The sequence below is a fragment of the Streptomyces sp. WG5 genome, assembly GCF_049974565.1.
GTDB lineage: Bacteria > Actinomycetota > Actinomycetes > Streptomycetales > Streptomycetaceae > Streptomyces.
In genome coordinates this window covers 57,672-113,972 of sequence record NZ_JBNGGC010000021.1, presented here as the reverse complement: position 1 = coordinate 113,972, position 56,301 = coordinate 57,672, and the positions used below count along the sequence as shown (strand labels likewise).

Here is a 56,301-nt window from a genome sequence, read left to right as displayed (position 1 = left end):
GTGGAGGTACCGGGGGTGCGCTCCGCGCTCCCCGCGGGGGCCGTCTGCTTGCCTGTGCGACGAGGCCGCGTCTTCTGCACCGGTGCTCGCATTCCTGACTCGTGTATCCGTGGGCCCGGGTGGCACTCCGTCAACTGGCCGGTCGGCGCGTGCGCCCTCCGCCACGCTCTGGGCTGTCCCCAGGCCGCCGACTGCGCGTCGGACGGGGTGCCCGCGTGAGCGGGGCAGGCCCCCCACCGGTTCCCGACCCTCCCAGTGCCGGTGGGCGGTGGGCGTGCATCATCCGACCCGCCACCCGAAGGAGTGAACCCCGGACGGGAGTTGGTGGGCAAGTTCCCCCGGCTCGCTCGACACGCCCGCGCGGCGCGCCGGTTGGACGTCCGGGACGGGCGGTGGCACTATGTGCCGCCGCGCATTGCCGGAGTACGGAATTCCCTCCCAAACCCGGCGCCTGACCTGCGCGGCTGCGTCGATCTCCGGGAACTCGCCCGCCCCTTGCGGACCCTGTGAAGGGGTCGTGCAGACTGGCCGGATGCGCACGGAACTCGTCTCGGAACCCGGCCTCGCCGACCACCCCAACGAGGACTTCGCGAGCGTCGGGCTACCGGCCTCGGGGCAAGGGGGGTCACTCGTCGTCCTGGACGGCGTGACGCCGCCGCGGACCGGGACGGGCTGTCTGCATTCGGTGCCCTGGTTCACCGGGCGCCTCGGCGGAGCCCTGACCGAACTGACCGTTTCACTCCCGGATGTTCCCCTCGCCGAAGCCCTGTCCCGTGCCATCGCGCGTACCTCGGCGGCACACGCGGAAACCTGTGACCTTTCTCACCCGCGGACTCCGCAGGCAACCGTGGTCCTGGCCCGCTGGTCCCCCGCCGCCGCCGAGTACCTGGTCCTGTCCGACTCGGCCCTGTTGGTGGAGGCCCCCGACGGCGGGGTCGCGGCGGTCCTGGACGACCGGCTGGCCCGGCTGCCCCGCTCGGCTCTCGCGACGGACGCGCTGGTGGACGCGGGCTTCCGCAACAAGGAGGGCGGCTTCTTCACGGCCGCGGCCGACCCGGCGGTGGCGGCGCGGGCGGTGACGGGGGTGCTGCCGCGCGGGGAGGTGCGGACACTGGCGGCGCTGACGGACGGGGCCGCACGGTGGGTGGAGACGTTCCGGGAGGGCGACTGGACGGACTGCCTCGCGCTGGTGCGCAAGCAGGGCGCGCAGGCACTGGTGGACCGGGTACGGGAGCTGGAACGCGCGGACGCGGCGGGGCGCCGGGAGTTCCTCGGGCGCGGCAAGACGCACGACGACGCGACGGTGGTGTACGCGGAGCTCTGAACGCCAGGGCTTCGGCCCTGCTTCTCCGCCGGGGACCGCGTGACCTGCTTCTCCGCCGGGGACCGCGCACGCGCTTCTCCGCCGAGGCCAGGCCCTGCTTCTCCGCCGAGGGCTCAGGCACTGCCTCTCCGCCGAGGGCTCAGGCACTGCTTCCCGCCGAAGACCGCGGCGCTACTTCTCCATACCCCGGTTCAGTTCGTGCAGCAGCCGGGCGAGTTCCGTCACCTCACGCGGGTCCCAGCCGGCGAGCCGCCCGGCGTAGCGCGCGCGGCGGGCCTCCCGCACCCGGCTGACGCGGGCCTGGCCCTCCGGGGTCAGGGTGACCAGCCAGGCGCGGCCGTCGGCGGGGTCGGGCTCCCGGGCGACGAGGCCGAGGTCCTCCAGGGCGCGCAGCTGGCGGGACATCGTCGCCTTGCCGACGCCGATGTAGGCGGCGAGCTCCGTGGCCCGCTGCCCGCCGCACTCGCCGAGCCGTACGAGGAGGCCGTACGCGGACGACTCCAGGTCGGGGTGGACCTCCCGGGCCATCTCGCCCTGGCTGGCCCGGGCCCGCCGGAGCAGGACCGTCAGCTCCCGCTCCAGCGCCAGGAACTCCGGTTGGTTCACACCACTGCCGGACACTTCGGCTTCGACTCCTCGACCGCCGCCGTTCCCGTCTTCGTGCACGTCAGCCCCTGCCTCGATTTTCCCGGTCCTGAAAGTTTCCGCCACGGGCGGTCATCACCGCAGCTCGGCAAGTATTTCGCAGGCTTAGACCACCGGAAGCTGCCGGTCCCTCTTCCCACCCCCGTTCTACGTGCGTAGCGTCTTCACCGGAACCCCGAGTGGCATGCTCACGCCACCCACGGGATCCTCCCCACCCACGCATCCCCCACCGAGCACCACCGAGCCATCGGAGGCACGTCATGCCCGTGCACAGATCCGGATCGGCCCGCGGGCGGCGCTTCGCCGTCACCGGGGTCCTGCTCGCCGCGTTCTCCCTGCTGTTCACCCTCCCCGCACACTCCTCGTCGGCCGCCGACACCCCGCCGCGCGGCTCCGCCCACATGGGCATGGGCGTCCTGGAGCACGACGGGCGGCACGGCACACCGGTGCCGGGCGGCGCCACCCAGACGGAGGGCGTGGACGTCTCCAGCCACCAGGGCAACGTCGCCTGGTCGACCCTGTGGAACAGCGGGGTCAAGTGGGCCTACGTCAAGGCCACCGAGGGGACGTACTACGAGAACCCCTACTTCGCCCAGCAGTACAACGGCTCGTACAACGTCGGCATGATCCGCGGGGCGTACCACTTCGCCACGCCGGACACGACGAGCGGCGCCGCCCAGGCCAACTTCTTCGTCGACAACGGCGGCGGCTGGTCCCGCGACGGCAAGACGCTGCCGGGCGCGCTGGACATCGAGTGGAACCCGTACGGGGCCACCTGCTACGGCAAGACGCAGAGCCAGATGGTCTCCTGGATCCGGGACTTCCTGAACACCTACAAGGCCCGCACCGGCCGCGACGCCGTGATCTACACGGCCACCAGCTGGTGGACCCAGTGCACGGGCAACTACGGCGGTTTCGCGGTGAACAACCCGCTGTGGGTCGCCAGGTACGCCTCCACCGTGGGCACGCTGCCGGCCGGCTGGGGCTACTACACGATGTGGCAGTACACCTCGTCCGGGCCGACGGTCGGGGACCACAACAAGTTCAACGGAGCGCTGGACCGCGTCAGGGCGCTCGCCAACGGCTGACGGTCCCCCTTCCACGGAGCGGAGGCCCGGGTCCCCCACGGGACCCGGGCCTCCGCCTTCCGGCCTACGTCCTCCCCCGGTGCCTAAAGCCTGGGAGGTGCCCCCACCGCCGCGACCGGAACCTCCGAGCCCACACCGTTCGTCGCCGGTGCGAGCGCCAGTTCCAGGACCTGGCGGACGTCGGTGACGGCGTGGACGTCCAGCTTGTCCAGTACCTCCGCCGGGACGTCGTCCAGGTCGGGCTCGTTGCGCTTGGGGATGATCACCGTGGTGATGCCCGCCCGGTGTGCCGCGAGCAGCTTCTGCTTGACGCCGCCGATCGGCAGCACGCGGCCGGTCAGCGAGACCTCGCCGGTCATCGCCACGTCGGTGCGCACCAGCCGGCCGGAGAGCAGCGAGGCCAGCGCCGTCGTCATCGTGATGCCGGCGCTCGGGCCGTCCTTGGGGACCGCGCCCGCCGGGAAGTGGATGTGCACGCCCCGGTCCTTCAGGTCGGCCACCGGCAGCTCCAGCTCGGCGCCGCGGCTGCGCAGGAAGCTCAGCGCGATCCGCGCCGACTCCTTCATCACGTCACCCAGCTGACCGGTCAGGGTCAGGCCCGACGCCCCGGTCTCCGGGTCGGCCAGCGACGCCTCGACGTACAGGACGTCGCCGCCCGCGCCGGTGACCGCGAGGCCCGTGGCCACGCCCGGCACCGAGGTGCGCCGCTCGGCCGGTTCCTGGGCGGACTCGGGCACGTGGTGCGGCCGGCCGATCAGGGCGCGCAGGCCGTCGTCGGTGACGGTGAAGGGCAGCTCGCGTTCGCCCAGTTCGTGCTGGGCCGCCACCTTGCGCAGCAGCCGGGCGATGGACCGCTCCAGGGTGCGCACGCCCGCCTCGCGGGTGTACTCGCCGGCCAGCTTGCGCAGCGCGCCCTCGTCGACCGTGACCTCGTCCTTGTCGAGCCCGGCGCGCTCCAGCTGGCGCGGGAGCAGGTGGTCGCGGGCGATGACGATCTTCTCGTCCTCGGTGTAGCCGTCGAGGCGGACCAGCTCCATGCGGTCGAGCAGCGCCTCCGGGATGGCGTCCAGGACGTTGGCCGTCGCGAGGAACACGACGTCGGACAGGTCGAGCTCGACCTCCAGGTAGTGGTCCCGGAAGGTGTGGTTCTGGGCGGGGTCGAGGACTTCGAGCAGGGCGGCGGCCGGGTCGCCCCGGAAGTCCGAGCCGACCTTGTCGATCTCGTCGAGGAGCACGACCGGGTTCATCGATCCGGCTTCCTTGACCGCCCGCACGATCCGGCCGGGCAGAGCGCCGACGTACGTACGCCGGTGGCCGCGGATCTCGGCCTCGTCGCGGACGCCGCCGAGGGCGACGCGGACGAACTTCCGGCCCATCGCGTGGGCGACGGACTCGCCGAGGCTGGTCTTTCCGACCCCGGGCGGGCCGACGAGGGCGAGTACGGCACCGCCGCGCCTCCCGCCGACGACGCCGAGCCCCCGGTCGACGCGCCGCTTGCGCACCGCCAGGTACTCGGTGATCCGCTCCTTGACGTCGTCCAGGCCCGCGTGCTCGGCGTCCAGTACGGCCCGGGCGCCCCGGATGTCGTAGGCGTCCTCGGTGCGGACGGTCCACGGCAGTTCGAGGACGGTGTCGAGCCAGGTGCGGATCCAGGAGCCCTCGGGCGACTGGTCGGAGGCCCGCTCCAGCTTGTCGACCTCCTTGAGCGCGGCCTCGCGGACCTTCTCCGGCAGGTCGGCGGCCTCGACGCGGGCGCGGTAGTCGTCGGACTCCTCACCCTCCTGTTCGCCGTTGATCTCGCGCAGTTCCTTGCGCACGGCCTCGAGCTGGCGGCGCAGCAGGAACTCCCGCTGCTGCTTGTCGACGCCCTCCTGGACGTCCTTGGCGATGGTCTCGGCGACGTCCTGCTCGGCCAGGTGGTCGCGCAGCTGCTGGGTGGCGAGCCGGAGGCGGGCGACCGGCTCGGCGGTCTCCAGGAGCCGGAGCTTCTGCTCGGTGGTGAGGAAGGGCGAGTAGCCGGAGTTGTCGGCGAGCGCGGAGACGTCGTCGATGGCCTGCACCCGGTCCACGACCTGCCAGGCGCCGCGCTTGCGCAGCCAGGCGGTGGCGAGGGCCTTGTACTCCTTCACCAGTTCGGTGACCTGGCCGGGCAGGGGGTCGGGCACGGTGTCGTCGACGCGGGTGCCCTCGACCCACAGGGCGGCGCCGGGTCCGGTGGTGCCGGCGCCGATCTTCACGCGGTCCCGTCCGCGGATCAGGGCGCCCGGGTCGCCGTCGGCCAGCCGGCCGACCTGCTCGACCGTGCCGAGGACGCCGGTCGTGGCGTAGGTGCCGTCGACGCGCGGGACGAGCAGGACCCGGGGCTTGCCCGGCTCGGACCCGGCGGCGGCCTGGGCGGCCTCCACCGCGGCCCGTACCTCGGTGTCGCTCAGGTCCAGGGGGACGACCATCCCGGGCAGCACCACTTCGTCGTCGAGCGGCAGCACGGGCAGGGTCAACGGTGTGAAGGCGTCGGACTCAGCAGCCATGATCTCCCCTTCGGCATTCAAGTTGAGTTACACCGACTCAATGAAAGCGAGCCCGCGATTGTTCCCCCCAGCGTGTTCGCTCTGAGCGATCAAGAAGCGGAAGTTGTCCGTCCGCTCAGCCCCCTCGGGCCCGCAGGCGAGAGCGCGGCCGGACCGCACGGCATTCCCCCTGCCAGGATGGGTCGATGCCCATCACTTCCCATGACTCCCACGACCACGGCATCCCCGAAGTGCTGGACCGTCGCGAGGGCCCGCACGGCGAGGTCGTCCTGCGCCGGCACGGGGCACTGCTGCAGATCATCGCGAACGGCTGCTTCCTGATGGACACCTCCGACGGGCGCTCGGAGCGGCGGCTGGTGGACGCGGCGGCCGACGCGCTCGCCGCCTCCGACGCCCTCGCCGGCCGTGCCGTGCGGAACGCGCCGCACCTGCTGATCGGGGGACTCGGTGTCGGTTTCTCACTCGCACACGCGGCCGCCGACCCGCGCTGGGGCCGGATCGCGGTCGTCGAACGCGAGCGCGCCGTCATCGACTGGCACCGGGGCGGCCCGCTGGCACCGCTGTCCGCCGAGGCGCTGGCCGACCCCCGCACCGAGGTCGTGGAAGCGGATCTGGTGCGGTACGTCAATGAGACTTCCGACACGTACGACGCGCTCTGCCTCGACATCGACAACGGCCCCGGCTGGACCGTCACCGAGGGCAACGACGGGCTCTACGCACCGCCCGGACTGGCGGGCTGCGCAAGGGTTTTGAGGCCCGGCGGGGTACTCGCCGTATGGTCCGCGCAGCCCTCTCCGGAATTCGAAGAAACCTTGCGTAATGCCGGGTTCCAGCAGGTGCGTACCGAAGAGATCCCCGTTGCCCGGGGCGTTCCGGACGTCGTCCACCTCGGCATCGGGCCTGGATAGCAAAGGCGCGGTGAATCCCCGTACGCTGCTGACCTGACGCGGTCGTTCAAGCGGCGATCGCAGTCATGCGCAGACGAGGAATCACCCCACTGATTCCGGTAAGCACACCTCAGGGGCGGGCGATGGAGCAGACACAGACCTCCCACAACGGCACGGCGACGGCTACTCCGGGCGCCCAGCGCCGGGTGCTGGTGGTCGAGGACGACCAGACGATCATGGACGCCATCGCGACCCGCCTGCGTGCCGAGGGGTTCCTGGTGCAAACGGCGGGCGACGGTCCGGCCGCCGTCGACACGGCCGAGGCATGGCAGCCCGATCTGCTCATCCTCGACATCATGCTCCCCGGCTTCGACGGCCTGGAGGTCTGCCGTCGTGTGCAGGCCCAGCGGCCGGTGCCGGTGCTGATGCTCACCGCGCGCGACGACGAGACGGACATGCTGGTCGGGCTCGGCGTGGGCGCCGACGACTACATGACCAAGCCGTTCTCGATGCGCGAGCTGGCCGCGCGCGTGCACGTGCTGCTGCGCCGGGTGGAGCGGGCCGTCGTGGCCGCCTCGACGCCGCGCAGCGGCATCCTGCGCCTCGGTGAGCTGGAGATCGACCACGCGCAGCGCCGGGTGCGGGTGCGCAGCGAGGACGTCCACCTCACCCCCACCGAGTTCGACCTGCTGGTCTGCCTGGCGAACACCCCGCGCGCGGTGCTCTCCCGGGAGCAGCTGCTGGCCGAGGTGTGGGACTGGGCGGACGCCTCCGGCACCCGGACCGTGGACAGCCACATCAAGGCGCTGCGCCGCAAGATCGGGGCCGAGCGGATCCGTACGGTGCACGGCGTGGGGTACGCGCTGGAGACGCCGACGCCATGAGCGGAGGGCGGGAGGCCGCACGGAGGAGCCCCGGCCCCCGGAACACCGGGGAACCCTGGGGCGGCGTACGCCCGTTCTCGATCAAGACCAAGCTGGGTGCGCTGGTCGTCACGTCGGTGCTGATCACCACCGGTCTCTCGGTGATCGCGGTGCACACCAAGACGGAACTGCGCTTCATCACGGTCTTCTCGATGATCGCCACCCTGCTGATCACCCAGTTCGTGGCGCACTCGCTGACCGCGCCGCTGGACGAGATGAACGCCGTGGCCCGGTCCATCTCGCACGGCGACTACACGCGCCGGGTCCGCGAGAACCGCCGCGACGAGCTGGGCGACCTCGCCGTCACCATCAATCGCATGGCCGACGACCTGGAGGCCCAGGACCGGCAGCGCAAGGAGCTGGTGGCGAACGTCTCGCACGAACTGCGCACGCCCATCGCGGGCCTGCGCGCGGTTCTGGAGAACATCGTCGACGGGGTCACCGAGGCCGATCCGGAGACCATGCGGACGGCGCTCGGGCAGACGGAGCGGCTCGGCCGGCTGGTGGAGACGCTGCTGGACCTCTCCCGCCTGGACAACGGCGTCATACCGCTGCGCAAGCGGCGCTTCGAGGTGTGGCCGTACCTGTCCGGCGTACTGAAGGAGGCCAACATGGTCGCCTCGGCACGCGCGGGCATCGCGTCCGGGTCCGGCAGTCACAGCCGCACCGACGTCCATCTGGCACTCGACGTGTTCCCACCGGAGCTGACCGCGCACGCCGACCCCGAGCGCATCCACCAGGTCGTCGCCAACCTCATCGACAACGCGGTCAAGCACAGCCCGCCGCACGGCCGGGTGACGGTCAGGGCGCGGCGCGGGGACCTTCCGGAGTCGCTGGAGCTGGAGGTTCTCGACGAGGGCCCCGGTATCCCGCGCTCGGAGTGGCGCCGGGTGTTCGAGCGGTTCAACCGGGGTTCGGTGTCCCGGCCGCACGGTCCGGGCAGCGACGGCGGCACCGGGCTGGGCCTGGCGATCGCGCGCTGGGCGGTGGATCTGCACGGCGGCCGGATCGGAGTGGCCGAATCCGAGCGGGGCTGCCGCATTCTGATCACCCTTCCGGGTCTTCCCACGGCATCGAGTTGACGTAGGGTTCGAAGCGGAGCGTCAAGATCCACTGACGTCCGCGCTGGCGGACACGTGTGATCAGGCGCAGACCAGGTACAGACCCGCGTTCTCTCGGCGCCGGGTCCCGGTCTCCCCTTCCCACGCGCAGCAGAACCTCGCTTGTTTCCCGCCATTTCCAGCGCCGAAACACGGTCTGCGATGTGACTTACGCGACGATGAACGGGCCCGGTCTGACCTTCCGGGCCCGGGAGGCGTAGCCTTGATTCCCGCTGTCCACCATCTTGTGAAGAAGCGGAAGAGGGCGGTTCTCGCCGTGTCGCCACAGTCCCCCAGTAACTCGAGCATCTCGACCGACACCGACCAAGCGGGCAACGCGGGCAAGAACCCCGCGGCCGCGTTCGGTGCCAATGAGTGGCTCGTCGACGAGATCTATCAGCAGTACCTCCAGGACCCGAACTCCGTGGACCGAGCCTGGTGGGACTTCTTCGCCGACTACAAGCCAGGCGCGGCCGCGGCCCAGGCCGCCTCCGGTGCCGCGGACTCCGGCAGCGCGCCGCAGGCCGCCCCCGCACCGCAGGCGCAGGCTCCCGCCCCGGCCCAGGCCCAGACGGCCGCCCAGCCGGCCGCCGCAGCCGCGCAGCCCGCCGCTGCCGCCCCGGCGGCTCCTGCGGCTCCTGCGGCTCCTGCGGCTCCTGCAGCGAAGCCGGCCCCGGCCAAGCCCGCCGCCAAGGCGCAGACGAAGGCCGCCGCGCCCGCCAAGGAGGCCACCGCCTCCGCGGACGGTCCCGAGCTGGTGACCCTGCGCGGTCCCGCCGCCGCGGTCGCGAAGAACATGAACGCCTCGCTGGAACTGCCCACGGCCACGTCCGTGCGCGCGGTCCCGGTGAAGCTGCTGTTCGACAACCGCATCGTCATCAACAACCACCTCAAGCGCGCCCGGGGCGGGAAGATTTCCTTCACGCACCTGATCGGCTACGCGATGGTGCAGGCCATCAAGGCCATGCCGGCCATGAACTACGCGTTCGGCGAGAAGGACGGCAAGCCGACGCTCATCAAGCCGGCGCACGTCAACCTCGGCCTCGCCATCGACCTGGTCAAGCCCAACGGCGACCGCCAGCTGGTCGTCGCGGCGATCAAGAAGGCCGAGACCATGAACTTCTTCGAGTTCTGGCAGGCCTACGAGGACATCGTCCGCCGCGCCCGCGACGGCAAGCTCACGATGGACGACTTCACCGGCGTCACGGTCTCCCTGACCAACCCCGGCGGCCTCGGCACCGTCCACTCGGTGCCGCGCCTGATGCCCGGCCAGGCCGTCATCATGGGCGTCGGCTCGATGGACTACCCGGCGGAGTTCCAGGGCACCAGCCAGGACACGCTGAACAAGCTCGGCATCTCGAAGGTCATGACGCTCACGTCGACCTACGACCACCGGGTCATCCAGGGCGCCGCCTCCGGCGAGTTCCTGCGCCAGGTCGCCAACCTGCTCCTCGGCGAGAACGGCTTCTACGACGAGATCTTCGAGGCGCTGCGCATCCCCTACGAGCCGGTCCGCTGGCTCAAGGACATCGACGCCTCGCACGACGACGACGTCACCAAGGCCGCCCGCGTCTTCGAGCTGATCCACTCCTACCGGGTCCGCGGCCACGTCATGGCCGACACCGACCCGCTGGAGTACCAGCAGCGCAAGCACCCCGACCTGGACATCACCGAGCACGGGCTCACCCTGTGGGACCTGGAGCGCGAGTTCGCGGTCGGCGGCTTCGCCGGCAAGTCCCTGATGAAGCTGCGCGACATCCTCGGCGTGCTGCGCGACTCGTACTGCCGCACCACCGGCGTCGAGTTCATGCACATCCAGGACCCGAAGCAGCGCAAGTGGATCCAGGACCGCATCGAGCGCTCGCACACCAAGCCGGAGCGCGAGGAGCAGCTGCGCATCCTGCGCCGCCTGAACGCCGCCGAGGCGTTCGAGACGTTCCTGCAGACCAAGTACGTCGGCCAGAAGCGGTTCTCCCTGGAGGGCGGCGAGTCCGTCATCCCGCTGCTGGACGCGGTCATCGACTCGGCGGCCGAGTCCCGCCTGGACGAGGTCGTCATCGGCATGGCCCACCGCGGCCGGCTGAACGTGCTGGCCAACGTCGTCGGCAAGTCGTACGCGCAGATCTTCCGCGAGTTCGAGGGCAACCTCGACCCGAAGTCGATGCACGGCTCCGGTGACGTGAAGTACCACCTGGGCGCCGAGGGCACCTTCACCGGCCTGGACGGCGAGCAGATCAAGGTCTCGCTGGTGGCCAACCCCTCGCACCTGGAGGCGGTCGACCCGATCGTCGAGGGCGTCGCCCGCGCCAAGCAGGACATCATCAACAAGGGCGGCACCGACTTCACCGTCCTGCCGATCGCGGTCCACGGCGACGCGGCCTTCGCGGGCCAGGGCGTGGTGGCCGAGACCCTGAACATGTCGCAGCTGCGCGGCTACCGCACCGGCGGCACGGTGCACGTCGTCATCAACAACCAGGTCGGCTTCACCGCCGCCCCGGAGTCGTCGCGCTCCTCCATGTACGCCACCGACGTGGCCCGCATGATCGAGGCCCCGATCTTCCACGTGAACGGCGACGACCCGGAGGCCTGCGTCCGCGTGGCGCGGCTGGCCTTCGAGTTCCGCCAGGCGTTCAACAAGGACGTGGTGATCGACCTCATCTGCTACCGCCGCCGCGGTCACAACGAGACCGACAACCCGGCCTTCACCCAGCCGCTGATGTACGACCTGATCGACAAGAAGCGCTCGGTGCGCAAGCTGTACACCGAGTCCCTCATCGGTCGCGGCGACATCACCCTGGAAGAGGCCGAGCAGGCGCTGCAGGACTACCAGGGCCAGCTGGAGAAGGTCTTCACCGAGGTCCGCGAGGCGGCTTCCCAGCCGGCCGCCGCGGAGCCCTCGGACCCGCAGGCCGAGTTCCCGGTGGCCGTGAACACCGCGGTCACCGCCGAGACCGTCAAGCGGATCGCGGAGTCCCAGGTCAACATCCCCGACCACGTCACCGTGCACCCGCGGCTGCTGCCGCAGCTGCAGCGCCGGGCGGCCATGGTCGAGGACGGCACCATCGACTGGGGCATGGGCGAGACCCTCGCCGTCGGCTCGCTGCTCCTCGAGGGCGTCCCGGTCCGGCTCTCCGGCCAGGACTCGCAGCGCGGCACCTTCGGGCAGCGCCACGCGGTGCTCATCAACCGCGAGACCGGCGACGAGTTCACGCCGCTGCTGTACCTGGCCGAGGACCAGGCCCGGTACAACGTCTACAACTCCCTGCTCTCCGAGTACGCGGTGATGGGCTTCGAGTACGGCTACTCGCTGGCCCGCCCCGACGCGCTGGTGATGTGGGAGGCGCAGTTCGGCGACTTCGTCAACGGCGCGCAGACGGTCGTGGACGAGTTCATCTCGTCGGCCGAGCAGAAGTGGAACCAGACCTCCGGCGTCACCCTCCTCCTGCCGCACGGCTACGAGGGCCAGGGCCCGGACCACTCCTCGGCCCGCCCGGAGCGGTTCCTCCAGCTCTGCGCGCAGAACAACATGACGGTCGCGATGCCGACCCTGCCGTCGAACTACTTCCACCTCCTGCGGTGGCAGGTGCACAACCCGCACCACAAGCCGCTGGTCGTCTTCACCCCGAAGTCGATGCTGCGCCTCAAGGCCGCGGCGTCGAAGGCGGAGGAGTTCACGACGGGCCAGTTCCGCCCGGTCATCGGCGACGACTCGGTCGAGGCGGCCGCGGTCAAGAAGGTCGTCTTCTGCGCCGGCAAGGTCTACTACGACCTCGACGCCGAGCGGAAGAAGCGCGGCGTGACGGACACGGCCATCATCCGCATCGAGCGCCTGTACCCGCTGCCGGGTGCCGAGCTCCAGGCGGAGATCGCCAAGTACCCGAACGCCGAGAAGTACCTGTGGGCCCAGGAGGAGCCGGCGAACCAGGGTGCCTGGCCGTTCATCGCGCTCAACCTGATCGACCACCTGGACCTGGCGGTCGGCGCCGATGTCCCGCACGGTGAGCGCCTGCGCCGCATCTCGCGCCCGCACGGCTCGTCCCCGGCCGTCGGTTCCGCGAAGCGGCACCAGGCCGAGCAGGAGCAGCTGGTGCGTGAGGTGTTCGAGGCCTGAGCCTCCGGACGACCGGCCTGACGCCGAAGGGCCCGGCCCCCGGGAAACCGGGGCCGGGCCCTTCGGCGTGCGTACTCGTCCGGCGGCCGGGACGGTACGGGCGCGGGTACGTACGCGTACCGGCGGCCGGGACCATGCCGGCGCGGGTACGGGGCGCGCCTATCCTGGGACCAGCGGTTCCCACGGAACCCCACCCTGTTCGACTCAGTCGGTCCAGCCGACCCATCCGACGGAGAGCACGTTGTACTTCACCGACCGCGGCATCGAGGAACTGGAGAAGCGGCGCGGCGAGGAGGAGGTCACCTTCGAGTGGCTCGCCGAGCAGCTGCGGACCTTCGTCGATCTCAACCCGGACTTCGAGGTGCCGGTGGAGCGGCTGGCGACCTGGCTGGCGCGGCTGGACGACGAGGACGACGAGGAGTAGTCCTCCGGGGGTGCGCCGCCTCCCCGAGGCTGTCAGGGACGCGGTAGTCCCCCAGGATGCGCGCCGCCGCGTCCACCGAGGATGTCAGGGACGCCGTGTCAGCCCGTACGCCACCCCCAGCGCTCCGTGCGCGACCAGCAGTACGCCCGCCGTGGTCCAGCCTCCGCTGCGGCGCCGCAGACCCCAGGCGGTGAGGGGCAGGCCGGCCGCCATCTGGGCCAGGGCCAGGGCGCGGGCTCCGGGGCCGCCCACCCAGGGCATCCAGGGGGCGAGGCGGCTTTCACCGGCGGTCGGGCGCCGCCCGGGTGCCCCGGTCCGCCGGACGCCGGGCAGACCGCGGGCGGCGGCGCCGAGGCGATCGGCCGGTTCGCCGGGGTCCAGCCCGGCGGGGAGGGCGACTCCCGCGCGGGTGAGGACCGCGAGCAGTCCACGCACCCTGGTACGGGCGTCGGCCTCGGGATCGGGCCTGGCCAGCCGGTCCAGCGACTGCACGTCCAGTACGGGATCCAGGCCGAGGCGGTCGGCGAAGGTGCGCATCGCCTCGTCCTCGCCGACCGGGGTGCCGTCCGCGAGCCACACGTAGCCGACGGGGCGGCGGAAGCCGGACGCGAGGGCGCAGCCGGCCCGGTCGGCGTCCCACCACAGGGCGAGTACGGGCCACGGGGCGCCGACGGCGAGCGCGGCCGCCCAGCCGGTGAGCACACGCTCGACCGGTTCGTCGCCGCGCCGCCAGGGCCCGCGCTCCGGGACGAGCACACTCCACGTCTCGCCGGCCCGGAGCAGCGGCATGCGCTCGCCCAGCAGCGGAGCGACGGCGGCGACGGAGTCCGGCTCGGCGCGGCACAGCAGCAGGGCACCGGCAGCGGAGGCGGAGGCGGACTCTTCCGTCGACATGGTCACAAGCTAGGGCAATCCCGCCCTCCCGGCCTGGCACAGACCACCGGAACGGGTCCCTTGACTTTCCCCGTGCGCGATATATCGTGAAACACGGAGGACGCGATATGGCGCGTTCGGTCGAGGAGGTCTGCACCATGTCCGAGTGGTCCGTCGCGGAACCCGGGAAACTCACCTTCGACGAGTCCGTGAGCGAGCTCCAGGTACGCATCGTCAATGGAACAGTGAACGTCGTGGGCACGGACGAGGGTTCCGCCCGCCTGGAGGTCTCCGAGATCGAGGGGCCACCCCTGATCGTGACCCACCAGGACGGCGTACTCACCGTGGCCTACGAGGACCTGCCCTGGAAGGGCTTCCTCAAGTGGCTCGACCGCAAGGGCTGGCGCCGCAGCGCGGTGGTCTCCCTGGCCGTGCCGACCGGCACCCGCGTGGAGGTGGGCGTGGTCAGCGCCACGGCCGTGGTCTCCGGACTCGACGGGCGCGCCGAGGTGCGGGGCGTCGCCGGGGACACCACGCTGGTGAGCCTCGCGGGCCCGGTCCGCGCGGACACCGTCTCCGGGAATGTGGAGGCCCAGGCCCTCAGCGGTGACCTGCGCTTCAACTCCGTCTCCGGCGACCTGACGGTGGTGGAGGCGGGATCCTCCGTCCGGGCGGACTCCGTGAGCGGTTCGATGATCGTCGACCTGGATCCGGCCGGCGGCCCCACCGACATCAACCTGACCAGCGTCTCGGGCGAGATCGCCATCCGGCTGCCCCAGCCCGCCGACGCCCGGGTGGAGGCGAACACCGCCAGCGGCACGGTCTCCAGTGCCTTCGAGGACCTCCGGGTGGGCGGCCAGTGGGGTGCCAAGCGGATCACCGGCCGGCTCGGCGCGGGCAACGGCCGGCTGAAGGCCACGACCATCTCCGGCTCGATCGCCCTGCTGCGCCGCCCGGCAGGGGAGGACACCGCGTGGGAACGCGAGCCCGAGGCCACCGGTCCGGCGGACGACGCACAGGACGACTCGGGGGACAATTCCGCTTCCGGCCGGGACCGCGGCGCCACCGGCGCCCCGGCCGACGGCACGACCGAAAAGAAGGTGCTCTGACATGTCCCCCGTCTTCGCGCACGGCCGCCTCCGCCTCTACCTCCTCAAGCTGCTGGACGAGGCCCCACGCCACGGCTACGAGGTGATCCGGCTCCTCGAAGAGCGCTTCCAGGGTCTGTACGCCCCGTCGGCCGGCACGGTGTACCCGCGCCTGGCCAAGCTGGAGGCCGAGGGGCTGGTCACCCACACCACCGAGGGCGGCCGCAAGGTGTACGCCATCACCGACGCCGGCCGCGCCGAGCTGTCCGACCGCAGTGGCGAACTGGCCGACCTGGAGCTGGAGATCCGGGAGTCCGTCGCCGAGCTCGCCGCCGAGATCCGGGCCGACGTACGCGGCGCCGCCGGTGATCTGCGCCGGGAGATGCGGGCCGCGGCCAGCGCCGCCCGCGGGGGCACCGGCTCGGCAGCGCACGAGGAGGGGGGCGGCTCCGCCGCCGGCGCCGCGGACACCGACGACAAGGAGGCCTGGCACGCCGCCAAGGAGGAGATGCGGCGCGTCAAGCAGGAGTGGAAGGAGCAGGCCCGCCGCGCCAAGGACGAGAGCCGCCGCGCCCGCGAAGAGGCCCAGCGCGCCCGGCGCCAGGCCAAGGAGGCCCAGGAGCGGGCCCGGACGCAGGCGCAGGAGGAGGTGCAGCGCATCGCCCAGCGGGTCCAGGAACAGGTTCAGGACCACTTCGCGCGGGGCGACTGGCCGACAGGGCTGCGCGAGGGCCTGAGCGAACTGGCCAAGGAGGTCGGTGACTTCGGGAAGGACTTCGGGAAGGAGTTCGGCAAGGACTGGGGCTTCGGCCGCACCGACGCCGGACCGAGCACCCACCGGCCCGAGTACTCCGCGGCCCGCGAGGACTTCCCGGCCGGCTACGCCCCGTCCTGGGCCCACGAGGACGCCGCGGAGTCCACCGGTGACCCGGCCCGCGACCTGGACCGGCTGCTCGACCGCTTCCGGGACGACATCCGCGACGCGGCCCGGGACCACGGCGTCACCGCCGACCAGCTCCGCGACGCCCGCCTCCAGTTGTCGACGGCCGCGGCGCACATCGGGGCGGTACTGCGGACACCGAAGGCCTGATCACCGGCGCCGGCTCCTGCGGCGCGCATGTCCCCGGCGCGGCGCCCCGGCGCACCGCCGAAGGCACCTCGCCGGGGCGCCGCACACGTCAGGCGCAGGCCTCCCCCGCGCCGCCCAGCACCCTGGTCAGCGACTCATGGGTCACCCCGTGGTCGGCGAGCACCTCGGCGGGTACGCCGGGGCGGACGGTGAGGGCGAGGAGAATGTGCTCGTCCCCGATGTGCCGGTCGCGCCGGGCGACGGCGGCCCGCAGCGCCTGCTCCAGCACCTCCTTGGCATCTTTGCTGAAGCTGCGGTGCCCGGACCACCACCGCCTGTCCTTCCGGTCGCCGGACATCGCGCCGACGCCATGGGCCTCCTCCACCCGGGCGACGATCTCGGAGACGTCGATCCCCAGGCCGGCGAGGGCCTCGGTCTCGGCCCGCGTCAGCCCGGCACGGCGCCGCGCCTCCGCCAGGGCCTGCCGTACCTCCTCCTCGCGTTCGCCGACCCCGAGCGCCGACAGCGCGAAGGAGGCGCGGCTGCCCCCACGGTCCAGCAGGGCGAGCAGCAAGTGCTCGGCGTCGACGGTCTGCGCCCGCGCCCCTTCGGCCTGCTCGACCGCCCCCTGCACCACGGCCCGGGCATCCTTCGTGAATCGCTCGAACATCAATGCCTCCCGTACTTCTTGTGCACGGCCTGCCTGCTGACCCCGAGTTCCGTGGCGATCTCCTGCCACGACCACCCCTGATTGCGCGCGCTGCGCACCTGCACCGCCTCCAGCTGCTCCAGCAGCACCCGCAGTGCGGCGACGGCCCGCAGCCCGACCCGGGGGTCACGATCACCCGCCCGCGCGGCGAGATCCGTTGCTTCGCTCATGCTGTCAATGTAAGTTGACAGGACCCACTCGTCAACCCAAGTTGACATTCCGGGTGGTCCGGGGAATGCGAACGGCGGGCCCGGACGTCCGGGCCCGCCGTGGACGAGCAGCTGAATGATCCGATCGGTCTGCGCGACAGGGAGAAAAGGGCGAAGGTCAGGAAACGCTGAGCACGATCTTGCCGAACTGCCCTCCGGAGGCCATCCGCTCGAATCCCTCGCGGGCCCGGTCCATCGGAAGCACCTCGTCGATGACGGGACGTACGCCGGTCGCGGCGCAGAAGGAGAGCAGGTCCTCCAACTCGTCCTTCGTGCCCATCGTGGAGCCGACGATCTTGAGCTCCAGGAAGAAGACCCGGGTCAGCTCGGCATGGGAGGGCCGGTCGCCGCTGGTGGCGCCGGAGATGACGAGCGTGCCGCCCGGCCGCAGCGACTTCACCGAGTGGGACCAGGTGGCGGCGCCCACGGTCTCGATGACGGCGTCGACCCGCTGCGGCAGCCGCGCGCCCGGCTCGACGGCCTCCACGGCACCCAGCTCCAGGGCCCGCTTCCGCTTGGCCTCGTCCCGGCTGGTGGCGAAGACCCGCAGCCCCGCGGCCCTGCCCAGCACGATCGCGGCCGTGGCGACCCCACCACCGGCGCCCTGCACCAGCACCGAGTCACCGGGGCGCACCCCGGCGTTGGTGAACAGCATCCGGTACGCCGTCAGCCAGGCGGTCGGCAGACAGGCGGCCTCCTCGAAGGAGAGCTCCTTCGGCTTGGGCAGGACGTTCCAGGTCGGCACGGCGACCTGCTCGGCGAACGTCCCCGGGTAGCGCTCCGTGAGGATCGAGCGGGGCTCCTTCGGGCCGACGCCGTGGCCGGTCTGCCCGATCACGGAGTGCAGGACGACCTCGTTGCCGTCCGCGTCGACACCCGCGGCGTCACAGCCGAGGATCATCGGCAGCCGGTCCTCGGGAAGGCCGACGCCGCGCAGGGACCACAGGTCGTGATGGTTGAGGGAGGCGGCCCTGACATCGACGACGCTCCAGCCGGGACGGGCCTCGGGAGCGGGACGCTCTCCCGACTCCAGTCCGGTCAGCGGCTGGTCGCGGTCGATTCGGGCGGCGTAGACAGCGAACATGACCTTGACGATAGGTTCCCCACCCGCCGTCCGGAACCGTACGCCCCTGTGACACACGCCCTCTTGTCACAGCCGCGCCCGCCCGCGCCACCCGGCCGCGCCCCTCGTTGCCGCGCCCCGTCGCTGCCGCTCCGACCGGAAGGAGAACGGCCCCGTCCACCGGGGACGAGGCCGTTCACCGCGCGGGTGGGCGTCACACCGTCACCGGCGCGCGACCCCCTCCGCCCGGGCGGCCGCCGCCACCGCCGCCGTCACGGCCGGCGCGACGCGCTCGTCGAACGGGGACGGGATGACGTAGTCCGCGGCGAGGTCGTCGCCCACCACGGAGGCCAGCGCCTCGGCCGCCGCGAGCTTCATGCCCTCGGTGATCCGGGACGCCCGCACCTGCAGCGCGCCCGCGAAGATGCCCGGGAACGCCAGCACGTTGTTGATCTGGTTCGGGAAGTCCGAACGCCCCGTCGCGACGACCGCCGCGTACTTGTGGGCGACCTCCGGGTGCACCTCGGGGTTCGGGTTGGCCATCGCGAAGACGAAGGCGCCCTTCGCCATCGAGGCGACCGCCGGCTCCGGCACCGTACCGCCGGAGACGCCGATGAAGACGTCGGCGCCCGACAGGGCGGCCTCCAGCGAGCCGGACAGTCCCGCCTTGTTGGTGAAGGAGGCCAGCTCCCGCTTGACCGCGGTCAGGTCCTCACGGTCCGCCGACACGACGCCCTTGCGGTCCGCGACCGCGACGTCGCCGATGCCGGCCTCCACCAGCATCTTGGCGATGGCGACGCCGGCCGCGCCCGCGCCCGAGATCACCGCCCGCAGCTCGCCCAGGGTCCGCCCGCTCAGCCGGGCGGCGTTGCGCAGGGCCGCGAGCGTCACGACCGCCGTGCCGTGCTGGTCGTCGTGGAAGACCGGGATGTCGAGGCGCTCCTGGAGCTTGCGCTCGATCTCGAAGCACCGCGGCGCCGAGATGTCCTCCAGGTTCACGCCGCCGAAGGACGGCGCGAGCCGCACCACCGTCTCGACGATGTCGTCGGCGTCCGTGCAGTTGAGCGCGATCGGGACCGCGTCCACACCGCCGAACTGCTTGAACAGGATCGCCTTCCCCTCCATCACCGGAAGGGAGGCCTCGGGTCCGATGTCCCCGAGTCCCAGAACCGCCGTACCGTCCGTCACGACCGCCACGACCGACGACTTCCACGTGTAGTCGTGGACGAGGTCGGGCTGCTCGGCGATCGCGCTGCACACTTTCGCGACGCCGGGCGTGTACGCCAGGGACAGGTCGTCCTTGTCACGGACCGGCACGGTGGCCTGCACGGCCATCTTGCCGCCGCGGTGCAGCGCGAACGCGGGGTCGAAGGAGTCGAGGGGCTCCGTGCCCGCCTCCTGCTCCGTGCCGGCGTCGCTGTCGCTGTCGCTGCGAGGATTGACGATCTCCGCTGCCACTTTGTCTTACCCCTTAAGAGTTCATGGTTTGAGGGTTTGTCCACTCCTGGTGAGGAATGGGCGGGCACCGCGCAGGGAGATGGCCGACTGGGCCACACGGGCCCCTGCGCGACGGGCGCGCCGCACACGCGCCCTGAGCCCCTGATGAGGGGTGTAAAGAACCTTCTTACCCGACGGACGCCCCCCGCGACGAGTCCGATAAGCGCAAGCTCACATGTCGGACCCCGAACGCCGCATGCCGGTGACATGACTCATAGCCAGGGATCCGGACAACTTCTCGGCTTCCCTTGACAGGCATGGGGAACGGGCCTTCAAAGGCCGCACACACGCGCGAACCGTGTCTGCATATCGAGGAATGCCGGAGATCTTCCGGCCGGAAGGCACGATTCCCGTAAAGGTTCGGTCGTGATGTACCGACCTGGTGCGGTTCGGGGGATCACCCGTTACCCGATTTTGACATGACGTCCCCCCTGAACGGCCGAGTCCGAATGGCAAGATGCCGTAATCACACGAGGTCGCGACACTCGAAGGCGTGTGCTCTCGTCGACCCGCCGCGCCTGCCGATGCCCCGGCCGGCGTCCCGCTCCACCGGAACTCCACCGTCACCATCGGCATCTCCCTTCATCCGCCGGAGGAACCACCATGACCGCAAGCTCCACCCGTCGTACGACCGCCGCGCACTCCCGGACAGCAGCGGTCGGTGCGATCGCGGTCGCAGGCGCCCTGCTGCTCACCGGATGCGGCGACCAGACCAAGGACAACGACTCCGGCGGCGAGAACGCGCCGAAGAGCGCCGCCCCGCTGGCCGACAAGCTGCCGCAGTCCATACGCGACAAGGGCGTCATCAAGGTCGGTTCCGACATCGCCTACGCTCCGGTCGAATTCAAGGACGACTCCGGCAAGGTCGTCGGTATCGACCCGGACCTGGCCGAGGCGATGGGCAAGCAGCTCGGGGTGAAGTTCGAGTTCCAGAACGCCACGTTCGACACCCTCATCGGCGGCCTCGCCTCCAAGCGATACGACATCGCCATGTCGGCCATGACCGACACCAAGCAGCGCCAGGAAGGCATCGACGCCGACACCGGCAAGAAGGTCGGCGCGGGCGTCGACTTCGTCGACTACTTCACGGCGGGCGTCTCGCTCTACACCAACAAGGGTGACGACCAGGGGATCAAGACCTGGGACGACCTGTGCGGCAAGACCATGGCCGTGCAGCGCAACACCTTCTCCCACGACCTCGCCAAGGAGCAGGCGACGAAGTGCGGGAAGGACGGCAAGAAGACCCTGAAGATCGAGGACTTCGGCACCAACCCCGAGGCCGAGACCCGGATGCGCTCCAAGGGAGCGGACGTCGTCTCCGCCGACTTCCCGATCGCCGCCTACTCCGTGAAGAACTCCGGCGGCGGCAAGTACTTCGAGATCGTCGGCGAGCAGGTCGAGGCGGGCCCCTACGGCATCGCCGTCGCCAAGGGCAACACCGAACTCCGTGACGCGCTGCAGGCCGCCGTCCAGGCGCTCATCGACAACGGCGAGTACAAGAAGATCATCGACAAGTGGGGCGTCGCGGACGGCGCGATCACCGAGGCCAAGATCAACGGCGGCTCCTGAACCGGCCCTGTTCGACTCGGCTCCGAAAGGCTCCACCCGTGACTGTTGACGTCAGCAAGACGGGCGGTCCCGACGCGACGCCCCCCGCCGGGCCGGAGGCCATCAAGGCCATCCCGGTCCGGCACCCGGGGCGGTACGTGTCCGCGGCCGTCGCACTCGCCCTCCTGGGCGCGGTCGTCTACGCCTTCGCACAAGGCAACATCAACTGGGGCGCGATCCCCGAGTACTTCTTCGACGACCGCATCCTCAAGGGTGTCTGGAACACCCTGCTGCTCACGGTGCTGTCGATGGCGATCGGCATCGCCGGCGGCATCCTGCTCGCCGTGATGCGCCTGTCGAAGAACCCGGTGACCTCGTCCATCGCCTGGTTCTACATCTGGTTCTTCCGCGGCACCCCGGTCCTGGTCCAGCTCTTCGTCTGGTTCAACCTCGGCCTGGTGTTCGAGTACATCAACCTGGGTCCGGTCTACAAGGACTACTGGTCCTCGTTCATGACGCCGCTGCTGACGGCGCTGCTCGGCCTGGGGCTCAACGAGGCCGCGTACATGGCCGAGATCTGCCGTGCCGGTCTGCTCTCGGTCGACGAGGGCCAGACGGAGGCGTCGCACGCGCTCGGCATGAGCCAGCCGAAGACGCTGCGCCGGATCGTGATCCCGCAGGCGATGCGCGTGATCGTGCCGCCCACGGGCAACGAGGTCATCAACATGCTGAAGACCACCTCGCTGGTCTCGGCGGTGCAGTTCGCCGACCTCTTCAAGCAGGCCCAGGACATCGGGCAGGGCGCGGGCTCGACGGTGGAGATGTACTTCCTCGCCGCCGCCTGGTACCTGATCATGACCTCGATCCTGAGCGTCGGGCAGTACTACGTCGAGCGGTACTACGCCCGCGGTTCCAGCCGCACCCTGCCGCCGACGCCGTTGCAGCGCTTCAAGGCGGCCGTCCTGCCCACCCGCCGCCCGAAGGGAGTCACGGCATGACGCAGTCCTCCCCCGCCATGGTCAAGGCCGAGGGCGTCCACAAGTCCTTCGGTCCCGTGGAGGTCCTCAAGGGCATCGACCTGGAGGTGAAGTCCGGCGAGGTGTTCTGCCTCATCGGCCCCTCCGGCTCCGGCAAGTCCACCTTCCTCAGGTGTATCAACCACCTCGAGAAGATCAATGCCGGGCGTCTGTACGTCGACGGCGAGCTGGTCGGCTACCGCCAGAAGGGCGACAAGCTCTACGAGCTGAGGGACAGCGAGGTCGCCCTCAAGCGCCGGGACATCGGCATGGTCTTCCAGCGCTTCAACCTGTTCCCGCACATGACGGCCGTGGAGAACGTCATGGAGGCGCCGGTACAGGTCAAGGGCGTGAGCAAGGCGCAGGCCAGGGAGCGGGCACGGCAGCTCCTGGAGCGCGTGGGCCTGGGCGACAAGGCGGGCAACTACCCCTCGCAGCTCTCCGGCGGCCAGCAGCAGCGGGTGGCGATCGCCCGGGCCCTGGCGATGGACCCGAAGCTGATGCTGTTCGACGAGCCGACCTCGGCCCTGGATCCGGAGCTGGTCGGCGACGTCCTCGACGTCATGCGCGACCTCGCCGAGTCCGGCATGACGATGGTCGTCGTCACCCATGAGATGGGCTTCGCCCGCGAGGTCGGCGACAGCCTGGTCTTCATGGACGGCGGCGTGGTGGTCGAGTCCGGCAACCCGCGCGACGTCCTGACGGACCCGCAGCACGAGCGGACGAAGGCGTTCCTGTCCAAGGTCCTCTGAACGCGCCCGCAGGCACGCCGAAGGGGGCGGTACGGATCTCTGTACCGCCCCCTTCGGGCTGCGTCCGGACCCGGGCCGCCGCCGCGTTACCTGAGCGCCAGCAGCAGCGTGTCCGAGGGCGAGCACCAGACCGGCCGCGCCTCGCCGAAGCCCTTCTCGCGCAGCACGCGCGCGTGCCACGCCGCCGAGGGCGTGTCGCCGTCGGCGTGCTCACCGTAGATCTCGAAGCGCCGGGCGGTGGGCTCGGCGAGCACCGGGTCCTTGGCGGCGAGCTGCCACCACTCGGCCCAGTCCAGCGCTCCCTGCGACTTGGCGGCCTCCATCCGCGCGTGCCGCTGGGCGCGCTCGGCCGCGTTGATCCTGGGGGTCGTCTCGTCGATCATGTGGTCCGCGTTCATGAAGACACCACCGTCGCGGACCAGTTCCGCGACCCGACCGTAGAGGGCCGCGAGGGGTTCGGCGTGGAGCCAGTGCAGGGCCGTGGCGGTCAGGACGGCGTCGTAGGAGTCGTACGGCAGCCCCGCCGTCCAGTCGGGGTCCTTGAGGTCGGCGCTGACCAGGGAGACCCGCTCGTCGCCCGCGAAGGTGCCCTCGGCGATGGCGAGGAGCGCGGGGTCGAGGTCGACGCCGGTGCTGGTGGCCTCCGGGAACCGGGCGAGCAGCCGGGCCGTGATGGTCCCGGTGCCGCAGGCGAGGTCGAGCACGCGCGGTGCGGGACCGACCAGGGCCTCGACCATGTCCAGCATGGTCCTGAAGCGTTCCTCGCGGTCGGGCATGTACCACTCCTGCTGCCGGTCCCAGCTGACCTGCCAGGCCTGCCAGTCGGCGCCGGTCGTGGTGGTGGTGATGTCCGCGTCCGTCATCGGTCCCCTCCGTCAAGTGCGTGACGCACTACCGTGGTAATACCCTGAAACCACGATCAGCTGTTACCTGACCGCAGGCACGACCATAGAGCCCCTCCGTAAGGACTACAAGTGGAACTGGCCTATTACTCGGATTACGCCGTACGTCTCGTCAACACCGAGGAACCGGCCCGGGGGCAGGACTCCCTGACCTCGGTCGAGGCCGTCCGCGAGCTCTTCGGCGCCAACCAGTCGGCGGCCCGGCGTGCCACGGACGCGGACGTGACCCGGTTCCGTTCGGTGCGGGGGCGGCTGCGGGCGGTCTTCGAGGCGGCCGACAGCGGCGACGAGACCCTCGCCGTGGACCTCCTGAACTCCCTCCTGCTGGAGTTCCCGGTGAGCCCGCAGATCTCCGGCCACGACCACCGCGACGACGACGGCAGCCCGCTGTGGCACATGCACCTGGCGGACCATCCGTCCAACGCGACCGCCGGTTTCGCCGCCCTCGCGGCGATGGGCCTGGCCTTCCACCTCACCGAGTACGGCGTGGACCGCCTGGGCCTGTGCGAGGCGGCCCCCTGCCGCAACGCCTACCTGGACACCTCCACCAACCGCTCCCGGCGCTACTGCTCCGACCGCTGCGCCACCCGCGCCAACGTGGCGGCCTACCGCGCCCGCAAACGCCTGGAGGCGGACCGGGCCACCGGCCGGAGCGCCGACAGCGCCCAGCGGACCACGGCGAGCGGCGAGCGCTGACCCGGCCGGAGCGGCCGGTACCGCACCCGCGCCCTGCCGAGCACCAGCTCCTCCGGGACAACCCCGTAGTCGGTGCTGTCACCGCCCGCGAACGCGTTGTCCCCCAGCACCCACCAGCCGGCCCCGCGCCGCTCGACGGCCCGCTTGACCACGAGCAGGTCCTGTTGGAAGGGGTGCCGCAGCACCACCACGTCACCCGGCCGCACCGCGGCCCCCCAGTGCACCAGGAGCACGTCCCCGTGGTGCAGCGTGGGCACCATCGACGGCCCGGTCACCTCGGCCGGCCCGAAGGGCAGGGCCCCTCTGGCACGTTCGGTCTCCTGCGACAGCTGCTCCGGCATGACCCGGCACCTCCCCGGTCTTTCCTCCACCAGTCTCAGTCTCACCCCGGACTTTTGTCCTAAGCCCACGGGGGCACTCGCGAAAACGCGCCTCCCAGGGAGTAATGTCCCCCCTGAGAAGACGATCACGAGGAAGGAACGCTGCATGCTTTCCCGCCTGTTTGCCCCCAAGGTCACGGTCAGCGCCCACTGCGACCTGCCCTGCGGCGTGTACGACCCGGCCCAGGCCCGCATCGAGGCGGAGTCGGTGAAGGCCGTCCAGGAGAAGATGGCCGGCAACGACGACCCGCACTTCCAGGCCCGCGCCACGGTCATCAAGGAGCAGCGCGCCGAGCTCGCGAAGCACCACGTCTCCGTGCTGTGGAGCGACTACTTCAAGCCCCCGCACTTCGAGAAGTACCCGGAGCTGCACCAGCTGGTCAACGACACCCTGAAGGCCCTGTCGGCGGCCAAGGCCTCGACCGACCCGGCGACCGGCCAGAAGGCCCTGGACTACATCGCCCAGATCGACAAGATCTTCTGGGAGACCAAGAAGGCTTGATCCTGGATGACCCCGTCCGGCCCCGCTTCCCTCGGGCCGCACGGTCTTGGTCTTCCGGCCCGCACCCGTTCCGCAGTACGCCGAGCACGGCGTCCATGACGGACCGGGTGCGGTCTGCTTCCCGGGGTCGTGCGGCTGGGCGGGGGCCCGCGGCGTGATGCTGCCGCCCCTCGCACCCGCCTGAGGCGGGAGAGCAGTCCCCGGTGGGCCCGTCCCGTCCGGCGCAGGCCCGCCCAGACGCAGGCAGCCACGGCGAGCGCGTGTACCGCCGCACCGGACGCGGACGGCGCGGCGTTCGTCAGGGCGACGCCGGCCAGCACCGCGACGCATCCCGTCGGCCGTGCGCCACCGGGCTGTTCCTGCGCCACGATCGAGTCGGGTCGCGGTTCGCCACCCTTCCCCGGTTTCCCCTGCCGAGCGGAAGGGCCGCGGCCGAACTGCTTCGCCGGCCCGTCGCCCGCTCCGCAGCCGAACGCGCTCGCTCAGCGCTTCCTGCCGTACGTACGGACCGTGACGCCGTTGCCGAAGGTCCGCACCCCCTCCTGGACGAACTCGGAGACCTGGAAGCCGGAGCCGAACATCGGCATGCCCGTGCCCAGCACCACCGGGTACGTCTTGATGACCAGTTCGTCGATCTCGTCGATCAGCTCGCCGGCGACGGCCGAGCCGCCGCACAGGTAGATGTCGAAGGCGCTGTCCTCCGCCTTCAGCGTGCGGACCCTGCCGACCAGGTCCTCCTGGATGATCTCGACGTTCGGGTCGGGCGACTCCGCGAGTGTGCGCGAGGCGACGTACTCGCGCAGATGGGCGTAGGGGCTGGTGATGCCCTCTTTGAGGGCCAGGTCGTAGCTGGCCCGGCCCTGGACGATCGTGTCGAACCGCTTGTTCGGCAGGTCGTCGATCCCGAGGGGCCGGCGGCCGTGGGTCGGCAGCGTCTCGGGATACTCCGACGTCAGGAACGCGAGGAACTCCTCGTCGACGAACCGCACCATGAAGGACGCGTCGCCGTCCGGGCCCCCGATGAAGCCGTCGATCGAACAGGCGATGAAGTACGTGAGCTTGCGCAAAGTGGTCTCCTCCGTCTCAACCACTTCAGTTATAGTGCTTCATGCGTAGTGGTTTCAAGGGGTTTTCGCTTTCCGGCCGGTGAACCGTCCCGTCGGGAGAACCCGGCTGCTGGCCGGACCGATCGTCCGGGAAGGCCTCGTCCGGTGACCGGACGCCGGCGCCCGGTCGCCCTCCCTTGCCCTGCGGACCACCACGCCCGTGTCCCGCACGCCTCTGCGGCACACCATCGCCCGCGCACGGAGCGGTTGAGCCCGGTCGTCGAGCACCGGCGGAAGGCAGGGGATGCTCCCGGCCGTACACAGAAAGGGGCGGGCCCCGCACACCGTGGGGAAGTGCGGGACCCGCCGAACCGGAGCCCGCGGCGGTGCGGCCGCACGTCGGTCAGGTCCGTACGGTCCTGCACGGGCTCCGGGGTCTTGCGTCACCGGCCAGGCGCTTCCTGGATGCCGGGCCTACCGGACGGGCGGTCAGGTGCTGCGCCGGGTCACGAACTCGGCCAGCGCGAGCAGTCCGCCCGCGGCCTCCGGATCGGGCACCGCACGGGCCAGTTCCTGCATGGCCCTCGCCATCCGGTCGGCCGCCTGGGCCTGCGCCCAGTCCCGGCCGCCCGCCCGCTCCACGGCCAGTGCGGTGCGCTCCAGGTCCTCCCTGCCCTCGTCGTACGGCACCGTGTACAGCTCGGCGAGCTCGGCGGCGGCCGGGGTGCCGGAGGTGAGGGCCGCGACCACCGGCAGTGACTTCTTGCGGGCGGCCAGGTCCGCGCCGGCCGGCTTGCCGGTACGGCGCGGATCGCCCCATATGCCGATGACGTCGTCGATGAGCTGGAAGGCGAGGCCCGCCTCGCGGCCGAAGGCGTCCAGGGCCTCGACGTCCTCCTCGGCGGCACCGGAGTACAGCGCGCCGAGAGCACAGGCACATCCCAGCAGGGCGCCCGTCTTGGCCTCGGCCATGGCGAGTGTCTCGTCGAGGGTGACGTCCCCCGGGGCGCGCCGCTCCATCGCCGTGTCCGCGTGCTGGCCCTCGCACAGCTCCATGACGCAGTCGGCGAGCCGGGTGGCCGCCGCCGCGGACGCCGGGTGCGGGTCCGCGGCGAGCAGCCGCAGGGCCAGCGCCTGGAGGGCGTCCCCCGCGAGGATCGCGTCGGCGTCGCCGAACACGGTCCACGCGGTCGGCCGGTGGCGCCGGGTGGCGTCACGGTCCATCACGTCGTCGTGCAGCAACGTGAAGTTGTGGACCAGTTCCACCGCCGCCGCGGCCCGTACCGCACCCGCCCTGGCCTCCGCACCGCCGAGCGCGGCGGCCGAGGTGAGAACGAGCGCGGGACGGATCGCCTTGCCCGCGTTGTCCGCCGCGGGTGTACCGTCCGCGTGCTCCCAGCCGAAGTGGTACAGCGCGACCCGGCGCATCGAGGCGGGCAGTGACATGATGGCGGACCGCAGTTCGGGGTCGACCGCCGCCCGGGACTCCCGCAGCAGCCCCGCGGCCTCGTGCCCCTCGGACCCCGCCGCCCCCCGTCCGTCGGGTGTCGTCCCCGGCTCCTTCTCCCGCTGCGTGCCGATGGGCTCGCGCCTTTCCAGCGTCCCGGTGGGGCGAAGCGTCTCGGTGACGCCGTGTCGAGCCTCTGTCATGGACTCACCTCCCCCATACGCCCGCCTCCGTACCCCCGGGGTGTACCCGCCAGGAAGGGCGGCGACACGGCGTTCGGGAGACTGGCGTCACTGCCAGCGGCCGATCTCGACGTTCTCCAGGACGCCCAGCGCGTCCGGCACGAGGACCGCGGCCGAGTAGTAGGCCGTGACCAGGTACTTGATGATGGCCTGCTCGTTGATGCCCATGAAGCGCACCGACAGACTCGGCTCGATCTCGTCCGGGATACCGGTGGCGCGCAGGCCGATGACGCCCTGGTCCTGCTCACCGGTACGCATCGCGATGATCGAGGACGTGCGGGCCTCGGTGACCGGGATCTTGTTGCACGGGTAGATCGGCACACCGCGCCAGGTCGGGATGCGGTTGCCGGCGATGTCGATGGTCTCGGGGACGAGCCCGCGCTTGTTGAGCTCGCGGCCGATGGCGGCGATCGCACGCGGGTGGGCGAGGAGCAGCTTGGTGCCGCGCCGACGGCTGAGCAGCTCGTCCAGGTCGTCCGGGCCGGGCACTCCGTCGTGCGGCTGGATCCGCTGGTCGTACTCGCAGTTGTGCAGCAGACCGAACTCGCGGTTGTTGACCAGCTCGTGCTCCTGGCGCTCCTTCAGCGCCTCGACGGTCAACCGGAGCTGCTGCTCGGTCTGGTTCATCGGCTGGTTGTAGAGGTCGGCCACGCGTGAGTGGATGCGCAGCACGGTCTGGGCGACGCTCAGCTCGTACTCACGGGGCCGGGCCTCGTAGTCGACGAAGGTGTGCGGGATGTCCGGCTCGCCGCTGTGGCCGGCGGAGAGGTCGATGGCCTTCTCGCCGAGCTTGTTGGTGCGCTGCTGGGGGATCGAGCGCCGCTCCTCCAGATGCGTGCGCAGGGAGTCCGCGCGCTCCGCGACCTGCTCCACCTGCTGACGGGGCAGCACCAGCACCGTGCAGGCGGTGACCGTGCGGGCGGTGTACTCCCAGATGGCGTCCCCGTCGAGCAGCGCCTGGTCGCCGAAGTAGGCGCCGTCGGCGAGGACGCCGAGCACCGCGTCGTCGCCGTAGGGGCCGGTGCCGACCTTCTCCACCTTGCCGTGCGCCAGCAGGTAGACCTCGTCGGCCCGGCCGCCGAACGAGGCGATCACCTCACCGGGGCCGAACTCCCGCTGCTCACAGCGCTGCGCGAGTTCCGAGAGCACCTCCTGGTCCTCGTACGACCGCAGGGCCGGCAGTTCGCCCAGTTCGGCGGGGATGACCTCGACGCGGTCGCCGGTCTTCACGAACGTCACCCGGCCGTCGCCGATGGCGAAGGTCATGCGCCGGTTCACCCGGTACGTGCCGCCCTGGACGTCCACCCAGGGGAGCGTGCGCAGCAGCCAGCGGGAGCTGATCTCCTGCATCTGCGGAACGGACTTGGTGGTGGTGGCCAGGTTCCGCGCGGCCGCCGTACCGAGACTCTGCTGCGGCCTGGTCTGCTCGGTGCGGACCTCTTCGCCTACCGACATAAGGAATTGCCCTCCCCGGTCGTGCCGGACGACTGTGCCCGGCATCGTTGTGCGTGCATCACCCTTCCGCACGAAGTGCGCCGGTGCTATTACCCGAACGAGCGGGAATGGATCACCACCGGCCGGGGCAGATGCAAGGTTTGTTCGGCTTCTCGGCGTCTCGCTGTTCCGGCTTCCGGGCGTCTTGCCCCGTCCCGTTCGAAGCGGTTGGCCGGGACAGGGTTGTCCGGATCGGATCGCACGCGGATCGAACAAGTACTAGGGAGCACTCCGTTTCGGTACAAGCACGGTACGAGGCGGTCGCGACGGGCGGTCGTCGCTCAGCGCGAAGGAGTCGGCCGTGGCCTCACCCATGTCCGCGAGCAGTTTTCTCAAAGCACTGAAGGCAGAGGGCCTCACCGTCGTCCAGGTCGGCGACTGGCGGGACCACAACCGCAACCACAAGGGGCCCTGGGGGCCCGTGCACGGCGTGATGATCCACCACACGGTGACCAAGGGCAGCGCGCGGACCGTGGAGATCTGCCGCAAGGGCTACGAGGGCCTGCCGGGGCCGCTGTGCCACGGGGTCATCACCAAGGACGGCAAGGTCCACCTGGTCGGGTACGGCCGGACCAATCACGCCGGGCTCGGCGACGACGAGGTCCTGCGCGCGGTGATCGCGGAGAAGGGGCTGCCCCGGGACAACGAGGCGAACACCGACGGCAACCGCCACTTCTACGGCTTCGAGTGCGAGAACCTGGGCAACGGCGACGATCCCTGGCCGGCGGCGCAACTGGAGGCGATCGAGCGGGCCGCCGCCGCGGTCTGCCGCCACCACGGGTGGAATGAACGATCCGTCGTCGGCCACCTCGAATGGCAGCCGGGGAAGGTCGACCCGCGGGGGTTCACGATGGCGTCGATGCGGGAGCGGATCCGCGACCGGCTGAAGTGACCCGTGCGCCGCGCGCGGCGGGCGTGACAATGGCGGAGTGAACGGCACCGACACCGCCTCCGGCCCCGCCTCCCTGCGCCCCCGCCTGCCCTCACCGTTGCAGGAGACCGCCGACGGGCGGTTCGAGCGTCACGGTGTCCGGTTGCTGCTGAAGCGGGACGATCTGATCCATCCCGAGCTGGTCGGCAACAAATGGCGCAAACTCGCACCGATTCTCGCCACGGTGGACGGCCGTACCGTCGTCACGTTCGGCGGCGCCTACTCCAACCACCTGCGCGCCACGGCCGCCGCCGGCCGACTGCTCGGTCTGTCCACGGTGGGCGTGGTGCGCGGTCAGGAGCTGGCCGGCCGGCCGCTCAACCCCTCCCTGTCCCGGTGTGCGGCCGACGGCATGCGGCTGCACTTCGTCGACCGCTCGACGTACCGCCGCAAGACCGAACCGGAGGTTCTGGCCGCCCTCCTGCGCTCGGCGGACGCCGAGGACGCGGTCGTCGTCCCCGAGGGCGGCAGCAACGCGGAGGCCGTGCGCGGCTGCCGGGCCCTCGGCACGGAACTGGGCGAACACGCCGACGTGATCGCGCTCGCCTGCGGCACCGGCGGCACGCTCGCCGGGCTGGCCGCCGGCCTCCCCCGGGGCCGCCGGGTGCTCGGGATACCGGTACTCAAGGGCGGCTTCCTGGCCGACGACATACGCCGGCTCCAGGACCTCGCGTTCGGCGGGCCCCGCGGCTCCTGGGACCTCGACGACCGCTTCCACGGCGGCGGCTACGCCCGCACCACTCCCGAGCTCGACTCCTTCGCCGAGGACTTCGAACGCCGCCACGGCCTCCCCCTGGAGCGCGTCTACGTCGCCAAGATGCTCCACGCCCTGCTCGTCCTCACCCGGGAGGGCGCCTTCCCCCGTGGGACGACCCTCGCGGCGGTCGTCACCGGCCGTCCCTTCCCCTGAGAGGCCCCGTCGGACGGCCGTCACGGCGCCCGCCGCGCCCGGCCTCGCGAGCACAGGGATCCGGAGGTCTCCGCGGTCGCGCCGGTGCCTGCCCCGGCCTGCCCGGCGAATCCCGCGCCGTGCGGGACCGGCGGTCCGAACCTCCCACGCCGCCCGGTGCCCGCCGGGTCCGGGCACGGCAGGGCCCGCCTCTGGGCCGCCCACCCGCGCGCGGCCACGGACACCGTGCCCGGCGGCGCACCCGCGCGCGGCGTCCCGTCACGCCGGCCGCGCCGCACCGCCCGCGCCGTCGGCCGCACGACGCACCGCCGGCGGCGGGCCCCTACGCCGCCTCCCGGTACGCCGCCGCCTCCTCCAGGTCCAGCCGGCGCAGCAGGGTACGCAGCATCTCGTCGTCGATGTAGCGGCCGTCCCGCAGCCGGACGAAGACCTCCCGCTCGGTGCTGATCATCTCCCGGGACAGCCGTCGGTAGGTGTCGTCGACGGTCTCGCCGGTGACGGGGTTGGCCTGCCCGAGCCGCTCCCAGACGGCGTTGCGGCGACGCTCCAGGACCGTTCGGAGGCGGTCGGCCAGCGGCGCCGGCAGGGCGTTGCGCTCGTCGGCGAGGAGCTCGTCCAGGCGCTGCTCGGCGGCGCGGGAGGCCTGTGCCTGGGCATTGGCCTCCGCCAGCGTCTCCGCCTGCACGTCGTGCGCGGGGAACTTCAGCAGGCGGATCAGCGGCGGCAGGGTGACGCCCTGGACGACGAGCGTGCCGATGACCGTGGTGAAGGTGAGGAACAGGATGAGGCTGCGCTCGGGGAAGGGCTCGCCGCCGTGCACGGTGAGCGGGATGGAGAAGGCGATCGCCAGCGAGACCACGCCCCGCATCCCGGCCCAGCCGATCACGAACGGCCCCTTCCAGGAGAGGTCGCCCTCCCGCGCGCGTACGCGTGCCGACAGCCGCGGCAGGAAGGTCGCCGGATACACCCACACGAATCTCGTCACGGCGACCACCACGAAGACGGCGACCGCGTACCAGGCGGCGTCGGCCCCCTCGTACTCCCCGAGCCCGTCGAGGACGACGGGCAGCTGGAGTCCGATCAGGGCGAACACGGCGGACTCCAGGACGAACGCGACCATCTTCCACACCGCGTCCTCCTGGAGACGGGTGGCGAAATCGACCTCCCACGCGCGGTGGCCCAGATGGAGCGCCACCACCACCACCGCGAGCACCCCGGAGGCGTGCACCTGCTCGGCGACCGCGTAGGCGACGAACGGGATCAGCAGGGAGAGCGTGTTCTGCAGCAGCGCCTCCTTCAGGTGCGTGCGCAGCCAGTGGAGCGGCACCATCAGCACCAGCCCGACACCGACCCCGCCGACGGCCGCGATCAGGAACTCCGCGATCCCGCCGGCCCACGTGGCACCCTCACCGACCGCCGCGGCGAGCGCCACCCTGAAGGCGGTGATCGCCGTGGCGTCGTTCACCAGGGACTCCCCCTGGAGGATCGTGGTGATCCGAGAGGGCAGCCCCACGCGCCGCGCGACCGCCGTGGCCGCGACGGCGTCCGGCGGCGCCACCACCGCGCCGAGCACCAGGGCCGCGGTCAGCGGCAGGCCGGGCACGATCAGATACGCGGCGCAGCCGACCACGAAGGTGGCGAAGAGCACGTAGCCCACGGACAGCAGCGCCACGGGCCGGATCTGAGCCCTCAGGTCGAGGTAGGAACTGTCGGTGGCCGCCGTGTGGAGCAGCGGGGGCAGCAGCAACGGCAGGACGATGTGCGGGTCGAGGGTGTAGTCGGGCACTCCGGGGACGTAGCTCACCGCCAGGCCCGCGGCGACCAGCAGCAGCGGCGGCGGCACCGGCACGCGCCGCCCCGCCGCGGCGACCGCGGCGCTGCCCGCCACCAGCAACAGCAGCGGCATCACGTCCATCGTCCTCGCCCGCCCTCTTTTTCCGCGCCGCTCTCCGCACACCCGACGTAACCTGGCAATCATGAAACAGTGCACGCACGCCGACGCGCTGCCGCACCCGGAACCGCAGCCGCGGAGCGAGATCTGCCCGGAGTGTCTGGCCGAGGGCACGGATCCGGTGCAGCTGAGGCTGTGCCTCGTCTGCGGTCACGTCGGCTGCTGCGACTCCTCGCCGAGGCAGCACGCGACGGCGCATCACAAGGACACCGGCCACCCTGTGATGCGCACCTTCGAGCCCGGCGAGAACTGGCGCTGGTGCTTCGTCGACCACGTCCTCGTGTGACCTCTCCGCAGGACGGTTCGACCGTCTGACGCCTGGGTACGTCAACCCGGCGCGCGCTCTTCCGATTTGGGCCCGCCGAACCCCTAGCCACTGTGTGTATTCATGTGTTTACTATGAGTGACAGCAAGGGGTTGGGGTCTCGGGGACAGGAAAGTTCGGAGCGCGATAACGTCACCGCTGAACCACGTATCGCGTTACCCCGAGGGGCGACCTCGGCCCTGTAACGCTTGTACCACCTTGGAGGTGAGGGTGTCCCAGATCGCAGGCGAGCCCGCGACCCAGGACTTCGTCGAAGTCCGGCTGCCGGCCGCGGGTGCCTACCTGTCGGTGCTGCGTACGGCGACGGCCGGCCTCGCAGCCCGTTTGGACTTCACCCTCGACGAGATCGAGGACCTGCGCATCGCAGTCGACGAGGCCTGCGCGATCCTGCTTCAGCAGGCCGTGCCCGGCTCGGTGCTCAGTTGCGTCTTCCGCCTCGTCGACGACTCGCTCGAGGTCACCGTCTCGGCGCCGACCACGGACGGCCACGCCCCCTCGCGGGACACCTTCGCCTGGACCGTGCTGTCCGCTCTCGCCGGCAAGGTCTCCTCCGCCGTGGACGAGGACAAAACCGTTTCGATCAGCCTCTACAAACAGCGCGGCGCGGGACCCGGGCCGACGTGAGGAACGGGGACGGGCCGGTGCGGGACGAAGAGCGCGGCACAGGGGAGCTGCCGACCGAGGGCACACGTTCTGAGAACGAGGCCCGACGCATGGCGGACGGCATCGACGGCATTCCCGAGCAGGCCCGGCCGCATCCGGAGGACGAGACCTCGCCCGAGGCCGTCGTCCCGGGCGACGGGCCGCGAACCGGGGACACCCCCGTCCGGCCCGTCCGAGCGGAGGCGCGGGCTCGGGAAAGGGCAACGGGCGGGACGATGAGCGAGCACGAGCGACACTCCGAGGACGGCGCGCCGGGCGCACGAGGCGCGCAGGGCACGCGGCACGACCCGACGGACCGCAGCGGGGCGCGCCTCCTGTTCACCGAACTGCGCACCCTGACGAAGGACAGCCCCGAGTACGCGGAACTGCGCAACCGGCTGGTCCGCATGCACCTGCCGCTCGTCGAGCACCTCGCTCGCCGCTTCCGCAACCGCGGTGAGCCCCTGGACGACCTCACCCAGGTCGCCACCATCGGACTGATCAAGTCGGTCGACCGCTTCGACCCCGACCGCGGTGTGGAGTTCTCCACGTACGCGACGCCGACGGTCGTCGGCGAGATCAAGCGGCACTTCCGGGACAAGGGCTGGGCGGTGCGCGTCCCGCGCCGGCTGCAGGAGCTGCGGCTGTCCCTGACCACGGCCACGGCGGAGCTCTCGCAGCTGCACGGCCGCTCCCCCACCGTCCACGAACTCGCCGAGAAGCTGGCGATCTCGGAGGAGGAGGTCCTGGAAGGCCTGGAATCGGCCAACGCCTACTCCACGCTGTCCCTGGACGTCCCGGACACCGACGACGAGTCCCCGGCGGTCGCGGACACGCTGGGCGCCGAGGACGAGGCCCTGGAGGGTGTCGAGTACCGGGAGTCGCTCAAGCCGCTGCTGGAGGACCTGCCTCCGCGGGAGAAACGGATCCTGCTGCTGCGCTTCTTCGGCAACATGACCCAGTCGCAGATCGCGCAGGAGGTCGGCATCTCGCAGATGCACGTGTCGCGGCTGCTGGCGCGCACACTGGCACAGCTGCGGGAGAAGCTGCTGGTCGAGGAGTAGCCGCAGGCGCCCGAAACCCCCCAGGCACCCCCAGGCGGTCGTCGCGCCGTCATCGCCGGACAGTCGTCGCGCCCGGTCGCCACCGGTCAGCGGTTACTTCTCCGCGCTCCTCGGCCCCCGGATGCCGAGGGCCTGGGTGGTCGCGGGGTTCACGAGCAGCACCAGCGCCGTGACAGCCACGACGCCGAGCACGATGCCCGCCGGGATGGCCACGCTGTCGGCCTGCAGCAGGTTGTAGGCCACCGGCAGTGCCATGATCTGCGTGACGACGGCGGGCCCACGGCTCCAGCCCCGCCGGCCGATCAGCCCACGGGCGGCGAGCAGCGGCAGCAGGGCGAGGACGATCAGGGTGACGCCGCCGGTGACGGCCGAGGTCCGGTCGTCGGGGTGGCCGGTAAGACCTCCCACCAGCATCCAGGCGCCACCTACGACGAGTGCCAGCCCCTCCAGTGCGGCGAGCGAGGCCGCGGCGGTCAGCCGGCCGGGACGGGGGCCCGCCTCTTCGGCGGCTTCGGGGGTGGGTTTCTGCTCACTGCTCACCCCTGAAGGGTAGCCCTCGGCACGCCGGCGCCCGTGGGCGCGTCCTGCGTGGCGCGCGCGATCCGGCGTATCACGCGCACCCCGCGCCCGCAGCGATCCCACCTCGGACTGGGCCGGGTACCCCCCAGTAGGTACCCTGCAGACCATGCGTGCACTTCTCGTGGTCAATCCGGCGGCAACCACCACGAGTGCGCGTACGCGCGACGTGCTGATCCACGCCCTCGCGAGCGAGATGAAGCTCGAGGCGGTCACCACCGAGTACCGGGGCCACGCGCGCGACCTCGGCCGGCAGGCGGCACAGAGCGAGGACATCGACCTGGTGGTGGCGCTCGGCGGCGACGGCACGGTGAACGAGGTCGTCAACGGTCTGCTGCACGCCGGCCCCGACCCGGAGCACCTGCCCGGTCTCGCGGTGGTCCCCGGCGGTTCCACCAACGTCTTCGCCCGCGCGCTCGGTCTGCCCAACCACGCGGTGGAGGCGACCGGCGCCCTGCTGGACGCACTGCGCCAGGGCAGCGAGCGGACCGTCGGACTGGGCCTGGCCTCGGGCGCGCCCGGCTCGGAGGACGCGGCGGCCCCGGCCCGCTGGTTCACCTTCAACGCCGGGCTGGGCTTCGACGCCGGCGTGGTCGGCCGAGTCGAGCAGCACCGCGAGCGCGGCAAGAAGTCGACACACGCCCTCTACGTCCGCCAGGTGATGCGCGCGCTCGTCGGCGAGCCGCACCGGCGCAGCGGAATGATCACCCTGGAGCGGGCCGGTGAGGATCCGGTCACCGATCTGGTGCTGTCCATAGTCTCGAACACGTGCCCCTGGACGTTTCTCGGCAACCGCCCGATCTACGCGTCACCCAAGGCCTCGTTCGACACCGGGCTCGACGTCTTCGGTCTCAGCCGCCTGTCGACGGCGGCGGTTGCCCGGTATGGCACCCAGTTGCTCACTTCGTCCCCCGAGCGCGGCCCCCGGGGCCGGCACGCCGTCTCCCTGCACGACATGACCGAGTTCACCTTGCATTCGAAGGTGCCACTCCCCCTCCAGATGGACGGTGACCACCTGGGGCTGCGCACAAGCGTGACGTTCACAGGCGTTCGCCGTGCACTGCGTGTGATTGTGTGAGCAGAAGGGGCGAAAGTCCTTTCACTCGAACGTTTAGACCAGGATCCACCCCATGGAAGTACGGCTGTGACCTAGTCGACACCGCAGAATCTAAAAAAACTTTCCGGAAGGGGTTGTATCCGCCGCCGAGGTTTGCGAGTCTCTACTTGGCGATCGGGACGGCCCGCAACACCGGCCTCCACAGATCACCAGAACCCCTCTTCAAACCACAGGACCACGCCCGGGCAACCTGGCGATGGGCCCTTCCCTTGTTGAGGGATTCGTGAAAGCGTTCACATTCACAAGCATCTCTGCATGTAATACCAAGGAGAGGTAGCAGCCATGGACTGGCGTCACCGCGCCGTTTGCCGCGAGGAAGACCCCGAGCTCTTCTTCCCCATCGGCAACACCGGTCCCGCGCTGCTGCAGATCGAGGAAGCCAAGGCCGTCTGCCGTCGCTGCCCCGTCATGGAGCAGTGCCTGCAGTGGGCGCTCGAGTCCGGCCAGGACTCCGGCGTCTGGGGTGGTCTCAGCGAGGACGAGCGCCGCGCAATGAAGCGCCGTGCCGCCCGCAACCGGGCTCGTCAGGCCTCCGCCTGACCCCACCCCTGCTGACAGCCTGAGCTTGGTGGCGCGTGTGCCAGACGGCATTACTCCGTAGACAGCGAGTACGCAACCCCCCGCTCCCGAGCCGCAGCGCGCAGTACCCCGATGCGATCGCACGAGCACTGGCCTCGGACCTTCACCGGTCCGGGGCTTTTTGCTGTCCGGCCCCGCGGGCCGCTGCTCCGCGGACTGCTGCTCCGCGGGCGCCGGCCGCTCCCCCGCCGACGCCGGCTACTTCTCCGTGGTCACCGGGATGTCCAGGATCACCCGGGTGCCGCGCTCCGGCGCCGGGACCATGTCGAAGGCTCCGCCCAGCTCGCCCTCCACCAAGGTGCGGACGATCTGCAGGCCGAGGTTGCCGGAGCGGTGCGGGTCGAAGTCCTCGGGCAGCCCGACGCCGTCGTCCTGGACGGTGACCAGGAGCCGGGCCTCCTTCGTCGTACCGCCACGGACGGCGGAGACCTCGACCGTGCCGGTGTCACCGTCGCGGAAACCGTGCTCCAGGGCGTTCTGCAGAACTTCGGTCAGCACCATCGACAGAGGGGTCGCGACCTCGGCGTCCAGGATGCCGAAGCGACCGGTGCGCCGGCCGGTGACCTTGCCGGGCGAGATCTCCGCCACCATCGCCAGCACGCGGTCGGCGATCTCGTCGAACTCCACACTCTCGTCCAGGGTCTGGGACAGGGTCTCGTGCACGATCGCGATCGACCCGACCCGGCGGACGGCCTCCTCGAGCGCCTCGCGTCCCCGGTCGGACTCGATGCGCCGGGCCTGGAGACGCAGCAGGGCCGCCACCGTCTGGAGGTTGTTCTTCACCCGGTGGTGGATCTCCCGGATGGTGGCGTCCTTGGTGATCAACTCGCGTTCACGGCGGCGCAGTTCCGTGACGTCGCGCAGGAGGACCAGCGAACCGATGCGCGTGCCCTTCGGCTTGAGGGGGATGGCGCGGAACTGGATCACCCCGTCGTGCGCCTCGATCTCGAACTCGCGCGGCGCCCAGCCGCTGGCCACCTTGGCGAGCGCCTCGTCCACCGGGCCGCGGGACGGCGCGAGTTCGGCGGTGGTCCGGCCGAGGTGATGGCCGACCAGGTCGGCGGCGAGGCCCATGCGGTGGTAGGCCGACAGCGCGTTCGGGGAGGCGTACTGGACGATGCCGTCCGCGTCGAGCCGGATCAGGCCGTCGCCGACGCGGGGCGAGGCGTCCATGTCGACCTGCTGGTTCTCGAACGGGAAGGCACCGGCCGCGATCATCTGCGCGAGGTCCGAGGCGCTCTGCAGATACGTGAGCTCCAGGCGGCTCGGGGTGCGCACGGTGAGCAGGTTGGTGTTGCGGGCGATGACGCCCAGAACGCGCCCCTGCCGTCGTACGGGGATGGACTCGACGCGGACCGGGACCTCCTCGCGCCACTCCGGATCGCCCTCGCGCACGATCCGGCCCTCGTCCAGGGCGGCGTCCAGCATGGGACGGCGGCCGCGCGGAACGAGGTGGCCGACCATGTCGTCCTGGTACGAGGTGGGTCCGGTGTTGGGCCGCATCTGGGCGACCGAGACGTACCGCGTGCCGTCGCGGGTGGGGACCCACAGGACCAGGTCGGCGAAGGAGAGGTCGGAGAGGAGCTGCCACTCCGAGACCAGCAGGTGGAGCCACTCGAGGTCGGAGACGTCGAGCGCGGTGTGCTGGCGTACGAGTTCGTTCATGGAGGGCACGTGGCCGAGCGTACCTGGCGGTACGGACAGCGCTGGAAACCAGCCGGATCCCACCGTCGCCGGCTCCGCCCCGGAACACCCGCGGGCCGCGGCGCCTGAGAGGGACCCTCAGCCCTCCCGGCACCGCAGCCCGGAGCAACAACGGCCGTGGGGTGTGCGGTCCCGGTCGGCCGAAGGATGAGGAGCCGGGGCAGTCAGGGCAGAGAGCTCCGGTTCCTCGGTCCGCCCTCCTGTGCGGGGAAGGCGGAAGCCTGACGATCACGTCGCATGAATGTCACGGCAAGTGTCTCAGTGGCCATTGTGGACTAGACCACTCATCGTGTCCATGTGGCGGACGAGGGTTTGTCGTCCCCGCGTCCGTCGGCTGCCCGGACGTCCGAGCAGTCGGCCAAAGCCTAACCCTGTTGGCTCACACACGGGGCCAGACAGCCATGGCAATTTCCGCGAGCGCCGCCGGCTCCGCCCGGCTCGCGCCGTCGCGCGCCTGCTGGGACATGCCCTGGATCATGGCGCCGGTGTGCCGGGCGAGGGCGGCCGGGTCATCAACATCTCGTCGGGGCCGGCCCGCGCCGCGGTGATGCCGGACAGCATGGCGTACTCGATGACGAAGGGCGCGCTGGACGTGTTCTCGCGTGACCTCTCCAAAGTCCTGGGCACCCGCGGTATCACGGTGGACTCGGTGGCGCCCGGCATCATCGGCACGGACGACACAGCAGGGCTGCTGCACGGGACCGCGGACGGCTGGGAGCGGGCGGCGGCGCTCTCCGCGCTGGGCGGAGTGGGGGCGCCGGCCGAGGTGGCCGACGTGGTCGCGTTCCTCGCCTCGCACGGCGGCCGGTGGGTCACGGGAGGCCGGTGGACGCAACGGGAGGCTCGCTGACGTGACACCGGGGTGACACCCGCCGGGCACGGCCACCCGCCCGACCGATTCAACGCGCCCACGGGGTCCGGCTCTGTTAGATTGGTCTAAACCACATAGCGTCAACCAGTCCGACCACACGGCCAGTCCCGGGCCCCGGGTGAGTCCTCTCTTCGAAACGGCAGGCAAGCGTGGAAGTTGTCATCGTTCCGGATGCCAAGGCGGGCGGCGAGCTCATAGCCGAGGCCATGGCGCAGCTGCTCAGGCGCAAGCCCGACGCCCTGCTCGGGGTGGCCACCGGCTCGACTCCGCTGCCCGTGTACGAGGCGTTGGCGGCCAAGGTGCGCTCGGGTGCCGTGGAGACGGCGCGGGCGCGGATCGCCCAGCTCGACGAGTACGTGGGGCTCCCCGCGGAGCACCCCGAGTCGTACCGCTCGGTACTGCGGCGCGAGGTGCTCGAGCCGCTGGGGATCGGCATGGACGCGTTCATGGGCCCCGACGGCACCGCCGCGGACGTGCAGGGGGCGTGCGAGGCGTACGACAAGGCGCTGGGCGAGGCCGGCGGGGTCGACCTCCAGTTGCTGGGGATCGGTACCGACGGGCACATCGGGTTCAACGAGCCGTGCTCCTCGCTCGCCTCGCGGACCCGGATCAAGACGCTCACCGAGCAGACCCGCGTCGACAACGCGCGCTTCTTCGACGGTGACATCGAGCAGGTTCCGCACCACGTGATGACGCAGGGCATCGGGACCATCCTGGAGGCCCGGCACGTGGTGCTGCTCGCCACCGGCGAGGGCAAGGCGGACGCGGTCGCCGCCAGCGTCGAAGGTCCGGTCGCGGCCGTGTGCCCGGCCTCCGCGCTGCAGCTCCACCCGCACGCCACGGTCGTCGTCGACACGGCCGCGGCCTCCAAGCTGAAGCTCGCCGACTACTTCCGGCACACCTACGCCCACAAGCCCGACTGGCAGGGCATCTGAGCCCGCGCCGGCCGAGAAGGCCCGCGCGGCCACGGGCAGGAAGGGCGCCGGTCCCCCGCCGTCGGGGGCGGCGTCCTTCGCCCTGGTGACGGGTGAGCTCGCGAACGCACGAAGAAGTCCCGCTCCGCGCCTCGAAGACCCGCTCCGCGCCTCGAGGGGTGCGGCCTTCCGCGTCCCGCCGTACCCCGGACCGGCCCACCCGGCGCCCCGGGGCAGCGCGGCCGGACCCCGCCCCGCCCCCACGGCCAGGCGCCGGCTCCCGTCGAGGGACCCGGCGCCTGCATCGTACCGGCGGGCGTACCCGCTACACCCCCGCGATGACCTCCGCCGCCGCCCGGCCGCAGACGCGGGCCGCGCCGTGGGTGGCCAGGTGGAGGGCGCCGCGGGGCTCGGCGCCGGGGACGCCCATCTCGACCACGATCGTGTCGGGGCGAGCCGCCAGCAGGATATCGAGGGCCGCCGCCATCCAGGGGTGGCGGTGCTCGTCGCGGACCACGGCCACGACGCGGCGCGGGCCGGCCGCGGCCAGCACCTCCCTCCCCGCGTCCGGTCCGGTGAAGCTGCCGGTCTCCGTGCCGGGGAGCATGCGGAGGAGCTCGGCGGCGATGCCCCAGGGGGTCTCGTCGCCGACCGCGATGTTCGCGACGGGCGTGAGGGCGGCGACGTACGGCGGGTCGGTGAGGGCGGTGAAGCCCTCGGCGCCGGTGACCCGCACGGCGCGCCGGGCGGCACGCAGGCCCACGTCCCCGTCCCCGTGACCGCCGGCGGCCTCCGCACCCGGGGCGTCCGTCCGGTGCGTGGTGGTCCAGCGGGCCAGGGCGCGGACGCGTTCCGCCGCGTCGGCCAGGCGCTCCTCGCGCAGCTCGCCCGAGCGGACGGCCGCGACCAGCGCGTCGCACAGCCGCCGTACGGTGTCCTCGTCGGACAGGCCGCCGCCCACGCAGATGGCGTCGGCGCCGGCCGCGACCGCCAGGACGCTGCCGCGTTCGATGCCGTAGGTGCCCGCGATGGCCCGCATCTCCATGCCGTCGGTGACGATCAGGCCGTCGAAGCCCAGTTCGCCGCGGAGCAGGTCGGTCAGGATGCGGCGAGACAACGTTGCCGGTCGGTCCGGGTCCAGGGCCGGAACCAGGATGTGGGCGCTCATCACCGCGCGGCTGCCGGCGGCGATGGCCGCGCGGAACGGGACCAGGTCACGCTCGGCCAGCACCGCGGCGTCCACGTCGATGCGCGGCATGGCGTGGTGGGAGTCGACGGCCGTGTCCCCGTGGCCCGGGAAGTGCTTGGTGCAGGCGGCGACGCCCGCCGACTGCATGCCGGTGACGTAGGCGGCGGTGTGCCGGGCGGCCAGGTCGGTGGCGGCGCCGAAGGAGCGCACGCCGATGACCGGGTTGTCCGGGTTGGAGTTGACGTCGGCGGACGGGGCCCAGTTGAGGTTGACGCCGCAGGCCGCCAGCCGGCGGCCCAGTTCCGCGGCCACCTCCTGGGTGAGCCCGACGTCGTCCACCGCGCCGAGGGCGAGGTTGCCGGGGAAGGAGGAGCCGGTGCGCACCTCCAGCCGGGTGACGTCGCCGCTCTCCTCGTCGATGGCGACGAGGACGTCCTCGCGTTCGGCGCGCAGCTGCGCGGTCAGCGCGGCCAGCTGCTCGGCGGTCGCGATGTTGCGGCCGAACAGGCCGACGGAGGCCAGCCCCTCGCCGAGGCGGCGCAGCAGCCAGTCGGGGGCGGTGGTGCCGGTGAAGCCCGGCTGGAGGACGGTGAGCGCGTCGCGCGTGAGGGTGTCGGTGGCCCTGGCGATGGTCGTCATCGGTGGCGTCATCCCTTCACGGCGCCGGAGGTGAGCCCGGCGGCCATCTTCTTCTGCACCAGCATGAAGAACGCGACGACCGGTATCGCGATCAGTGTCGAGGCGGCCATGAGCGCGCCGTAGTCGGTTCCGCGGTCGGTGGTGAAGTTCATGAGCCACACGTTGAGGGTGTACTTGTCGTTGTCCTGCAGCACGATGTAGGCGAGCAGGTACTCGTTCCACGCATTGATCAGGGAGAAGATCGACGCCGCCGCCAGTCCGGGGGCGAGCAGCGGGAAGATCACCCGCCAGAAGGCGCCCATGCGGGAGCAGCCGTCCACCATCGCCGCCTCTTCCAGCTCCTTGGGGATGTTCACGACGAACCCGCGGATCATCCAGGTCGCGAACGGCAGTGTGGAGACGAGGTAGATGATGATCACACCCCAGTACTCGTTGATCGCGCCCAGGTCGTTCAGCTGGATGTAGAGGGGAATGAGCATGGTGGTCGGCGGCAGCAGCTGCACCAGCAGCAGAATGATCATGAAGACCTTGCGGCCGGCGAACCGGAAGCGCCCGATGGCGAAGGCGGCGATCGTGGAGAGGATCATCGCGCCGACGACCGCGGTCACACAGATGATGAGGCTGGACTGGATCGCCGTGCCGAAGTTGGGCGCGTCGATCGCCCGGGAGAAGTTGTCCAGGGTGAGGGACGACGGCCACAGCGTCTGGTCGTAGGACCGGATCTCGTGGTTGGGGCGCAGGGCGCTGATCACCAGCCAGTACACCGGGAACGCCATCACCACGAAGGAGACGAGTCCGACGAGGTTGTAGACGTGCCGACTGCGCTTCTTGCGGTCGGGCCGCAGAGCGGTGCCGAGCGCGGGCTCCGTCGCGCCCGGGGCGGTCGTGGCGGTCGTGGTGCTCACTCGACGTCTCCGATCTTGATCAGCTGGCGCAGGTAGTAGACGGCCACGCCGGACAGGAGCAGCACGGTGATCAGCGCGATGGCGGCGCCCTGGCTGAAGGAGTTCGACTCGAAGGCCTTCTCGTAGGAGTACAGGCCGAGCAGGTTGTACTCCGGCTCCGGCTTGTTGCCGCGCATCAGGAAGACCTGGCCGAAGACGTTGAAGTCCCAGATCACGGAGAGCGTGGCGACCATCTGGAAGACCGGCTTGATGACGGGCCAGGTCACGTACCGGAAGACGCCCACGCGTCCGGCACCGTCGAGTTCCGCGGCCTCCTCCAGCTCGGCGGGCACCTGGGTGAGCGCCGCGTACAGGGTGACGGCCACGAACGGCACGGCTCCCCACACCACCACGGCGCCGATCACGAGGAAGCCCTGCTTGGGGTCGAGGAACCAGTTGTGGCCCTGGAAGTCGAGACCGAGGTACTCGGTCAGCACCATGTTGGCGACGCCGTAGTCGGAGTCGGCGAACCAGCGGAAGATCGAGGTGGCCACGAGCAGCGGCAGCGACCAGGCGGCGATGAGCGCGCCGGTCAGCAGCAGCCGTACGGCCTTGGTCATGCGCTGCATGGAGTGGGCGAGGAAGAGCCCGATGGCCATGGTGGCGACGACGCACACGACCATGAACAGGACGGTGCGCCACAGGACGTCGTAGAACTCGCTCTCGCCGAGGATGTTGGTGAACTGCTCCAAGCCGACCCACTCGGCGGCCTGACCGGTCCACAGTTCCTTTCTGCCCACGTCCTGGAAGGACATGATCACTGTCTTGACCAGCGGCCAGACGAACACCGCGGCGAGTGCCACGACGGCCGGCGCGATCAGGAGATAGGGCAGCAGGGGCCCGTTCGTCCACCGGCTTCGCCGGGGTGCGGACGGTGCCGGGCCGTCACCGGCGGGTGGCCGCGGGGCGGGCACCTCCGGGCCGGCGGTCTTGATGTCGGCGGCACTCACTGTGCTGGCCTTCCGTTCGAAGGGTTCTGCATCGGACCGGCCACCCAACCGGCCCTGCCCGGCCGCGTGGCCGGACAAGGCACCGGAGGTCAACGGGAGTCGAGCGGGGCGGCTCAGGCGCTCTCGTTGATCAACGAGTTGATCTCCGCGTCGGCCGCCTTGGTGGCGTCGGCGACCGACTTGCCCTTGAGGATGTCGAGCAGCATCGTCTCGAGCGTCTCCTTCTTCTCGATCGCGGCCCAGCCGGGGGCGATCGGGGTGAACCAGGCGTCGGGGACGGCGTTGGCGATCGGGGCCGTCTCCGGCTTGGCCTTCAGCGGCTCGAGCTGCTTGGTGTTGTTGGGCAGGATGTCCTTCTCGGCCAGCGCGGCCTGGGACTTCTCGTTGGTGAACATCGAGATCCAGTCCTGCGCCAGGTCCTGCTGGTCGGACTTGGAGATGGTGGCCAGGTCGGAGCCGCCGATGAAGGAGGGCAGGGTCTTGCCCTCCGGTCCGGGCATGCCCGCGACGCCGATCTTGCCTTCCAGCTTCGGGTTGCCGTTCGTCTTGGAGTCGACGACGCTGCCGGCCTCCCAGCCGTTGCCGTACAGCAGGGCCGCCTTCTCGTTGGCCATGACGTTGGCGTGGTCCTGCTCGTCCTTGGTCTGGTCGCCCTTGTTGTACTTCTTGACCAGGTCGACGAAGTGCTGGATGCCCTTCTGGGCCTCCGGCGTGGACAGGGCGGCCTTCCACTCCTTGCCGCCCTCGTCGTACGTGGCGATCTCACCGCCGTACGCGGCGACGTAGGACATGGCGGCGTACCAGTAGCGGCCCGGCAGGTACAGCGAGGAGAAGGCGTTGTCCGCCTTGTACTTGTCCTGGACCTTGTCGAGGGCCTTGAGCAGGTCCGCCTCGGTCGTCGGCAGCTGGTCCGACCCGGTGCCGGCCTTGAACATGTCCTTGTTGTAGATGGCCACGCGGGCACCCGCGTAGTACGGGACGCAGTACAGCTTGCCCTCGTACGAGCAGGTGTCCTTGAGACCCTCGATCCACGTGTCCGAGTTGTCGTACTTCTTGGCGTCGATCTCGCCGAGGGCACCGTTGAGGATGTAGGTCATGGTCTCGGTGTTGCCGAGCTCGACCACGTCGGGGAACGAGTCGCCGGAGAGGGCGGCGTCGAGCTTCTTGGTCTTGTCCGCCCACTGCTGGTACTGGACGTTGACCTTGACGCCCGGGTACTTCTTGTTGAACTCGTCATTGGCCTGCTTGACCAGTTCCGGCCAGCTGCTCTGGGCGTCCACCATGAGCCAGACGGTGAGTTCGCCCTTGCGGTCCTTCGGGTCCTGCTTGGACGAGCCGTTGTCGTCGGAGCCCCCGCACGCCGCGATGGATGCCATCATGCCCGCGATACCGATCGCGGCTATCAGCTTGCGCTTCACGCCACCCTCCTCAGGGATGCCACAAACCCCCCTGCCTCCCTGCGGTTCAAGCGTGAACGCGTGCCGCTCCTGGGGCCGGGACCTGGACCAATGGTGTAGACCAGTACGGGGAGCTTGGCCCAGACCAATAGGGCTGTCAAGGGTGTTCAACCACGGCCCCCTCGTCCGTGATGCGACCGAGATATGCAGGGACCTTTCATTGCGCAACGGGCAGATCGGGCGGACCGGGACCGGGTGTACCACCGCCCACCCCATGACGTGCCGGTACGGCCCCGAACGCGCGTACCAGCGGCTCCGGATGGCGCTGTGGACTAGACCAGCAGGGGCCGCGCAGGTATACAGAAGGGATCACGGAGCGTGCGGGACCGTACCGGCACGAAGCCGTGCCACGATGTGAGCCGTGGCCGACAGGGATATCGGTCGCTTCGGCACCGGAGCCGGGAAGGCAGAGATGAGCACCGACGTCAGCAGTGCGGAGAACGAGGGTGGGGCGACCGTCCGTACCGCGCGCGTGCCCAAGTACTACCGACTGAAGAAGCACCTGCTCGACATGACCCGGACACAGACTCCGGGCACGCCGGTCCCGCCCGAGCGCACGCTGGCCGCGGAGTTCGACACCTCGCGCACCACCGTGCGCCAGGCCCTGCAGGAACTGGTCGTCGAAGGCCGGCTGGAGCGCATCCAGGGCAAGGGCACCTTCGTCGCCAAGCCCAAGGTGTCGCAGGCCCTGCAACTCACCTCGTACACCGAGGACATGCGGGCCCAGGGCCTCGAACCCACCTCGCAGCTGCTGGACATCGGCTACATCACCGCCGACGACCGGCTCGCCGGACTGCTGGACATCACGGCCGGCGGACGGGTGCTGCGCATCGAGCGGCTGCGCATGGCCAACGGCGAGCCCATGGCCATCGAGACCACCCACCTCAGCGCCAAGCGCTTCCCGGCCCTGCGCCGCTCGCTGGTGAAGTACACGTCCCTCTACACCGCCCTCGCCGAGGTGTACGACGTCCATCTCGCCGAGGCCGAGGAGACCATCGAGACCTCGCTGGCCACGCCGCGCGAGGCCGGCCTGCTCGGCACCGACGTCGGCCTGCCGATGCTGATGCTCTCCCGGCACTCGCAGGACCGGACCGGCCAGCCGGTGGAGTGGGTGCGCTCGGTGTACCGGGGCGACCGCTACAAGTTCGTGGCCCGGCTGAAGCGGCCCCGGGACTAGACCGACTCCGCCTCCACGTCCCCGAGATTGCGGTTGAGGACCGATATGCGGACGAGGTCTTCCGCAGTCCTGACGCCGTCCCCTACATTTCGTGCGCACTGCACGAGGTGATCAGCGAGGGGACGGAGCCACCGCATGTCACAAGCCCCGGAAGTGAGCAGAGGGCCGACGGTGACGCCGGTGCGCGTCGTCATCGGCCTCTGCCTTGCCGCACCGTTCGTCGCCATGCTGTGGGTCGGTTCGTACGCGAAGACGGACCCGGCCTTCATCGGCATCCCGTTCTTCTACTGGTACCAGATGGCGTGGGTGATCGTCTCCACCGTGCTCACGGTGATCGCCTACAAGCTGTGGCAGCGTGACCAGCGCGCCCGCCGGGAAGGCGGGGCCAAGTGAACGACGGCGTGAACGGCGTCGCACTCGCCGTCTTCATCTTCTTCTTCGTCCTCGTCACCGCCATGGGCTTCCTGGCCGCCCGCTGGCGCCGGGCCGCGAACGACCAGAGCCTCGACGAGTGGGGCCTCGGCGGCCGCTCGTTCGGCACCTGGGTCACCTGGTTCCTGCTGGGCGGCGACCTGTACACCGCGTACACCTTCGTGGCCGTCCCGGCGGCGATCTACGCGGCGGGCGCGGCCGGCTTCTTCGCGGTGCCCTACACGATCCTGGTCTACCCGCTGATCTTCACCTTCCTGCCGCGGCTGTGGTCGGTCTCCCACAAGCACGGGTACGTGACGACGTCGGACTTCGTACGCGGCCGGTTCGGCTCGAAGGGGCTGTCGCTGGCGGTCGCCGTGACCGGCATCCTGGCCACGATGCCGTACATCGCGCTCCAGCTGGTCGGCATCCAGGCCGTGCTGGACGTGATGGGTGTCGGCGGCGGCGAGGACACCAACTGGTTCGTCAAGGATCTGCCCCTGCTGATCGCCTTCGGCGTGCTGGCGGCGTACACCTACTCGTCGGGTCTGCGCGCGCCCGCGCTGATCGCGTTCGTCAAGGACACGCTGATCTACATCGTGATCGCGGTGGCCATCATCTACATCCCGATCAAGCTGGGCGGCTTCGACGACATCTTCGCCGCGGCGAACGACAAGTTCACCGAGTCGGGCAACGGCGGACTGGTGCCGGACCACGGCGGCCAGTGGACGTACGCCACCCTGGCGCTCGGCTCGGCACTCGCGCTCTTCATGTACCCGCACTCGATCACCGCCACGCTGTCCTCGCGCAGCCGTGAGGTGATCCGCCGCAACACCACGATCCTGCCGCTGTACTCGCTGATGCTCGGTCTGCTCGCGCTGCTGGGCTTCATGGCGATCGCGGCGGGGGTGAAGGTGGAGAACGGGCAGCTGGCGATCCCGCAGCTGTTCGAGAACATGTTCCCGGACTGGTTCGCCGGCGTGGCCTTCGCGGCGATCGGCATCGGCGCGCTGGTCCCGGCGGCGATCATGTCGATCGCCGCCGCGAACCTCTTCACCCGCAACATCTACAAGGACTTCATCAAGCCGGACGCCACCCCGGCGCAGGAGACGAAGGTCTCCAAGCTGGTCTCCCTGCTGGTGAAGGTGGGTGCGCTGGTCTTCGTCCTCGGCATGGACAAGACGGTCGCGATCAACTTCCAGCTGCTCGGCGGCATCTGGATCCTGCAGACCTTCCCGGCCCTGGTCGGCGGCCTGTTCACCCGCTGGTTCCACCGCTGGGCACTGCTCGGCGGCTGGGCGGTCGGCATGGTCTACGGCACGCTCGCCGCGTACGGCGTCGCCTCGCCGACGCAGGAGCACTTCGGCGGCTCCTCGAAGGAGATCCCCGGCATCGGCGAGATCGGCTACATCGGCCTCACCGCCTTCGTGCTGAACGTCCTGGTCACCGTGGTCCTGACCTTCGTCCTGAGGGCGGCCAAGGCGCCCGACGGCGTCGACGAGACCAAGCCGGGCGACTACACGGCGGACGCGGGCGACCCCGGCGTCGAGGTGGAACTGCCGCCGGCCACGGCGGGCGCCTCGCACTGACCCCTGGCACGCGTCGGGCCGTCGGAGAGATCCGGCGGCCCGTTGTCGTACGCCCGGAACACGACCACGCGCTGACGTCCCGGCACGGACCGGCACTACATCTGGGGGTGCTCGCGGAACACGGCACAAGATGTATGCTCATGCTCGCTGTCGCCGCAGGGGAATCCGGTGCGAATCCGGAACTGTCCCGCAACGGTGTACTTGTGTGCGTCTGTACACGAGTCGAGTCCGAGGACCTGCCGACAGTGCGCCCGGCCGTCCCGGTCCGGGTGCCATGACGTCCGGGCCTCGTGGAATGGGCCGGTGGACGCGACGCCGCGTGCGCTCGTGAGCTGCCCCCTGCCCTCCGCCAGGCCCCGTGCCGAGCGAGGGAGTGCCCCCACGTGACCATCGCGCCAGCCGACCCGGTTTCAGCCACCCCGGTGACGACTTCAGCGACCTCAGCGGCTCCGCTGCCCGGAGCGAGCGAGGAACCCGACAACCCGGGTGCCGCCCTGCTGCGCACCCTGACCGGGCTGACCGCCGACCTCCCCGACGCCGACGCCGGCCGGGTCGCCGCCGCCGCGCTGCGCGGCCGGTCCGCCCGCGCGGACGAGTCCGAGCTGCGCGAGCTCGCCACCGAGGCTGCCGCCGGGCTCATCTCGGAGGACCCGGTCTACTCCCGGCTGGCCGCCCGGCTGCTGACCCTCGGCATCCGCGCCGAGGCCGCCTCCCAGGGCGTCACCTCCTTCACCGGGTCGGTCGCCACCGGCCACCGGGAGGGCCTGATCGCCGACCGCACCGCCGCGTTCGTCCGGCTGCACGCGGACCGCCTGGACGCGCTGATCGACCCGGCCGCCGACGACCGCTTCGGCTACTTCGGGCTGCGCACCCTGTACAGCCGCTACCTGCTCCGGCACCCGATCACCCGCAAGGCCGTCGAGACGCCCCAGCACTTCCTGCTGCGCGTCGCCGCCGGGCTCGCCGAGGACGACACCGTACGGTCCGTCGACGAAGTGGCCGCCCTCTACGGGCTGATGAGCCGCCTCGACTACCTGCCCTCCTCCCCCACCCTGTTCAACTCCGGTACGCGGCACGCCCAGATGTCGTCCTGCTACCTCCTCGACTCCCCCAAGGACGAGCTGGACTCCCTCTACGACCGCCTCCACCAGGTCGCCCGCCTCTCCAAGCACGCCGGCGGCATCGGCATCGCCTACTCCCGCGTCCGCGCCCGGGGTTCACTGATCCGCGGCACCAACGGGCACTCCAACGGCATCGTCCCGTTCCTGAAGACGCTGGACGCCTCGGTCGCCGCCGTGAACCAGGGCGGCCGGCGCAAGGGCGCGGCGGCGGTCTACCTGGAGACCTGGCACGCGGACATCGAGGAGTTCCTGGAACTGCGGGACAACACCGGCGAGGACGCCCGCCGCACGCACAACCTGAACCTTGCGCACTGGATCCCCGACGAGTTCATGCGCCGGGTGGACGCCGACGGGCAGTGGTCGTTGTTCTCCCCCGCCGACGTGCCCGGGCTGACCGACCTGTGGGGCGAGGAGTTCGACGCGGCCTACCGCGGGGCCGAAGCCGCGGGGCTCGCCCGCAGGACCCTCCCCGCCCGCGAGCTGTACGGCCGTATGATGCGCACGCTCGCACAGACCGGCAACGGCTGGATGACCTTCAAGGACACCGCCAACCGCACCGCCAACCAGACCGCGGAGCCCGGACACGTCGTCCACTCCTCCAACCTCTGCACGGAGATCCTGGAGGTCACGGACGACGGCGAGACCGCGGTCTGCAACCTGGGCTCGGTCAACCTCGGCGCGTTCGTCGACCGGGCGGCCGGCGACATCGACTGGGAGCGGCTGGACGCCACCGTCCGCACCGCCGTCACCTTTCTCGACCGGGTCGTGGACATCAACTTCTACCCGACCGAGCAGGCGGGCCGCTCCAACGCCCGCTGGCGTCCGGTCGGCCTCGGTGCGATGGGCCTCCAGGACGTCTTCTTCCAGCTGCGTCTGCCCTTCGACTCACCCGAGGCGAAGGCCCTGTCCACCCGCATCGCCGAGCGGATCATGCTCGCCGCCTACGAGACCTCCGCCGGCCTCGCCGAGCGCCACGGCCCGCTGCCCGCCTGGGAGAAGACCCGCACCGCCCGGGGCGTGCTGCACCCCGACCACTACGGTGTCGAGCACACCTGGCCGGAGCGCTGGGCGGCCCTCCGCGAGCGCATCGCCGCGACCGGCCTGCGCAATGCCCTGCTCCTCGCGATCGCGCCGACGGCGACCATCGCCTCCATCGTGGGCGCCTACGAGTGCATCGAGCCGCAGGTGTCCAACCTGTTCAAGCGCGAGACGCTGTCGGGCGAGTTCCTCCAGGTCAACTCCTACCTGGTGGACGACCTCAAGCGACTCGGGGTGTGGGACGCCCGCACCCGCGAGGCGCTGCGCGAGGCCAACGGCTCGGTGCAGGGTTTCACCTGGATCCCCGAGGACGTCCGCGCGCTGTACCGCACCGCGTGGGAGATCCCGCAGCGCGGCCTGATCGACATGGCCGCCGCCCGCACCCCGTACCTCGACCAGGCGCAGTCACTGAACCTGTTCCTGGAGACGCCGACCATCGGAAAGCTCTCCTCGATGTACGCGTACGCCTGGAAGCGGGGCCTGAAGACCACGTACTACCTGCGCTCCCGCCCGGCGACCCGCATCGCCCGCGCGGCCCGCGCCCAAGCCACCGCCCCCGTGCAGCAGACCCCCGACCCCGACGCGGTCGCCTGCTCCCTGGAAAACCCCGAGTCCTGCGAGGCCTGCCAGTAATGACCACCGAAACCCCCGCGACCCCCGCGACCCCCGCGTCCCCCGCGACCCCTGCGACCCCTGCGACCTCCGCGACGAAGAACCTGCTCGACCCCGGCTTCGAGCTGACCCTGCGCCCCATGCGCTACCCGGACTTCTACGAGCGCTACCGGGACGCCATCAAGAACACCTGGCACGTCGAGGAGGTCGACCTCCACTCGGACGTCGCCGACCTCGCGAAGCTCAGCCCCGAGGAGCAGCACCTGATCGGGCGGCTGGTGGCCTTCTTCGCCACCGGCGACTCGATCGTGGCGAACAACCTGGTGCTCACCCTCTACAAGCACATCAACTCCCCCGAGGCGCGGCTGTACCTGTCCCGCCAGCTCTTCGAGGAGGCCGTGCACGTCCAGTTCTACCTGACCCTGCTGGACACCTACCTGCCCGACCCGGACGACCGCGCCGCCGCCTTCGCGGCCGTGGAGAACATCCCCTCGATCCGGGAGAAGGCCGAGTTCTGCTTCAGGTGGATGGACTCGGTCGAGTCGATCGACCGCCTGGAGAGCAAGGCCGACCGCCGCCGCTTCCTGCTCAACCTCATCTGCTTCGCGGCGTGCATCGAGGGCCTGTTCTTCTACGGCGCCTTCGCCTACGTCTACTGGTTCCGCAGCCGGGGCCTGCTGCACGGCCTGGCCACCGGCACCAACTGGGTGTTCCGGGACGAGACGATGCACATGTCCTTCGCCTTCGACGTGGTCGACACCGTGCGCAAGGAGGAGCCGGAGCTGTTCGACGACGCGCTCCAGCAGCAGGTCACCGACATGCTGCGGGAGGCCGTCGAGGCCGAGCTGCAGTTCGCGCGCGACCTGTGCGGTGACGGCCTCCCGGGCATGAACACCGACTCGATGCGGCAGTACCTGGAGTGCGTGGCCGACCAGCGCCTGTCGCGCCTCGGCTTCGCTCCGGTGTACGGCTCCGAGAACCCCTTCTCCTTCATGGAGCTGCAGGGCGTTCAGGAGCTGACCAACTTCTTCGAGCGGCGTCCCTCGGCGTACCAGGTGGCGGTGGAGGGCACCGTCGACCTGGACGAGGACTTCTGAGCCTCCTCCTCCACCCCGTGGTCCTCCTGGGCCTGCCTGAGCTGACGGTCGACGCGCCTGTCGCGCACGATGCCGATCACCGAGGGGAGGACCATGAGGACCAGGAGTCCGAAGGTCACGAGCATTCCGATCAGGGCTTCTGTCTGGTTTCCGGTCATGACACCACTGTCACGCCGGAGACTCCTTACCGGGAGTGGCAGGACTGCCGTAAGGCCTCGATTTCCTGCCACTTCCGGGGCACACTGGCGGCATGCTGCAGAACGTGGCCGCGGTCCTGCTGGACGGCGCGCACCCCTTCGAACTGGGCGTCGTCTGCGAGGTCTTCGGCATCGACCGGACCGACGAGGGCCTGCCGAAGTACGACTTCGCGGTGGTGTCGGCGGAGGGCCCGGCGCTGAGCACCCATGTCGGCGGGCTCACCGTCTCCACGCCGTACGGGCTGGACCGGCTGGAGGAGGCCGACCTGATCGCCGTGCCGGCCGGCAGCGACTACGCGCGCCGGGAGTACCCGCCCGGGCTGCTGGACGCCCTGCGGCGGGCGGTGGACCGGGGCGCGCGGGTGCTGAGCGTGTGTTCCGGGGTGTTCGTGCTGGGCGCCGCCGGGCTGCTGGACGGACGGCGGTGCGCGGTGCACTGGCACCACGCGGCCGAGCTGGCCCGGCAGTACCCGACGGTGGCCGTCTCGCCGGACGTGCTCTACGTGGACGAGGATCCGGTGATCACCAGCGCCGGCACCGCCGCCGGCATCGACGCCTGTCTGCACATCGTGCGCAAGGAGCAGGGCCCGGAGGTCGCCAACCGGATCGCGCGGCGCATGGTCGTACCGCCGCACCGGGACGGCGGTCAGGCCCAGTACATCGAACGGCCGCTGCCCCGCTCCTCCTGCGACACCGTCGGCGAGGTGCTGGCCTGGATGGAACAGCACCTCGACGAGGAGGTCACCGTCGAGCGGCTCGCGGCGCGGGCGCACATGTCCCCGCGCACCTTCGCCCGCCGCTTCCAGCAGGAGACGGGTACGACTCCCTACCGCTGGGTCCTGCGCCAGCGCGTGCTGCTGGCCCAGCGGCTGCTGGAGGCGACGGACGAGACGATGGACGCGATCGCGTGGCGCACCGGCTTCGGTACGGCGGCGGCCCTGCGGCACCAGTTCGTCAGGGCCCTGGGCACCACTCCGCACGCCTATCGGCGCACCTTCCGGGGCCCGGAGGCCGTCGCCTGAGCCACGACGCCGCGCCGCTCACCGTGCCACTGTCCTGACCAGCAGATCGTGCGGACGGAGCGTGATGCCCACGCGGACCGCGTCGTTCGAGCCCGCCACCTGCTCGAAGCGGTACTTCGCGGCGAGCGCCGCCGTGATCAGCGCCAGCTGCGCCATGGAGAAGTGGTCACTGGGGCACTTGCGATTGCCCACGCTGAAGGGCTTCATGGCGTACTTCGGCACATCCGTCGCGCGTTCCGGGAGCCAGCGGTCCGGGTCGAACGCCAGGTTGTCGGCGTACGACTTCGGATCGCGCTGGATTGCGTACGGACTGTAGATGATGTCCGACCCGGCCGGAATGCGATAGCCACCGAGTTCGGTCTCGACCACGGCGCGCCGCGTCAATATCCATACGGCCGGACGCAAACGCATGGCCTCCATGATGACATTGCCGGTGTGCGTGAGCCTCCGGACGTCCTCGAATGCCACGGGACGTCCGCCGGTGACCGTTTCGACTTCATCGCGTATGCGGTCGGCATGTTCCGGATGCTCGGCAAGTGCCTGCAGCAACCACATGATCGTGGAGGCGATGGTTTCACTGCCGGGGGTGAGTATCGCGACCACCTGGTCGTGGATCTCCTGTTCCCCGATCGGGTCGCCGTTGTCGTCCTTCGCCTCCAGTAATGCCGTCAGCAAATCGTCCGGCTTTTGACCGGATGCGCGGCGCTCGGCGATGATCTCGTCGACCAGGAGATGCAAATCGGCCAGCGCGTTGTTGAATTGGCGGTTGGCCGGCAGCGGCAGCCGGTAGAGCGGGCCCAGCGGGACCACCATCCGCCGGTACATGCCCCGGAAGACGGTGGCGAGCGCGACGCACAGCCGCTCGGCCCGCTCGTCCATGTACTGGCCGCGCAGCAGGCAGCGGGCCGCGACGCGCACGGCGACGCGGAAGGACTCGGAGGTGGCGTCGACGGTCCGTCCCGGCTGCCAGCGCTCGGTGAGCGCGTGCGCCTCCTCCTCCATGATCGGTCCGTAGGCGGGGATCGCGTCGAGCTTGAACGCCGGCTGGATGGTGCGCCGCTGGCGGCGGTGGAGCGGGCCGTTGGCGGTCGCCACGCCCTCCTTGCCGAGCAGGCCCTCCAGTGACTCCCACAGCGGGCCGGCTATGTGGTAGTCGGGGCTCAGGGCCAGGGCGCCGGTGAGCTCCGGGGTGGTGACCGCGTAGACGGTCTTCGGACCGAGCCTGATGCGCACGATGTCGCCGTGGTCGCGCAGCTGGGACATGTAGGCCAGCGGGTCGCGGGCCAGCCTCCAGCCGTGGCCGAGGAGCGGGACACCGCCGCCCGCCACAGGCGGCACACGCAGCTCCGGTGTCCCTTCGGAGCGGGTTTCGGGGTTGACGGACTCGACGGTCATTTCTCACCTGCCGCTTCGTTGTTGACGTACGGGGGCGTGGACCGGTCGTCCCAGCTGTCGACCATGTACCGGCCGGACTCGTGGTGGAACCAGTAGACGGAACTGAACCAGTTCCGCATATTGCCGACGCCGGCCCGTACGGCGCCGCTCAGTTCCTTTCCGCGTACGGTGCCGTCGTCGAGTTCGTCGGCGAACCGTAACGCGTCGTGTTCAACGTCGAGGAATTCCGTTACGCATTCCTCGACGCGTCGCCGGACTTCCGCGATTGCTTCTTGCAGGGTCAGTCCTTCATGGGTGACAAGACTGATTCCGAGAT

The 56,301-nt window shown here is 70.8% G+C and carries 51 protein-coding genes, 2 pseudogenes and 1 riboswitch (2 of these 54 running past the window's edge); of the genes and pseudogenes, 29 read left to right on the top strand and 24 right to left on the bottom strand.

Annotated features, from left to right (window positions below; all coding sequences use genetic code 11):
- A protein-coding gene (locus ACP4IX_RS22800; protein ID WP_426556487.1) for a nitrate- and nitrite sensing domain-containing protein crosses the window boundary here: on the bottom strand, positions 1-92 show its 5' portion. 2,983 nt of this gene lie to the left of the window's left edge; the window shows 92 of its 3,075 coding nt (coding positions 1-92); it begins with the start codon at positions 90-92; the stop codon falls past the left edge of the window.
- Between the two features lie 440 nt (positions 93-532).
- Between ACP4IX_RS22800 and ACP4IX_RS22795 the strand changes: the two genes are divergently transcribed.
- Positions 533-1,324 carry a protein phosphatase 2C domain-containing protein gene (locus tag ACP4IX_RS22795; protein WP_426556486.1) on the top strand — a complete coding sequence of 264 codons (792 nt, stop codon included), beginning with the start codon at positions 533-535 and terminating at the stop codon, positions 1,322-1,324.
- A gap of 171 nt (positions 1,325-1,495) precedes the next feature.
- On the opposite strand, the gene ACP4IX_RS22790 is transcribed toward ACP4IX_RS22795, so the two are convergent.
- Positions 1,496-1,990: a MarR family winged helix-turn-helix transcriptional regulator gene (locus tag ACP4IX_RS22790; RefSeq protein WP_426522433.1), complete on the bottom strand. Its 495-nt coding sequence runs from the start codon at positions 1,988-1,990 to the stop codon at positions 1,496-1,498.
- Between the two features lie 239 nt (positions 1,991-2,229).
- Here ACP4IX_RS22790 and ACP4IX_RS22785 point away from each other — a divergent pair, with 239 nt between their 5' ends.
- Positions 2,230-3,057, top strand: a complete 828-nt coding sequence (locus ACP4IX_RS22785; RefSeq protein ID WP_426522432.1) for a lysozyme — start codon at positions 2,230-2,232, stop codon at positions 3,055-3,057.
- Between the two features lie 83 nt (positions 3,058-3,140).
- Here ACP4IX_RS22785 and lon read toward each other — a convergent pair whose 3' ends face one another.
- Positions 3,141-5,585, bottom strand: coding sequence for an endopeptidase La (lon, locus tag ACP4IX_RS22780; protein ID WP_426556485.1), 2,445 nt, complete (start codon positions 5,583-5,585; stop codon positions 3,141-3,143).
- A 185-nt stretch (positions 5,586-5,770) separates the two neighbouring features.
- Between lon and ACP4IX_RS22775 the strand changes: the two genes are divergently transcribed.
- The 5 genes from ACP4IX_RS22775 to ACP4IX_RS22755 all read left to right on the top strand — a co-directional run bounded on the left by ACP4IX_RS22775 (position 5,771) and on the right by ACP4IX_RS22755 (position 13,030).
- The gene (locus ACP4IX_RS22775; RefSeq protein WP_426522430.1) at positions 5,771-6,493 is read left to right on the top strand and encodes a spermidine synthase; all 723 of its coding nucleotides are present in this window, start codon (positions 5,771-5,773) and stop codon (positions 6,491-6,493) included.
- Positions 6,494-6,615: 122 nt separating this feature from the next.
- On the top strand, positions 6,616-7,356 hold the full coding sequence (locus ACP4IX_RS22770; protein ID WP_426522429.1) for a response regulator transcription factor: 741 nt from the start codon (positions 6,616-6,618) through the stop codon (positions 7,354-7,356).
- Positions 7,353-8,477 carry a sensor histidine kinase gene (locus tag ACP4IX_RS22765; RefSeq protein ID WP_426522428.1) on the top strand — a complete coding sequence of 375 codons (1,125 nt, stop codon included), beginning with the start codon at positions 7,353-7,355 and terminating at the stop codon, positions 8,475-8,477. The genes ACP4IX_RS22770 and ACP4IX_RS22765 overlap by 4 nt, the downstream gene beginning before the upstream one ends.
- 295 nt (positions 8,478-8,772) lie before the next feature.
- On the top strand, positions 8,773-12,606 hold the full coding sequence (locus tag ACP4IX_RS22760; protein ID WP_426556484.1) for a multifunctional oxoglutarate decarboxylase/oxoglutarate dehydrogenase thiamine pyrophosphate-binding subunit/dihydrolipoyllysine-residue succinyltransferase subunit: 3,834 nt from the start codon (positions 8,773-8,775) through the stop codon (positions 12,604-12,606).
- A 241-nt stretch (positions 12,607-12,847) separates the two neighbouring features.
- Positions 12,848-13,030 carry a DUF6104 family protein gene (locus tag ACP4IX_RS22755; RefSeq protein WP_005312030.1) on the top strand — a complete coding sequence of 61 codons (183 nt, stop codon included), beginning with the start codon at positions 12,848-12,850 and terminating at the stop codon, positions 13,028-13,030.
- A gap of 84 nt (positions 13,031-13,114) precedes the next feature.
- On the opposite strand, the gene ACP4IX_RS22750 is transcribed toward ACP4IX_RS22755, so the two are convergent.
- Positions 13,115-13,924, bottom strand: a complete 810-nt coding sequence (locus ACP4IX_RS22750) for a hypothetical protein (protein ID WP_426556483.1) — start codon at positions 13,922-13,924, stop codon at positions 13,115-13,117.
- 137 nt (positions 13,925-14,061) lie between these two features.
- Between ACP4IX_RS22750 and ACP4IX_RS22745 the strand changes: the two genes are divergently transcribed.
- Positions 14,062-15,012, top strand: coding sequence for a DUF4097 family beta strand repeat-containing protein (locus ACP4IX_RS22745; RefSeq protein WP_426556497.1), 951 nt, complete (start codon positions 14,062-14,064; stop codon positions 15,010-15,012).
- Position 15,013: 1 nt separating this feature from the next.
- Positions 15,014-16,081, top strand: a complete 1,068-nt coding sequence (locus ACP4IX_RS22740; RefSeq protein WP_426522425.1) for a helix-turn-helix transcriptional regulator — start codon at positions 15,014-15,016, stop codon at positions 16,079-16,081.
- Between the two features lie 88 nt (positions 16,082-16,169).
- Here ACP4IX_RS22740 and ACP4IX_RS22735 read toward each other — a convergent pair whose 3' ends face one another.
- The 4 genes from ACP4IX_RS22735 to ACP4IX_RS22720 form a co-directional block, all read right to left on the bottom strand.
- A complete protein-coding gene (locus tag ACP4IX_RS22735) occupies positions 16,170-16,730 on the bottom strand; it encodes a Clp protease N-terminal domain-containing protein (RefSeq protein WP_426522424.1) in 561 nt (186 codons plus the stop codon).
- Positions 16,730-16,939, bottom strand: a complete 210-nt coding sequence (locus ACP4IX_RS22730; RefSeq protein ID WP_426522423.1) for a helix-turn-helix domain-containing protein — start codon at positions 16,937-16,939, stop codon at positions 16,730-16,732. The genes ACP4IX_RS22735 and ACP4IX_RS22730 overlap by 1 nt, the downstream gene beginning before the upstream one ends.
- 157 nt (positions 16,940-17,096) lie before the next feature.
- On the bottom strand, positions 17,097-18,062 hold the full coding sequence (locus ACP4IX_RS22725) for a zinc-binding dehydrogenase (RefSeq protein ID WP_426522422.1): 966 nt from the start codon (positions 18,060-18,062) through the stop codon (positions 17,097-17,099).
- Between the two features lie 201 nt (positions 18,063-18,263).
- On the bottom strand, positions 18,264-19,499 hold the full coding sequence (locus tag ACP4IX_RS22720; RefSeq protein ID WP_426556482.1) for an NAD(P)-dependent malic enzyme: 1,236 nt from the start codon (positions 19,497-19,499) through the stop codon (positions 18,264-18,266).
- A gap of 642 nt (positions 19,500-20,141) precedes the next feature.
- Between ACP4IX_RS22720 and ACP4IX_RS22715 the strand changes: the two genes are divergently transcribed.
- From ACP4IX_RS22715 to ACP4IX_RS22705, 3 genes are read left to right on the top strand one after another with little or no spacing between them, the layout of a single operon-like run.
- Positions 20,142-21,107 (top strand): ABC transporter substrate-binding protein, encoded by a 966-nt coding sequence (locus ACP4IX_RS22715; protein WP_426522420.1) that lies wholly within the window; start codon positions 20,142-20,144, stop codon positions 21,105-21,107.
- Between the two features lie 38 nt (positions 21,108-21,145).
- Positions 21,146-22,084: an amino acid ABC transporter permease gene (locus ACP4IX_RS22710; protein WP_426522419.1), complete on the top strand. Its 939-nt coding sequence runs from the start codon at positions 21,146-21,148 to the stop codon at positions 22,082-22,084.
- A complete protein-coding gene (locus tag ACP4IX_RS22705; RefSeq protein WP_426522418.1) occupies positions 22,081-22,854 on the top strand; it encodes an amino acid ABC transporter ATP-binding protein in 774 nt (257 codons plus the stop codon). The genes ACP4IX_RS22710 and ACP4IX_RS22705 overlap by 4 nt, the downstream gene beginning before the upstream one ends.
- 86 nt (positions 22,855-22,940) lie before the next feature.
- Here the strand turns inward: ACP4IX_RS22705 and ACP4IX_RS22700 are convergent, their stop codons facing one another.
- The gene (locus ACP4IX_RS22700) at positions 22,941-23,717 is read right to left on the bottom strand and encodes a class I SAM-dependent methyltransferase (RefSeq protein WP_426522417.1); all 777 of its coding nucleotides are present in this window, start codon (positions 23,715-23,717) and stop codon (positions 22,941-22,943) included.
- A 111-nt stretch (positions 23,718-23,828) separates the two neighbouring features.
- Here ACP4IX_RS22700 and ACP4IX_RS22695 point away from each other — a divergent pair, with 111 nt between their 5' ends.
- The gene (locus ACP4IX_RS22695; RefSeq protein ID WP_426556481.1) at positions 23,829-24,452 is read left to right on the top strand and encodes a CGNR zinc finger domain-containing protein; all 624 of its coding nucleotides are present in this window, start codon (positions 23,829-23,831) and stop codon (positions 24,450-24,452) included.
- Here the strand turns inward: ACP4IX_RS22695 and sodX are convergent.
- Positions 24,362-24,793, bottom strand: a complete 432-nt coding sequence (sodX, locus tag ACP4IX_RS22690; RefSeq protein ID WP_426522415.1) for a nickel-type superoxide dismutase maturation protease — start codon at positions 24,791-24,793, stop codon at positions 24,362-24,364. The two genes, ACP4IX_RS22695 and sodX, sit on opposite strands and share 91 nt — an antisense overlap.
- Positions 24,794-24,938: 145 nt before the next feature.
- On the opposite strand from sodX, the gene sodN reads away from it, so the two are divergent.
- A complete protein-coding gene (gene sodN / locus ACP4IX_RS22685; protein WP_077796552.1) occupies positions 24,939-25,334 on the top strand; it encodes a superoxide dismutase, Ni in 396 nt (131 codons plus the stop codon).
- A gap of 482 nt (positions 25,335-25,816) precedes the next feature.
- Here the strand turns inward: sodN and ACP4IX_RS22680 are convergent, their stop codons facing one another.
- The 3 genes from ACP4IX_RS22680 to ACP4IX_RS22670 all read right to left on the bottom strand — a co-directional run bounded on the left by ACP4IX_RS22680 (position 25,817) and on the right by ACP4IX_RS22670 (position 29,524).
- Positions 25,817-26,401 carry a dihydrofolate reductase family protein gene (locus tag ACP4IX_RS22680; RefSeq protein WP_426522459.1) on the bottom strand — a complete coding sequence of 195 codons (585 nt, stop codon included), beginning with the start codon at positions 26,399-26,401 and terminating at the stop codon, positions 25,817-25,819.
- Between the two features lie 468 nt (positions 26,402-26,869).
- Complete coding sequence (locus ACP4IX_RS22675; RefSeq protein WP_426522414.1) at positions 26,870-28,030, bottom strand: family 2 encapsulin nanocompartment cargo protein polyprenyl transferase; 1,161 nt, start codon at positions 28,028-28,030, stop codon at positions 26,870-26,872.
- 87 nt (positions 28,031-28,117) lie between these two features.
- Positions 28,118-29,524, bottom strand: coding sequence for a family 2B encapsulin nanocompartment shell protein (locus ACP4IX_RS22670; protein ID WP_426522413.1), 1,407 nt, complete (start codon positions 29,522-29,524; stop codon positions 28,118-28,120).
- Positions 29,525-29,876: 352 nt separating this feature from the next.
- Between ACP4IX_RS22670 and ACP4IX_RS22665 the strand changes: the two genes are divergently transcribed.
- Positions 29,877-30,455, top strand: coding sequence for an N-acetylmuramoyl-L-alanine amidase (locus tag ACP4IX_RS22665; protein WP_426522458.1), 579 nt, complete (start codon positions 29,877-29,879; stop codon positions 30,453-30,455).
- A 37-nt stretch (positions 30,456-30,492) separates the two neighbouring features.
- On the top strand, positions 30,493-31,404 hold the full coding sequence (locus ACP4IX_RS22660) for a 1-aminocyclopropane-1-carboxylate deaminase/D-cysteine desulfhydrase (RefSeq protein WP_426522412.1): 912 nt from the start codon (positions 30,493-30,495) through the stop codon (positions 31,402-31,404).
- A gap of 322 nt (positions 31,405-31,726) precedes the next feature.
- Here the strand turns inward: ACP4IX_RS22660 and ACP4IX_RS22655 are convergent, their stop codons facing one another.
- On the bottom strand, positions 31,727-33,319 hold the full coding sequence (locus tag ACP4IX_RS22655) for a Na+/H+ antiporter (protein ID WP_426522411.1): 1,593 nt from the start codon (positions 33,317-33,319) through the stop codon (positions 31,727-31,729).
- Positions 33,320-33,380: 61 nt separating this feature from the next.
- On the opposite strand from ACP4IX_RS22655, the gene ACP4IX_RS22650 reads away from it, so the two are divergent.
- The 3 genes from ACP4IX_RS22650 (at position 33,381) to ACP4IX_RS22640 (ending at position 35,386) form a co-directional block, all read left to right on the top strand.
- Positions 33,381-33,641 (top strand): UBP-type zinc finger domain-containing protein, encoded by a 261-nt coding sequence (locus tag ACP4IX_RS22650; protein WP_426522410.1) that lies wholly within the window; start codon positions 33,381-33,383, stop codon positions 33,639-33,641.
- Between the two features lie 249 nt (positions 33,642-33,890).
- Positions 33,891-34,304, top strand: coding sequence for an anti-sigma regulatory factor (locus ACP4IX_RS22645; RefSeq protein WP_003973726.1), 414 nt, complete (start codon positions 33,891-33,893; stop codon positions 34,302-34,304).
- Entirely contained in the window at positions 34,301-35,386 is a 1,086-nt protein-coding gene (locus ACP4IX_RS22640) for an RNA polymerase sigma factor SigF (RefSeq protein WP_426522409.1), read from the top strand. The genes ACP4IX_RS22645 and ACP4IX_RS22640 overlap by 4 nt, the downstream gene beginning before the upstream one ends.
- 93 nt (positions 35,387-35,479) lie before the next feature.
- On the opposite strand, the gene ACP4IX_RS22635 is transcribed toward ACP4IX_RS22640, so the two are convergent.
- Complete coding sequence (locus tag ACP4IX_RS22635) at positions 35,480-35,926, bottom strand: hypothetical protein (protein ID WP_426522408.1); 447 nt, start codon at positions 35,924-35,926, stop codon at positions 35,480-35,482.
- A 145-nt stretch (positions 35,927-36,071) separates the two neighbouring features.
- Here ACP4IX_RS22635 and ACP4IX_RS22630 point away from each other — a divergent pair, with 145 nt between their 5' ends.
- Both ACP4IX_RS22630 and ACP4IX_RS22625 read left to right on the top strand, forming a co-directional pair.
- On the top strand, positions 36,072-37,040 hold the full coding sequence (locus ACP4IX_RS22630; RefSeq protein ID WP_426556480.1) for a diacylglycerol/lipid kinase family protein: 969 nt from the start codon (positions 36,072-36,074) through the stop codon (positions 37,038-37,040).
- 321 nt (positions 37,041-37,361) lie between these two features.
- A complete protein-coding gene (locus tag ACP4IX_RS22625; protein ID WP_003973730.1) occupies positions 37,362-37,619 on the top strand; it encodes a WhiB family transcriptional regulator in 258 nt (85 codons plus the stop codon).
- Positions 37,620-37,856: 237 nt separating this feature from the next.
- On the opposite strand, the gene ACP4IX_RS22620 is transcribed toward ACP4IX_RS22625, so the two are convergent.
- Both ACP4IX_RS22620 and ACP4IX_RS22615 read right to left on the bottom strand, forming a co-directional pair.
- On the bottom strand, positions 37,857-39,332 hold the full coding sequence (locus tag ACP4IX_RS22620; RefSeq protein ID WP_426556479.1) for a sensor histidine kinase: 1,476 nt from the start codon (positions 39,330-39,332) through the stop codon (positions 37,857-37,859).
- A 409-nt stretch (positions 39,333-39,741) separates the two neighbouring features.
- Positions 39,742-39,873: pseudogene (locus ACP4IX_RS22615) on the bottom strand (TetR/AcrR family transcriptional regulator); the annotation flags it as partial.
- Between ACP4IX_RS22615 and ACP4IX_RS22610 the strand changes: the two are divergent.
- Both ACP4IX_RS22610 and nagB read left to right on the top strand, forming a co-directional pair.
- Positions 39,856-40,217: pseudogene (locus tag ACP4IX_RS22610) on the top strand (SDR family oxidoreductase); the annotation flags it as partial. The pseudogenes ACP4IX_RS22615 and ACP4IX_RS22610 overlap by 18 nt on opposite strands.
- 165 nt (positions 40,218-40,382) lie before the next feature.
- Positions 40,383-41,168, top strand: a complete 786-nt coding sequence (nagB, locus tag ACP4IX_RS22605; protein WP_426522405.1) for a glucosamine-6-phosphate deaminase — start codon at positions 40,383-40,385, stop codon at positions 41,166-41,168.
- Between the two features lie 304 nt (positions 41,169-41,472).
- Here nagB and ACP4IX_RS22600 read toward each other — a convergent pair whose 3' ends face one another.
- The 4 genes from ACP4IX_RS22600 to ACP4IX_RS22585 form a co-directional block, all read right to left on the bottom strand.
- On the bottom strand, positions 41,473-42,975 hold the full coding sequence (locus ACP4IX_RS22600) for a glycoside hydrolase family 3 protein (protein WP_426556478.1): 1,503 nt from the start codon (positions 42,973-42,975) through the stop codon (positions 41,473-41,475).
- An 8-nt stretch (positions 42,976-42,983) separates the two neighbouring features.
- Positions 42,984-43,880 carry a carbohydrate ABC transporter permease gene (locus tag ACP4IX_RS22595; RefSeq protein WP_426522403.1) on the bottom strand — a complete coding sequence of 299 codons (897 nt, stop codon included), beginning with the start codon at positions 43,878-43,880 and terminating at the stop codon, positions 42,984-42,986.
- Complete coding sequence (locus ACP4IX_RS22590; RefSeq protein WP_426522402.1) at positions 43,877-44,869, bottom strand: carbohydrate ABC transporter permease; 993 nt, start codon at positions 44,867-44,869, stop codon at positions 43,877-43,879. The genes ACP4IX_RS22595 and ACP4IX_RS22590 overlap by 4 nt, the downstream gene beginning before the upstream one ends.
- Before the next feature lie 113 nt (positions 44,870-44,982).
- Positions 44,983-46,287, bottom strand: coding sequence for a sugar ABC transporter substrate-binding protein (locus ACP4IX_RS22585; protein ID WP_426522401.1), 1,305 nt, complete (start codon positions 46,285-46,287; stop codon positions 44,983-44,985).
- A gap of 451 nt (positions 46,288-46,738) precedes the next feature.
- Between ACP4IX_RS22585 and ACP4IX_RS22580 the strand changes: the two genes are divergently transcribed.
- The 5 genes from ACP4IX_RS22580 to ACP4IX_RS22560 all read left to right on the top strand — a co-directional run bounded on the left by ACP4IX_RS22580 (position 46,739) and on the right by ACP4IX_RS22560 (position 53,371).
- A complete protein-coding gene (locus tag ACP4IX_RS22580; protein WP_309318670.1) occupies positions 46,739-47,503 on the top strand; it encodes a GntR family transcriptional regulator in 765 nt (254 codons plus the stop codon).
- A gap of 135 nt (positions 47,504-47,638) precedes the next feature.
- On the top strand, positions 47,639-47,896 hold the full coding sequence (locus ACP4IX_RS22575; protein ID WP_351390505.1) for a DUF3311 domain-containing protein: 258 nt from the start codon (positions 47,639-47,641) through the stop codon (positions 47,894-47,896).
- Positions 47,893-49,503, top strand: coding sequence for a monocarboxylate uptake permease MctP (mctP, locus tag ACP4IX_RS22570; RefSeq protein ID WP_426522400.1), 1,611 nt, complete (start codon positions 47,893-47,895; stop codon positions 49,501-49,503). Before ACP4IX_RS22575 ends, mctP begins: the two co-directional genes overlap by 4 nt.
- 134 nt (positions 49,504-49,637) lie before the next feature.
- A riboswitch (cobalamin riboswitch) is annotated at positions 49,638-49,761 on the top strand.
- A 125-nt stretch (positions 49,762-49,886) separates the two neighbouring features.
- Entirely contained in the window at positions 49,887-52,295 is a 2,409-nt protein-coding gene (locus ACP4IX_RS22565; RefSeq protein ID WP_426522399.1) for a ribonucleoside-diphosphate reductase subunit alpha, read from the top strand.
- A complete protein-coding gene (locus ACP4IX_RS22560; protein ID WP_426522398.1) occupies positions 52,295-53,371 on the top strand; it encodes a ribonucleotide-diphosphate reductase subunit beta in 1,077 nt (358 codons plus the stop codon). The genes ACP4IX_RS22565 and ACP4IX_RS22560 overlap by 1 nt, the downstream gene beginning before the upstream one ends.
- On the opposite strand, the gene ACP4IX_RS22555 is transcribed toward ACP4IX_RS22560, so the two are convergent.
- A complete protein-coding gene (locus ACP4IX_RS22555; protein WP_426522397.1) occupies positions 53,284-53,529 on the bottom strand; it encodes a hypothetical protein in 246 nt (81 codons plus the stop codon). The two genes, ACP4IX_RS22560 and ACP4IX_RS22555, sit on opposite strands and share 88 nt — an antisense overlap.
- Positions 53,530-53,621: 92 nt before the next feature.
- Here ACP4IX_RS22555 and ACP4IX_RS22550 point away from each other — a divergent pair, with 92 nt between their 5' ends.
- The gene (locus tag ACP4IX_RS22550; protein WP_426556477.1) at positions 53,622-54,590 is read left to right on the top strand and encodes a GlxA family transcriptional regulator; all 969 of its coding nucleotides are present in this window, start codon (positions 53,622-53,624) and stop codon (positions 54,588-54,590) included.
- Between the two features lie 18 nt (positions 54,591-54,608).
- Here ACP4IX_RS22550 and ACP4IX_RS22545 read toward each other — a convergent pair whose 3' ends face one another.
- Both ACP4IX_RS22545 and cyc1 read right to left on the bottom strand, forming a co-directional pair.
- On the bottom strand, positions 54,609-55,985 hold the full coding sequence (locus tag ACP4IX_RS22545; RefSeq protein WP_426522395.1) for a cytochrome P450: 1,377 nt from the start codon (positions 55,983-55,985) through the stop codon (positions 54,609-54,611).
- Positions 55,982-56,301, bottom strand: partial view of an epi-isozizaene synthase gene (gene cyc1, locus ACP4IX_RS22540; protein ID WP_426556476.1) — the 3' portion only. The gene runs 772 nt beyond the window's last position; the window shows 320 of its 1,092 coding nt (coding positions 773-1,092); its start codon lies off the right edge, out of view — the gene reads right to left on this strand; the stop codon is at positions 55,982-55,984. Before cyc1 ends, ACP4IX_RS22545 begins: the two co-directional genes overlap by 4 nt.

Bases quoted from the DNA above. Each gene is read 5' to 3' on its own strand.
- sodX (WP_426522415.1), bottom strand. From the start codon at position 24,793: ATGCCGGAGCAGCTGTCGCAGGAGACCGAACGTGCCAGAGGGGCCCTG.
- ACP4IX_RS22655 (WP_426522411.1), bottom strand. From the start codon at position 33,319: ATGGACGTGATGCCGCTGCTGTTGCTGGTGGCGGGCAGCGCCGCGGTC.
- ACP4IX_RS22745 (WP_426556497.1), top strand. From the start codon at position 14,062: ATGTCCGAGTGGTCCGTCGCGGAACCCGGGAAACTCACCTTCGACGAG.
- ACP4IX_RS22675 (WP_426522414.1), bottom strand. From the start codon at position 28,030: ATGACAGAGGCTCGACACGGCGTCACCGAGACGCTTCGCCCCACCGGG.
- ACP4IX_RS22545 (WP_426522395.1), bottom strand. From the start codon at position 55,985: ATGACCGTCGAGTCCGTCAACCCCGAAACCCGCTCCGAAGGGACACCG.
- lon (WP_426556485.1), bottom strand. From the start codon at position 5,585: ATGGCTGCTGAGTCCGACGCCTTCACACCGTTGACCCTGCCCGTGCTG.
- ACP4IX_RS22700 (WP_426522417.1), bottom strand. From the start codon at position 23,717: ATGACGGACGCGGACATCACCACCACCACGACCGGCGCCGACTGGCAG.
- ACP4IX_RS22600 (WP_426556478.1), bottom strand. From the start codon at position 42,975: ATGACGACCATCGCCAGGGCCACCGACACCCTCACGCGCGACGCGCTC.
- ACP4IX_RS22765 (WP_426522428.1), top strand. From the start codon at position 7,353: ATGAGCGGAGGGCGGGAGGCCGCACGGAGGAGCCCCGGCCCCCGGAAC.
- ACP4IX_RS22725 (WP_426522422.1), bottom strand. From the start codon at position 18,062: ATGTTCGCTGTCTACGCCGCCCGAATCGACCGCGACCAGCCGCTGACC.
- ACP4IX_RS22625 (WP_003973730.1), top strand. From the start codon at position 37,362: ATGGACTGGCGTCACCGCGCCGTTTGCCGCGAGGAAGACCCCGAGCTC.
- ACP4IX_RS22665 (WP_426522458.1), top strand. From the start codon at position 29,877: ATGTCCGCGAGCAGTTTTCTCAAAGCACTGAAGGCAGAGGGCCTCACC.
- ACP4IX_RS22730 (WP_426522423.1), bottom strand. From the start codon at position 16,939: ATGAGCGAAGCAACGGATCTCGCCGCGCGGGCGGGTGATCGTGACCCC.
- ACP4IX_RS22580 (WP_309318670.1), top strand. From the start codon at position 46,739: ATGAGCACCGACGTCAGCAGTGCGGAGAACGAGGGTGGGGCGACCGTC.
- ACP4IX_RS22650 (WP_426522410.1), top strand. From the start codon at position 33,381: ATGAAACAGTGCACGCACGCCGACGCGCTGCCGCACCCGGAACCGCAG.
- ACP4IX_RS22735 (WP_426522424.1), bottom strand. From the start codon at position 16,730: ATGTTCGAGCGATTCACGAAGGATGCCCGGGCCGTGGTGCAGGGGGCG.
- ACP4IX_RS22750 (WP_426556483.1), bottom strand. From the start codon at position 13,924: ATGTCGACGGAAGAGTCCGCCTCCGCCTCCGCTGCCGGTGCCCTGCTG.
- ACP4IX_RS22785 (WP_426522432.1), top strand. From the start codon at position 2,230: ATGCCCGTGCACAGATCCGGATCGGCCCGCGGGCGGCGCTTCGCCGTC.
- ACP4IX_RS22555 (WP_426522397.1), bottom strand. From the start codon at position 53,529: ATGACCGGAAACCAGACAGAAGCCCTGATCGGAATGCTCGTGACCTTC.
- ACP4IX_RS22550 (WP_426556477.1), top strand. From the start codon at position 53,622: ATGCTGCAGAACGTGGCCGCGGTCCTGCTGGACGGCGCGCACCCCTTC.
- ACP4IX_RS22770 (WP_426522429.1), top strand. From the start codon at position 6,616: ATGGAGCAGACACAGACCTCCCACAACGGCACGGCGACGGCTACTCCG.
- ACP4IX_RS22795 (WP_426556486.1), top strand. From the start codon at position 533: ATGCGCACGGAACTCGTCTCGGAACCCGGCCTCGCCGACCACCCCAAC.
- sodN (WP_077796552.1), top strand. From the start codon at position 24,939: ATGCTTTCCCGCCTGTTTGCCCCCAAGGTCACGGTCAGCGCCCACTGC.
- ACP4IX_RS22560 (WP_426522398.1), top strand. From the start codon at position 52,295: ATGACCACCGAAACCCCCGCGACCCCCGCGACCCCCGCGTCCCCCGCG.
- ACP4IX_RS22775 (WP_426522430.1), top strand. From the start codon at position 5,771: ATGCCCATCACTTCCCATGACTCCCACGACCACGGCATCCCCGAAGTG.
- ACP4IX_RS22575 (WP_351390505.1), top strand. From the start codon at position 47,639: ATGTCACAAGCCCCGGAAGTGAGCAGAGGGCCGACGGTGACGCCGGTG.
- ACP4IX_RS22670 (WP_426522413.1), bottom strand. From the start codon at position 29,524: ATGTCGGTAGGCGAAGAGGTCCGCACCGAGCAGACCAGGCCGCAGCAG.
- ACP4IX_RS22740 (WP_426522425.1), top strand. From the start codon at position 15,014: ATGTCCCCCGTCTTCGCGCACGGCCGCCTCCGCCTCTACCTCCTCAAG.
- ACP4IX_RS22705 (WP_426522418.1), top strand. From the start codon at position 22,081: ATGACGCAGTCCTCCCCCGCCATGGTCAAGGCCGAGGGCGTCCACAAG.
- ACP4IX_RS22715 (WP_426522420.1), top strand. From the start codon at position 20,142: ATGACCGCAAGCTCCACCCGTCGTACGACCGCCGCGCACTCCCGGACA.
- ACP4IX_RS22630 (WP_426556480.1), top strand. From the start codon at position 36,072: ATGCGTGCACTTCTCGTGGTCAATCCGGCGGCAACCACCACGAGTGCG.